55 protein-coding genes (1 of these 55 running past the window's edge) are annotated in these 45,928 nt (G+C 38.5%); 49 read left to right on the forward strand and 6 right to left on the reverse strand.

The annotated features are described in order from the left end of the window. The 7 genes from KP712_RS08215 to KP712_RS08245 form a co-directional block, all read left to right on the forward strand. A protein-coding gene (locus tag KP712_RS08215) for an ESPR-type extended signal peptide-containing protein (protein WP_215770810.1) crosses the window boundary here: on the forward strand, window positions 1-6,500 show its 3' portion. The gene continues 1,483 nt to the left of window position 1, outside the view; only the last 6,500 of its 7,983 coding nucleotides appear in the window; its start codon lies beyond the left edge, outside the window; its stop codon occupies window positions 6,498-6,500. A 128-nt stretch (window positions 6,501-6,628) separates the two neighbouring features. Next, complete coding sequence (gene rmuC, locus KP712_RS08220) at window positions 6,629-8,203, forward strand: DNA recombination protein RmuC (RefSeq protein ID WP_111408001.1); 1,575 nt, start codon at window positions 6,629-6,631, stop codon at window positions 8,201-8,203. A gap of 207 nt (window positions 8,204-8,410) precedes the next feature. Beyond that, window positions 8,411-9,343 (forward strand): nucleoside hydrolase, encoded by a 933-nt coding sequence (locus tag KP712_RS08225; protein ID WP_215770811.1) that lies wholly within the window; start codon window positions 8,411-8,413, stop codon window positions 9,341-9,343. A gap of 43 nt (window positions 9,344-9,386) precedes the next feature. Then, on the forward strand, window positions 9,387-10,634 hold the full coding sequence (locus KP712_RS08230; RefSeq protein ID WP_215770812.1) for a NupC/NupG family nucleoside CNT transporter: 1,248 nt from the start codon (window positions 9,387-9,389) through the stop codon (window positions 10,632-10,634). Between the two features lie 82 nt (window positions 10,635-10,716). Further along, entirely contained in the window at window positions 10,717-11,640 is a 924-nt protein-coding gene (rbsK, locus tag KP712_RS08235; protein ID WP_048953170.1) for a ribokinase, read from the forward strand. Between the two features lie 27 nt (window positions 11,641-11,667). Then, on the forward strand, window positions 11,668-12,672 hold the full coding sequence (locus tag KP712_RS08240) for a substrate-binding domain-containing protein (protein ID WP_048953171.1): 1,005 nt from the start codon (window positions 11,668-11,670) through the stop codon (window positions 12,670-12,672). A 109-nt stretch (window positions 12,673-12,781) separates the two neighbouring features. After that, window positions 12,782-13,333 carry a TIGR00645 family protein gene (locus KP712_RS08245; protein WP_048953172.1) on the forward strand — a complete coding sequence of 184 codons (552 nt, stop codon included), beginning with the start codon at window positions 12,782-12,784 and terminating at the stop codon, window positions 13,331-13,333. Window positions 13,334-13,460: 127 nt separating this feature from the next. Here the strand turns inward: KP712_RS08245 and KP712_RS08250 are convergent, their stop codons facing one another. Beyond that, a complete protein-coding gene (locus tag KP712_RS08250) occupies window positions 13,461-14,885 on the reverse strand; it encodes a surface lipoprotein assembly modifier (RefSeq protein ID WP_048953173.1) in 1,425 nt (474 codons plus the stop codon). A 92-nt stretch (window positions 14,886-14,977) separates the two neighbouring features. Between KP712_RS08250 and KP712_RS08255 the strand changes: the two genes are divergently transcribed. Beyond that, window positions 14,978-15,265 carry a type II toxin-antitoxin system RelB/DinJ family antitoxin gene (locus KP712_RS08255; protein ID WP_048953174.1) on the forward strand — a complete coding sequence of 96 codons (288 nt, stop codon included), beginning with the start codon at window positions 14,978-14,980 and terminating at the stop codon, window positions 15,263-15,265. Then, on the forward strand, window positions 15,265-15,555 hold the full coding sequence (locus KP712_RS08260; RefSeq protein WP_048953175.1) for a type II toxin-antitoxin system YafQ family toxin: 291 nt from the start codon (window positions 15,265-15,267) through the stop codon (window positions 15,553-15,555). The genes KP712_RS08255 and KP712_RS08260 overlap by 1 nt, the downstream gene beginning before the upstream one ends. A gap of 116 nt (window positions 15,556-15,671) precedes the next feature. On the opposite strand, the gene KP712_RS08265 is transcribed toward KP712_RS08260, so the two are convergent. Beyond that, on the reverse strand, window positions 15,672-17,183 hold the full coding sequence (locus KP712_RS08265; protein ID WP_215770813.1) for a transferrin-binding protein-like solute binding protein: 1,512 nt from the start codon (window positions 17,181-17,183) through the stop codon (window positions 15,672-15,674). 131 nt (window positions 17,184-17,314) lie between these two features. On the opposite strand from KP712_RS08265, the gene KP712_RS08270 reads away from it, so the two are divergent. Continuing rightward, the gene (locus tag KP712_RS08270) at window positions 17,315-17,725 is read left to right on the forward strand and encodes a helix-turn-helix domain-containing protein (protein WP_048952540.1); all 411 of its coding nucleotides are present in this window, start codon (window positions 17,315-17,317) and stop codon (window positions 17,723-17,725) included. A 228-nt stretch (window positions 17,726-17,953) separates the two neighbouring features. Here KP712_RS08270 and KP712_RS08275 read toward each other — a convergent pair whose 3' ends face one another. Next, complete coding sequence (locus KP712_RS08275) at window positions 17,954-19,156, reverse strand: aromatic amino acid transporter (protein ID WP_048952541.1); 1,203 nt, start codon at window positions 19,154-19,156, stop codon at window positions 17,954-17,956. A 185-nt stretch (window positions 19,157-19,341) separates the two neighbouring features. Between KP712_RS08275 and KP712_RS08280 the strand changes: the two genes are divergently transcribed. Together KP712_RS08280 and KP712_RS08285 are read left to right on the forward strand one after the other, a co-directional pair. Further along, entirely contained in the window at window positions 19,342-20,205 is an 864-nt protein-coding gene (locus KP712_RS08280) for a YicC/YloC family endoribonuclease (protein ID WP_048952542.1), read from the forward strand. A 9-nt stretch (window positions 20,206-20,214) separates the two neighbouring features. After that, window positions 20,215-21,054 carry a folate-binding protein YgfZ gene (locus KP712_RS08285; protein ID WP_048952543.1) on the forward strand — a complete coding sequence of 280 codons (840 nt, stop codon included), beginning with the start codon at window positions 20,215-20,217 and terminating at the stop codon, window positions 21,052-21,054. Window positions 21,055-21,106: 52 nt separating this feature from the next. Here the strand turns inward: KP712_RS08285 and trmL are convergent, their stop codons facing one another. Beyond that, a complete protein-coding gene (gene trmL / locus KP712_RS08290) occupies window positions 21,107-21,589 on the reverse strand; it encodes a tRNA (uridine(34)/cytosine(34)/5-carboxymethylaminomethyluridine(34)-2'-O)-methyltransferase TrmL (protein WP_048952544.1) in 483 nt (160 codons plus the stop codon). 10 nt (window positions 21,590-21,599) lie between these two features. Next, complete coding sequence (gene rsmD, locus KP712_RS08295; RefSeq protein ID WP_048952545.1) at window positions 21,600-22,181, reverse strand: 16S rRNA (guanine(966)-N(2))-methyltransferase RsmD; 582 nt, start codon at window positions 22,179-22,181, stop codon at window positions 21,600-21,602. Between the two features lie 96 nt (window positions 22,182-22,277). Here rsmD and ftsY point away from each other — a divergent pair, with 96 nt between their 5' ends. From ftsY to rplQ, 31 genes are all read left to right on the forward strand, one after another. Further along, window positions 22,278-23,624 (forward strand): signal recognition particle-docking protein FtsY, encoded by a 1,347-nt coding sequence (gene ftsY, locus KP712_RS08300; RefSeq protein ID WP_165818760.1) that lies wholly within the window; start codon window positions 22,278-22,280, stop codon window positions 23,622-23,624. Window positions 23,625-23,642: 18 nt separating this feature from the next. Beyond that, window positions 23,643-24,299, forward strand: coding sequence for a cell division ATP-binding protein FtsE (ftsE, locus tag KP712_RS08305; protein ID WP_005635730.1), 657 nt, complete (start codon window positions 23,643-23,645; stop codon window positions 24,297-24,299). A gap of 9 nt (window positions 24,300-24,308) precedes the next feature. Continuing rightward, window positions 24,309-25,241 carry a permease-like cell division protein FtsX gene (ftsX, locus tag KP712_RS08310; protein ID WP_048952547.1) on the forward strand — a complete coding sequence of 311 codons (933 nt, stop codon included), beginning with the start codon at window positions 24,309-24,311 and terminating at the stop codon, window positions 25,239-25,241. A 316-nt stretch (window positions 25,242-25,557) separates the two neighbouring features. Further along, window positions 25,558-25,869, forward strand: a complete 312-nt coding sequence (rpsJ, locus tag KP712_RS08315; protein WP_001181005.1) for a 30S ribosomal protein S10 — start codon at window positions 25,558-25,560, stop codon at window positions 25,867-25,869. A gap of 16 nt (window positions 25,870-25,885) precedes the next feature. Next, window positions 25,886-26,512 carry a 50S ribosomal protein L3 gene (rplC, locus tag KP712_RS08320; RefSeq protein WP_005632753.1) on the forward strand — a complete coding sequence of 209 codons (627 nt, stop codon included), beginning with the start codon at window positions 25,886-25,888 and terminating at the stop codon, window positions 26,510-26,512. A gap of 15 nt (window positions 26,513-26,527) precedes the next feature. Beyond that, window positions 26,528-27,130, forward strand: coding sequence for a 50S ribosomal protein L4 (gene rplD, locus KP712_RS08325; protein WP_005625901.1), 603 nt, complete (start codon window positions 26,528-26,530; stop codon window positions 27,128-27,130). After that, window positions 27,127-27,426 (forward strand): 50S ribosomal protein L23, encoded by a 300-nt coding sequence (gene rplW, locus KP712_RS08330; RefSeq protein ID WP_005625900.1) that lies wholly within the window; start codon window positions 27,127-27,129, stop codon window positions 27,424-27,426. Before rplD ends, rplW begins: the two co-directional genes overlap by 4 nt. A gap of 17 nt (window positions 27,427-27,443) precedes the next feature. Beyond that, window positions 27,444-28,265 carry a 50S ribosomal protein L2 gene (rplB, locus tag KP712_RS08335; protein WP_005625898.1) on the forward strand — a complete coding sequence of 274 codons (822 nt, stop codon included), beginning with the start codon at window positions 27,444-27,446 and terminating at the stop codon, window positions 28,263-28,265. 25 nt (window positions 28,266-28,290) lie between these two features. Then, entirely contained in the window at window positions 28,291-28,566 is a 276-nt protein-coding gene (gene rpsS, locus KP712_RS08340; RefSeq protein ID WP_005539416.1) for a 30S ribosomal protein S19, read from the forward strand. An 11-nt stretch (window positions 28,567-28,577) separates the two neighbouring features. Further along, complete coding sequence (rplV, locus tag KP712_RS08345) at window positions 28,578-28,910, forward strand: 50S ribosomal protein L22 (protein WP_005625897.1); 333 nt, start codon at window positions 28,578-28,580, stop codon at window positions 28,908-28,910. A 17-nt stretch (window positions 28,911-28,927) separates the two neighbouring features. Continuing rightward, on the forward strand, window positions 28,928-29,635 hold the full coding sequence (gene rpsC, locus KP712_RS08350; protein WP_005625894.1) for a 30S ribosomal protein S3: 708 nt from the start codon (window positions 28,928-28,930) through the stop codon (window positions 29,633-29,635). A 13-nt stretch (window positions 29,636-29,648) separates the two neighbouring features. Further along, entirely contained in the window at window positions 29,649-30,059 is a 411-nt protein-coding gene (gene rplP / locus KP712_RS08355; protein WP_005625890.1) for a 50S ribosomal protein L16, read from the forward strand. Then, window positions 30,059-30,250: a 50S ribosomal protein L29 gene (gene rpmC / locus KP712_RS08360; RefSeq protein ID WP_005625888.1), complete on the forward strand. Its 192-nt coding sequence runs from the start codon at window positions 30,059-30,061 to the stop codon at window positions 30,248-30,250. Before rplP ends, rpmC begins: the two co-directional genes overlap by 1 nt. Continuing rightward, on the forward strand, window positions 30,250-30,507 hold the full coding sequence (gene rpsQ / locus KP712_RS08365) for a 30S ribosomal protein S17 (RefSeq protein WP_005625886.1): 258 nt from the start codon (window positions 30,250-30,252) through the stop codon (window positions 30,505-30,507). The genes rpmC and rpsQ overlap by 1 nt, the downstream gene beginning before the upstream one ends. A 232-nt stretch (window positions 30,508-30,739) precedes the next feature. Next, window positions 30,740-31,111: a 50S ribosomal protein L14 gene (gene rplN, locus KP712_RS08370; RefSeq protein ID WP_005548786.1), complete on the forward strand. Its 372-nt coding sequence runs from the start codon at window positions 30,740-30,742 to the stop codon at window positions 31,109-31,111. 10 nt (window positions 31,112-31,121) lie between these two features. Continuing rightward, window positions 31,122-31,433 carry a 50S ribosomal protein L24 gene (gene rplX, locus KP712_RS08375; protein ID WP_048952548.1) on the forward strand — a complete coding sequence of 104 codons (312 nt, stop codon included), beginning with the start codon at window positions 31,122-31,124 and terminating at the stop codon, window positions 31,431-31,433. A gap of 17 nt (window positions 31,434-31,450) precedes the next feature. Then, window positions 31,451-31,990 carry a 50S ribosomal protein L5 gene (gene rplE / locus KP712_RS08380; protein WP_005625881.1) on the forward strand — a complete coding sequence of 180 codons (540 nt, stop codon included), beginning with the start codon at window positions 31,451-31,453 and terminating at the stop codon, window positions 31,988-31,990. 11 nt (window positions 31,991-32,001) lie between these two features. Further along, the gene (gene rpsN / locus KP712_RS08385) at window positions 32,002-32,307 is read left to right on the forward strand and encodes a 30S ribosomal protein S14 (RefSeq protein WP_005625879.1); all 306 of its coding nucleotides are present in this window, start codon (window positions 32,002-32,004) and stop codon (window positions 32,305-32,307) included. 36 nt (window positions 32,308-32,343) lie between these two features. Then, window positions 32,344-32,736 carry a 30S ribosomal protein S8 gene (gene rpsH / locus KP712_RS08390; RefSeq protein WP_005625877.1) on the forward strand — a complete coding sequence of 131 codons (393 nt, stop codon included), beginning with the start codon at window positions 32,344-32,346 and terminating at the stop codon, window positions 32,734-32,736. Between the two features lie 15 nt (window positions 32,737-32,751). Next, the gene (gene rplF, locus KP712_RS08395) at window positions 32,752-33,285 is read left to right on the forward strand and encodes a 50S ribosomal protein L6 (RefSeq protein WP_009500767.1); all 534 of its coding nucleotides are present in this window, start codon (window positions 32,752-32,754) and stop codon (window positions 33,283-33,285) included. A gap of 13 nt (window positions 33,286-33,298) precedes the next feature. Further along, complete coding sequence (rplR, locus tag KP712_RS08400) at window positions 33,299-33,652, forward strand: 50S ribosomal protein L18 (RefSeq protein WP_005625873.1); 354 nt, start codon at window positions 33,299-33,301, stop codon at window positions 33,650-33,652. Between the two features lie 14 nt (window positions 33,653-33,666). Next, a complete protein-coding gene (gene rpsE / locus KP712_RS08405; protein WP_005625871.1) occupies window positions 33,667-34,167 on the forward strand; it encodes a 30S ribosomal protein S5 in 501 nt (166 codons plus the stop codon). Window positions 34,168-34,173: 6 nt separating this feature from the next. Then, window positions 34,174-34,353: a 50S ribosomal protein L30 gene (gene rpmD, locus KP712_RS08410; protein ID WP_005543631.1), complete on the forward strand. Its 180-nt coding sequence runs from the start codon at window positions 34,174-34,176 to the stop codon at window positions 34,351-34,353. A 3-nt stretch (window positions 34,354-34,356) separates the two neighbouring features. Then, a complete protein-coding gene (gene rplO, locus KP712_RS08415; RefSeq protein WP_048952549.1) occupies window positions 34,357-34,791 on the forward strand; it encodes a 50S ribosomal protein L15 in 435 nt (144 codons plus the stop codon). A 7-nt stretch (window positions 34,792-34,798) separates the two neighbouring features. Further along, the gene (gene secY, locus KP712_RS08420; RefSeq protein ID WP_005625869.1) at window positions 34,799-36,124 is read left to right on the forward strand and encodes a preprotein translocase subunit SecY; all 1,326 of its coding nucleotides are present in this window, start codon (window positions 34,799-34,801) and stop codon (window positions 36,122-36,124) included. Between the two features lie 28 nt (window positions 36,125-36,152). Further along, a complete protein-coding gene (gene rpmJ / locus KP712_RS08425) occupies window positions 36,153-36,266 on the forward strand; it encodes a 50S ribosomal protein L36 (RefSeq protein WP_005625868.1) in 114 nt (37 codons plus the stop codon). 141 nt (window positions 36,267-36,407) lie between these two features. Further along, the gene (gene rpsM, locus KP712_RS08430) at window positions 36,408-36,764 is read left to right on the forward strand and encodes a 30S ribosomal protein S13 (RefSeq protein WP_005625867.1); all 357 of its coding nucleotides are present in this window, start codon (window positions 36,408-36,410) and stop codon (window positions 36,762-36,764) included. Window positions 36,765-36,780: 16 nt separating this feature from the next. Next, a complete protein-coding gene (gene rpsK / locus KP712_RS08435; protein ID WP_005543603.1) occupies window positions 36,781-37,170 on the forward strand; it encodes a 30S ribosomal protein S11 in 390 nt (129 codons plus the stop codon). Window positions 37,171-37,199: 29 nt separating this feature from the next. Next, window positions 37,200-37,820, forward strand: a complete 621-nt coding sequence (rpsD, locus tag KP712_RS08440; protein WP_005625866.1) for a 30S ribosomal protein S4 — start codon at window positions 37,200-37,202, stop codon at window positions 37,818-37,820. A gap of 31 nt (window positions 37,821-37,851) precedes the next feature. After that, complete coding sequence (locus KP712_RS08445) at window positions 37,852-38,841, forward strand: DNA-directed RNA polymerase subunit alpha (protein WP_005625865.1); 990 nt, start codon at window positions 37,852-37,854, stop codon at window positions 38,839-38,841. Between the two features lie 40 nt (window positions 38,842-38,881). Further along, window positions 38,882-39,268, forward strand: a complete 387-nt coding sequence (gene rplQ / locus KP712_RS08450; protein WP_048952551.1) for a 50S ribosomal protein L17 — start codon at window positions 38,882-38,884, stop codon at window positions 39,266-39,268. A 139-nt stretch (window positions 39,269-39,407) separates the two neighbouring features. Here rplQ and lpxH read toward each other — a convergent pair whose 3' ends face one another. Continuing rightward, complete coding sequence (gene lpxH, locus KP712_RS08455; RefSeq protein ID WP_048952552.1) at window positions 39,408-40,118, reverse strand: UDP-2,3-diacylglucosamine diphosphatase; 711 nt, start codon at window positions 40,116-40,118, stop codon at window positions 39,408-39,410. Between the two features lie 127 nt (window positions 40,119-40,245). Here lpxH and KP712_RS08460 point away from each other — a divergent pair, with 127 nt between their 5' ends. The 6 genes from KP712_RS08460 to hemG all read left to right on the forward strand — a co-directional run bounded on the left by KP712_RS08460 (window position 40,246) and on the right by hemG (window position 45,636). Continuing rightward, window positions 40,246-40,968: a 1-acylglycerol-3-phosphate O-acyltransferase gene (locus KP712_RS08460; protein ID WP_048952553.1), complete on the forward strand. Its 723-nt coding sequence runs from the start codon at window positions 40,246-40,248 to the stop codon at window positions 40,966-40,968. A gap of 1 nt (window position 40,969) precedes the next feature. Next, entirely contained in the window at window positions 40,970-42,379 is a 1,410-nt protein-coding gene (locus KP712_RS08465) for a multicopper oxidase domain-containing protein (protein WP_048952554.1), read from the forward strand. A gap of 73 nt (window positions 42,380-42,452) precedes the next feature. Further along, window positions 42,453-42,923 (forward strand): hypothetical protein, encoded by a 471-nt coding sequence (locus tag KP712_RS08470; RefSeq protein WP_048952555.1) that lies wholly within the window; start codon window positions 42,453-42,455, stop codon window positions 42,921-42,923. A 112-nt stretch (window positions 42,924-43,035) separates the two neighbouring features. Further along, window positions 43,036-43,647, forward strand: a complete 612-nt coding sequence (locus KP712_RS08475; protein ID WP_048952556.1) for a YigZ family protein — start codon at window positions 43,036-43,038, stop codon at window positions 43,645-43,647. A gap of 10 nt (window positions 43,648-43,657) precedes the next feature. Continuing rightward, the gene (locus KP712_RS08480) at window positions 43,658-45,121 is read left to right on the forward strand and encodes a TrkH family potassium uptake protein (protein ID WP_048952557.1); all 1,464 of its coding nucleotides are present in this window, start codon (window positions 43,658-43,660) and stop codon (window positions 45,119-45,121) included. Further along, window positions 45,121-45,636, forward strand: a complete 516-nt coding sequence (gene hemG, locus KP712_RS08485) for a menaquinone-dependent protoporphyrinogen IX dehydrogenase (protein WP_048952558.1) — start codon at window positions 45,121-45,123, stop codon at window positions 45,634-45,636. Before KP712_RS08480 ends, hemG begins: the two co-directional genes overlap by 1 nt. The last annotated feature ends 292 nt before the right edge of the window (window positions 45,637-45,928 follow it).

Consider the following 45,928-nt stretch of genomic DNA (forward strand, 5'->3'; position numbering starts at 1 on the left):
TAGGTCAAGGTTCAAAATCTACTCGAGCTGCATTAGATGGTAAAAACATCACAATTACCTCACAAGGCAACATCGTATCATCAAATCATATTACTGATAAGGATAACAGCCCGGTGAGTGATGTTTATGCCCCAGTTAAATTAATCAATGACTCATCAATCTTAGAAAGAGTAAAAAATACTATTAAAGGTACTGCTGGTGCAGTCTCCCTAGGTAACGACAGCACTACTCGCCAACTCACCAATCTGGCACCAGGTAGTGCAGATTCTGATGCTGTCAACGTGGCGCAGTTAAAGGCTGTTGTGGGTGGTATCGTAAAATATAATGTAACCTCTCCAGATAAATCTATCACTATCGACTCAAAAGATGAAACCACAGATGGAGTTCGTAAAACAACCTTCAATGTAACCATGAACACAACTGCAGTCAAAGATGCAGCTGCATGGAAAATCAAGGCAAATAAAGAGACTGATAATCAAGCCACTAGCGTAAAAGGCGGGGATATAGTTACATTTAAAACCAAGGATGGTGGCAATAGTGGCGACACAATCAAAATAACTCGCAATGGGAAAGAATTAACCTTTGAAGCAAATTTTGCAACTATCCGCACACCGGGCACAGGCATGGTTAATGTTGACGATACAGTTAAAGACAACTGGCTTGCCAAAGCAAAAAATGTTGCTGAAGCCATCAATGCAAGCGGTTGGATTTTACAAGCAAACGGCAATAAAGTTGGTTTAATAAACCCTGGAAATAAAGTAAATATTGCTACAGATGCTAATAGTGGTATTACCATCACCCCGACAAATGAAAATGCCGATGGCGTATCTACCATCAAATTAAAAGCTAACGTAACAGGTCTTACCGCAGGGAACAATGTCACTATTTCAAGCAAAGATGGCAACTATACCATTAACGCAATAGACACCAACACGCAAGCAAGTGTATCGCCAAAAAGTGGTAGCCCTATTACGGTAACAAAAACAACCACCACTCCAAATTCTCCTGATTATGCAGTTGGATTGAATATTGATGATAAAACACTTGAAATCAAAGGTGGAAAATTAGCAGCTAGAACCCAAGCTCAAGCAATCGAATCTGTTGAGAAAAAAGATGTAGAGGACAATATTGCTGAAGTTGATGTTAAATCTGGAAGCACTAAAGGTGCCGCAAATGCCGTCTACACAGTGGCTGTAACAAAAAGTGCGGTAAAAGATGCTGCCGCATGGAATATTAAAGAAGGATCAGAAACGACTTCTACAGCTGTAAAAGGTGGCGATACCCTTACCCTAAGCGATACAAACACAATTGATGTTGTACACAATGGCAAAGATTTCACATTTAATGCCAAAACTGCAACTATACAAACAGAACAAAAACAAGCTATTACTAAAATTGATGTATCAAATGCAGGCATAACTACTAAAACAACTGGAGGTAACAATACCCCAACGGGACGTTTTGTTGTACCAACAGGAAATGATGCTGATAAACATGCCTTAGCTACTGCTTATGATGTGGCAGATAAAGTCAATCAAACAGGTTGGAATTTATACTCTAATGGACTGTCTCCGACTTTAATCAATCCCGGTGATTACGTCAACTTTAAGTCAGGTAAGGCTACTAAAGCAAATATTGTGACCGAAGCAAGTGAAGGGGCAACGATTAGCTATGATGTAAACGTAGATAACACCACAATAAAAATTGACTCTGATGGTAATAAGCTTGCTGCAAATACTGGGGACGTAGATTCGGTAACAAGCACAGAAGGTAATAGCAAAAAAGGACAAGTTGTAATTCATAAAAACCCACTAGAGCCGTCAAAAACTGATTCAGGTAAACTTGCTACTGTTGATACTGTAGTAAAAGCGGTTAATAACGCCAAATGGTTTACCATAGCAAAAGACTCAGATGACAAGGTTACAGGTGAAACTAAAACCAATGAATCTGAAGGTACTGCAATGGCAGCAGGTGAAACACTAGGTTTAAATGCAGGCAAAAACCTACGTTTAAAACGCGAAGCCAACACAAACAACTTTACTTTTGCTTTGGATAGCAATTTGAAAGACCTTGATAGCGTTCACACAAAAGAAATTAAGTTGGGTGAGAGCAATAACCCTATCAGCATTAAAAATGATGGCGACCGCATCACCTATACGACGAAAGGTGGAGATAACTCCGACGTAACGCACAAGGTAGCAAATCTAGAAGATGAGAAACACATCAAGCCAACAACAGATGGCAACGAATATACTGTTGATGCAAGCGGCAACATTACCATGACCTATGCGGACGGCAACAATAAAGATGTAACAAATACGAAAGCAGTAATCAAAGGTGTTGCTAAAAACGATTTATCCAATATTACTAATGATGGTAAAAAGGCTATTACTACTTTAGGCTCGGTAGTAAAAGCAGGTGACAATGTGTTAGTTGACGAGGATACTGATGCAGTAACAGGTAAAAAAACTTACACCGTGAACGCCGTAACACCTGTGGTTTATACCGATAAGAAAGGCAATCGTGTTTATAAATTTAAGAAAGATGGCGTAGAAAAATTCTATACCAAACCAAATGGCGAGGGTGAAGAAGTCACCAATAAGGATGAGATAATTGCATCATTCTACGACGCCAATAATAGCACCACTGCAGGAGCTATGATTGTGAACAATATTGGTTCGGCAATCAAAAATGCGACTGTTCCAGCGGGTAAGGATGCAAATAACTTCTTAAATAAATTAGAGGTTGCTGCATCAGATACAGGTACACAAAATGCTGCGGTAAATGTTTCTGACTTACACAATACGGCTGACGCATTGCGTAGTAATGAAATCCATATTGCCCCAACGACTGATAAGACCGAGGGTAAAGAGGCAACCCATTACAAATACAATGCTACAACGAAACAAGTTGAAATGACGTATGAAGATGGCAAAGGCAATAAAGTGGCGAACAAAAAAGCTGTGATTGATTTAAGCTCACTGGCTGATTCTGTTCATAATTACGGCTTCAAAGCGAATGCAACAGGTCATCTAGAGACGGGTTCCACCGCTGCTGAAACAGAGGTTGAAAACGGCAAAACCGTCAACTTTGATGCAGGTAAAAACTTAACAGTGACACAAACAGTTGATGGAACATCGAAAAATCACACTTATAGTTTTGCATTAAGTAATAACATAGACCTAACTAACGCAGGCTCTATAACAATGGGTAACACCAAAGTTGACAATGGCGGCATTACCATTAATGCGACCACCCCAGTAGCTGGTGAAACCCGAAAACCAGATGTCACCCTAACCAACACAGGTTTAAGCAATGGTGACAACCACATCACGAATGTGAAGGGTAATCTTCCTGATACGTACAATACAACTGAGGGTGATAAAACCATCACTAAAAAACAGGATGCACCGACATCTATAACCAAAACCAATGCAGCCACTGTGGGTGATGTGCTAAATGCAGGCTGGAACCTTCAAGGTAATGGTAGCGACATTGACTTTGTTAAACCTTATGACACTGTCAACTTTGCAAACGGCACAGGTACAACTGCAACTGTCACCAACATGGATGGCAAAACCACTACCGTGAAATATGATGTAGCTGTTGGCAAAGGCTTAGAAGTGGATGGCGACAATAAAGTTACCGTTAAAACCGATGGTGACACCATTACCGTTGGGGAGGATGGCAAACTCAAAGCAAGCCTTTCAACTGAAAAAGTGAAAGCCGCTACAGGCGACGACAACATTGCAACCGTTACACCAAAAGAAGGTGAAGCAAACACCGAGTTTGGTAAAAAAGGTGCAACCTATGAAGTCGCTGTTACAAAAAGTGCGGTGAAACAAGTTGCCAAAACAGCAGTGAAAGTCGCGGCGGGTGATAATGTGATTGTATCTTCAGCTGACAATCAAGCTGGCGATGAAACCACTTACACTGTAGAAGCGGTAACGCCTGTGGTTTATACTGACAAGCAAGGCAATCGTGTTTACAAAGTGAAAGATGGCAATGGCTATAAATTCACTAAAAATGCAGATGGCACAGGGGCGGTTGTAAACAAATCAGACGTGATTGCATCATTCTACGATGGTAACAGCAGCGCCACTGCAGGCACCATGATTGTGAATAATATTGGTTCAGCAATCAAAAACGTGACTGTTCCAGCGGATAAAGATGCAAATAACTTCTTAAATAAATTAGAGGTTGCCACATCATCTACTGGCACACCAAATGCTGCAGTGAATGTTTCTGACTTACACAATACGGCTGAAGCCTTACGCAGTAATGAAATCCACATTGCTCCAACAAAAGATGCTGAAGGTCAAAACTCGGCAACTCATTACACATACAACGCTGCAACGAAACAAGTTGAAATGACGTATGAAGATGGCAAAGGCAATAAAGTTGCGAACAAAAAAGCCGTGATTGATTTAAGTTCACTGGCTGATTCTGTTCATAATTACGGATTCAAGGCGAATGCAACAGGTAATCTAGAGGCGAGTTCAACCGCTGCTGAAACAGAGGTTGAAAACGGCAAAACTGTCAACTTTGATGCAGGCAAAAACTTAACAGTGAAACAAACAGTTGATGCAACATCAAAAAATCACACTTATAGTTTTGCGTTGAAAGATGATGTAGTGATTGGTGCTAAAGGTGAGAATGGTAAAGACGGCATTGATGGCTCTATCGGCGTAAACGGTAAAGATGGTTCTGCGGTTGCAATCAACGGTAAAGACGGTTCTATCGGCTTAAATGGTAAAGATGGTAAAAACGGTTTAACCATTAAAGGTCAAGATGGCAAAGTGGGCGTGGATGGCAAAGATGGTGAAACACGTCTAGTTTACGTTGAGAAAGCTGACCCAACTAAACCGGGAAGCACTGATAAAACTCACAAATTGGCAACGCTTGATGATGGTATGAAATATGGGGGCGATATTGGCGAGGTTGCCAATGTCAAACTTAATAAACAAGTGGATATAAAAGGTGGCGTTACGGATAAAACCAAGTTGTCTGACAACAATATTGGTGTAGTTTCAACACCTAATGCAACGACAGGTGGTACAGAATTAACCGTAAAACTGGCAAAAGAACTGAAAGGTTTAACTTCTGCCGAGTTTAACGATGGCAAGGATAAAACCAAAACGGAAATTACCCATAATGGTATAGCCATTACCCCTGTGAATCCAGAAAATGGCAAAACATCGGTTACTTTAACTGATAAAGGCTTAAACAACGGCGGCAACACAATAACCAATGTTGCAGAAGGTAAAAATGGTACTGATGCAGTAAATGTGAACCAATTGAATAAAGTAGAAGCTAAAATCAATGAGGGCGGATTAACTTTCGCAGGTAATAGTGGTACACCTCATAAAGCGAACTTAAACACAACTGTTAATATTAAAGGTGGTAAAGATAATACTGATGCTACACAATTTGACGATGGTAAAAATGTAATGACAACAGTAAATAAGAATACTGTTACTGTCGCCATTAAGAAAACACCTGAAGTTGAGGGCATCAACATCATTGATAAAGACGGTAAGGTAAAAGTTAAATTAACTCAAACAAATGAAGGTTTGAAAGTATCTGATGGTAACGATAAGGAAACACGTATTACCAATGTTGCAGAAGGTAAAAATGGTACTGATGCAGTAAACGTCAAACAATTAAATGCTGCGAAAACTGAAGTTACCGCAGGGGATAATATTGATGTGGTTTCACGTACAGGTGCTAATGGTCAAACTATCTATAAAGTGAGTGCAAAAGGTATTAATGATACTTCTGCAGCAGTTAAAGCTGGTTCTAATCACGTTGAAGTGACAAAAGCTGCTAATACGCATAAAGATGGTTCAACAACTGTTACTGACTATACCGTTGATCTTTCAAAGGAAACGAAAGAAGATATCAAGAAAGGTGTAGATGCGCATACAGAAGTCACCACGAAAGGTTTAACCTTTAATGCAGATCACGGCACTACTGGTGTGAAAAAACTAGGTAGCAAGGTGGCTGTTAATGGTGATGGTAAAAACATTACCACGACTGCAGATGAAAACGGTGTTAAAGTATCGATGAAAGATGATATTAAAGTAAACTCTGTCACTGCAAAAGAAGTGAAAGTAGGTGACGTTAATATCAACGAAAACGGTATCAACGCTGGTGGTAAACGTATTACCAATGTTGCACCAGGTAAAGATGGCACTGATGCTGTGAATGTAAACCAATTGAAATATGTTGCAGGTAATATCAGCAATCAAATCAATAATGTTGATAAAGGCTTACGTGCAGGTATTGCAGGTGCTTTAGCATCCGGTGGGTTATATCATGTTACGACAGCAGGTAAATCTATGGTGTCTGTCGGTGCAGGTACATATCGTGGACAAAATGCGTTGGCAGTAGGTTACTCTCGCTTATCAGATAATGGTAAAGTTGGGGTTAAATTCACAGTAAACAGCAATTCACAAGGCCACTCTGGCGCAAGTGCAAGTGTTGGCTACCAATGGTAATTAACTTGTAAGTAAAATAAAAACCCGGCGAAAGTCGGGTTTTTATTTAATTGAGATTATCGCCTTCCATAGAAGGAGATAGACGGATTTCTATGTTACAATTCAGACCTTAAATTAAAGGGGGAGTTATGTGGGATATGTCGTTATTATGGGTGATGGGGGTTGTTTCTATTGTCTTGATTTTACTGCTGATTCTGTTTCAGCAGAAATATGCTTTACTTCATAAAACACTTCATAAAACCACAGAAGACTATAATCAACTGGCATCAAAATTTGATGGGATAAATAGCCTTAAAAATCAATTAGAACAGCAAATTATTAAAGCTCAAACAGAAAGCCAAGGGTTACAAATTCGCTTGAATGAACGAGATGAAAAAATTTACTATCTTACCCAAGAATTAGATGAGGAGCAGGCTCGCCATTCCGCCATCGCGGAGCAAATTACCGCATTAAAAGAACGCTTCGGGATTGCTTCTGCGCAAGCAGAAAGTTTGAATGCCCAATTGCAACATAGCCAAAGCCAGTTATCTCGTAAAGAACAGGAACAACAACATTTAACCGAAAAATTGACCGCACTTTCTCAAGAGTTAACAGGATTAAAAACAACTTTAGCAGAAAAAGAAAAACATTTTTCCGCGCAACAACAGAACTTTGAACAATCTAAGCAGCAGTTGAGCGTGGAATTTCAAAATCTAGCCAATCGGATTTTGGATGAAAAAAGTCGCTCATTTAGTCAATCAAATCAAACAGCATTGGAAACGTTGCTCAAGCCTTTCCGTGAGCAAATTGAAGGTTTTCAAAAACGTGTCAATGAAATTCACTCCGAATCCGTGAAAGGTAATGCAGGCTTGGAAGCTGAAATTAAAAAAGTGCTGGAAATTGGCCTGAATATGTCGCAAGAGGCGAGTAATTTGACTTCTGCGCTGAAAGGCGAAAAGAAAACTTTAGGTAATTGGGGCGAAGTGCAATTAGAACGAGCGTTGCAACTGGCTGGGCTTGAAGAAAATGTGCATTACCGCGCGCAAGCACATTTTAAAGATGAACAAGGCGGGCGCAATTACCCTGATTTTGTGTTGAATTTACCTGATGAAAAACACTTAATTATCGACAGCAAAATGTCATTGGTGGCTTACGAAAGTGCGGTGAATTCTGAGGATGATTTTGAACGTGAGCGTTTATTAAAAGAACATATATCCGCATTGAAAAGCCATATTAATGATCTGCATAAAAAAGATTACAGTAATTTGATTGGCATGCGTAGCCCGAATTTTGTTCTTATGTTTATTGCGGTGGAACCCGCATATATTGAGGCTTTAAAATCTGATCCTGCTTTATTTAATTACGGTTATGAACGTAATGTCATTATGGTCTCTCACACCACCTTAATGCCGATTTTACGCACCGTAGCAAATTTGTGGCGCATCGAACGTGGTAATGCCGAGGCAAAAGAAATCGCTGAAAAAGCGGGTGAAATTTATAACCAAATTTGCTTGGTCGCAGAACGTTTAAGTAAGCTCGGCAATACGCTTTCCACTGTTAGCAATCAATACAACAGCACAGTAACCGCACTTGTTGGTCAACAAGGCTTGGTGGGCAAAGTAGAACGATTTAAAACCCTTTCCGCAAAAGCGAATAAAACGATGCCCGATGTGGAGTTATTGAATAATCAGATCGATTTGGCTAGGTTGGATACGTTGAACTAAGATAATTTCAAATAATTTATTCTCCGATTGAATGTGAATTTGGTCGGAGAATTTTTTATTTTATCTAAACAAAAAATTTTGTGATTAATATCTCAAATTTGAAATTTCTCAGTTGTTTTTCTGTTTTTGTTCTTTATATTTATCTTATCGAAACGTTTCGATATGACGGTCAGCAGTTTATGACTATGAAAAATATAGGAGTAAAGAATGCGTAAAAAAATTATTTTAGATTGTGATCCTGGACATGATGATGCGATAGCTATGTTACTCGCTTATGGCAATCCAGAGATTGAACTACTTGCAGTCACTACTGTAGTAGGTAATCAAACATTGGAGAAAGTATCACGAAATGCTTTGGCAATTGCTGAAATTGCTCAAATGAAAAATGTTCCTTTCGCTAAGGGTGCAGACAGACCTATTGTCAGGGAAATTGAGGTCGCACCTAGTATTCATGGTGAATCAGGGTTAGATGGTCCAAAATTACCTGAATCTAATCGAACTTTCAATGAAAAGCATGCTGTGGAATTAATCATTGATCTTATTATGTCTCACCCTGAGAAAACAATTACTCTTGTCCCAACAGGAGGGCTGACGAATATTGCTTTAGCGGCAAGATTAGAACCGAAAATTATTGAGAGAGTAAAAGAAGTTGTATTAATGGGAGGCGGGTATCATACTGGAAATTGGAGTGCCGTAGCTGAGTTTAATATAAAAATTGATCCCGAAGCAGCACATATTGTATTTAATGCTGGATGGAAAGTGACTATGGTTGGATTAGATTTAACACATCAAGCATTAGCCACCCCTGATGTTGTTGAGCGTATCGCAAAAATTGATACTAAGCCAGCCGAATTTGTTGTCGAATTACTTAAATTTTTTGGAAAAATGTATAAACAAGCTCAAGGCTTTAATTATCCTCCAGTTCATGATCCTTGTGCGGTGGCTTATGTTATTGATCCAACATTAATAGAAACAGTAAGTGTACCAGTTAATATTGAATTAACGGGAACGCACACATTAGGCATGACAGTTGCAGATTTCCGTTATCCACCTAAACCTTGCAATACGCAAGTTGCTACAAAGTTAGATAAAGAACGATTTTGGAATTTAATTATTGATGCAATCAAACGATTAAATTAGCAATAAAGTTTATCTTTCCTTTTACTTTCAATGAGGTCAAATTATGGACGCATTTATTAGTATTTTAGGGATTTTTGTATTATTAGGCATAGCCTATCTCCTTTCCAATAATAGAAAAGCTATTCGTGTAAGAACGGTATTTGGTGCATTAGCAATTCAAATCGCTATTGGTGCATTTATTTTGTATGTACCTATTGGCAGAGACGCCCTCTTGGGTATGTCTAATGCAGTAAGTAAAGTTATTGCTTACGCAAATGAGGGTATTTCATTTGTTTTTGGTGGATTGGCATCAGGTGAAAGTGTTGGTTTCATTTTTGCTATTAAGGTGCTTCCTGTCATAGTTTTTTTCTCTGCATTGATTTCCTTGCTTTATTATATAGGTGTAATGCAATGGGTCATCAAATTAATTGGAGGTGGATTGCAAAAAGTCTTGGGAACATCAAAAGCAGAGTCTATGTCTGCTGCAGCTAATATTTTTGTTGGACAAACAGAAGCGCCATTGGTTGTAAAACCCTATATTAGCAAAATGACGGAATCAGAGCTTTTTGCTATTATGTGTGGAGGACTAGCATCCATTTCAGGTTCTGTTTTAGCTGGATACGCTGGATTAGGTGTACCTTTAACCTACCTAATAGCAGCCTCTTTTATGGCTGCACCAGCGGGTTTATTATTCGCAAAAATATTATATCCACAAACTGAAAAATTTAACGACGAAATCGAAAATGTTGAATTAGATAAACCATCTAATGCGCTTGAAGCCATTGCTTCTGGTGCTGGTGCGGGAATGACTATGGCATTAAGTATTGGGGCTATGTTAGTTGCATTTATCGCTCTAATTGCACTTATTAACGGTATGTTAGGAGGCATTGGAGAATGGTTTAATCAACCAGAACTCTCTTTAGGTATAATTTTAGGTTGGATTTTTAAACCATTGGCATGGGTTATGGGAGTACCTTGGAGTGATGCTGAAGTAGCTGGTCATATGATAGGTATCAAATTAACCGTAAACGAATTTGTTGGTTATTCTGAATTTTCAACTTACCTAGGTATCAATCCACCAGTAGAACTTTCTGATAAAACAAAGGCTATCATTACTTTTGCTCTTTGTGGCTTTGCTAATTTTGGTTCTATAGCTGTATTAATTGGTGGGGTTGGTGGTATGGCTCCAAATCGTCGTGGAGATATTGCTCGGTTAGGAATTAAGGCTGTTATTGCTGGCTCTTTAGCTAATTTATTAAGCGCAACTATTGCAGGTTTTTTTATTGGCTTAAGTGGTGTCGCTTTAGCTTAAGTTTCAAAAGTGCGGTAAAAATAGCCGCACTTTAGGTTTATAATTGCTTGATATATGCCTACTTTTATAGTGGAGAATAATTATGAAAGGGAAGACTCTCACAATTCTCGGTAGTATCAATGCTGATCATGTTATTTCAGTGCCTTACTTTGCTAAACCCGGTGAAACACTAACAGGTCAAAATTATCAAATTTCCTATGGTGGCAAGGGGGCGAATCAAGCGGTGGCAGCTGCTCGCTTAGGGGCAAAGGTAGCGTTCATTAGTTGCATTGGATCAGATAGCATTGGCGAAACAATGAAAAATGTGTTTGTTAAGGAAGGGATTGATACAACCTATATTAATACCGTTCCACAGGAAATGACGGGAATGGCATTTATTCAAGTTGCCAAGTCTAGTGAGAACTGTATTGTACTGGCTAGCGGTGCAAATGCACATTTGGGGGAGATGGTTGTTCGTCAAAGTGAGGCGCAAATTGCACAATCGGATTGCTTATTAATGCAATTAGAAACCCCACTTTATGGTGTGGAGCTGGCTGCTCAAATCGCTAAGAAAAATGGTGTTCAGGTTGTGCTAAATCCTGCTCCAGCGCAGATTTTATCGGACGAATTATTGAGTTTGATTGATATTATTACACCAAATGAAACAGAAGCTGAAATCCTGACTGGGGTAGCAGTAACCGACGAGCAAAGTGCGGTGAAAGCTGCGAGTGTTTTTCACGATAAAGGCATTGAAACTGTGATGATTACCCTTGGTGCGAAAGGCGTGTTTGTCAGTCGAAAAGGTAAAAGCCGCATCATTAAGGGCTTTTGTGTGCAAGCAATAGATACTACCGCAGCTGGTGATACATTTAATGGCGGTTTTGTTACGGCTTTATTGGAAGAAAAATCCTTTGATGAAGCCATTCGTTTTGGGCAAGCTGCCGCTGCGATTAGTGTGACAAAAAAAGGGGCCCAATCCTCTATTCCAACGCGTCAGGAAACTTTAGATTTTCTTGAACACGCTTAAAGTGCAGTGAATTTTTGAGGTGTTTTTATGGCGACAATGAAAGATATTGCACGACTGGCGCAAGTTTCGACTTCCACAGTTTCGCATGTCATTAATGGATCGCGTTTTGTTAGCGATGAGATTCGTGAGAAAGTGATGCGTATTGTCGCTGAACTGAATTACACCCCCTCAGCTGTTGCACGAAGCCTTAAGGTGCGCGAAACCAAAACTATCGGGCTACTTGTCACCGCAACAAATAATCCATTCTTTGCGGAAGTGATGGCTGGCGTGGAGCAATATTGTCAGCAGCATCAATATAATCTTATTATTGCTACCACGGGTGGTGATGGCAAGCGTTTACAGCAAAATCTACAAACCTTAATACATAAACAAGTAGATGGTGTATTACTGATGTGTGGCGATAGTCGTTTTCAAGCGGATATGGAGCTTGAAGTATCTTTGCCTTTAGTTGTGATGGATTGGTGGTTTACTGAGTTAAATGCAGACAAAATTCTAGAGAACTCAGAATATGGCGGTTATCTTGCAACGAAATCTATGGTTGATGCTGGACACCAGAAAATTGGCATTATTACGGGTAATCTCAGAAAGTCAGTAGCTAAAAATCGTTTGCAGGGATATAAGAAAGCTTTGTCTGAAGCTAATATAGTTTTAAATCCTGATTGGATTGTAGAAAGTCATTTTGATTTTAAAGGAGGGATCGTTGGGGCGCAAAAACTGCTTTCGTTATCTGATAGACCGACCGCTATTTTTTGTTGTAGCGATACTATTGCCATTGGTGCCTATCAGGCAATTCAGAATCAAGGTTTACGTATTCCGCAAGATATTTCTATCATGGGATACGATGATATTGAATTAGCTCGTTATCTTTTTCCTTCTTTATCTACAATCAGTCAACCTAAAGCTGAATTAGGTAAGCTTGCTGTTGAGACTTTATTGCAACGTATACAAGAACCCAATGAAAATTACCGCACTTTAGTGTTAGAGCCGGCCTGTATTTTGAGAGAATCAGTTTCCTCCCCTTCAAATGTATAAATAAAATAACAATAACTCGATTTCTTTATTGCTATTTTCAAAAAAACTGCTATCTTCCTGCAGTTTTTTTATTTATTTAACCAACTATTTAATTTAGGAATAAAATCAGATGGAAGAAAATAAACCTGTTGATCTTTATGCGAAATATAACGAACAATCGAATATTATCGCGAAAATAATTTTTGGTAGTCGCTGGTTGCAAGTACCGATTTATTTGGGTTTGATTGTCACCCTTGCGATCTACTCTTATAAGTTCATTAAAGGCTTGTGGGCATTGGTGATTAATGTCAATGAGATGGATTCCAACACGATTATGTTGGGTGTGTTGAATTTGATTGATGTCGTGATGATAGCAAACTTGCTTGTGATGGTGACTATCGGTGGCTATGAAATTTTTGTATCCAAACTGCGTACGCGTAATCACCCCGATCAGCCTGAATGGATGAGCCATGTAAATGCGACGGTATTGAAGGTTAAACTTTCTATGTCTATTATCGGTATTTCATCTATCCATATGTTGCAAACCTTTGTGAACGCAAGTAATACACCAGAAAAAACGATGATGTGGCAATTATTGTTACATTTGGGCTTTTTGGTGTCGGCAATTGCTTTGGCTTATACGGATAAAATTTTGTATAGCACAAGCCATAAAACGCATTAAAAAATTTATCATGTGATAACATTATTCAAAATTCATCTGTTTAATTATAAAAATCTGCACCTGAATGGTTATTTAGTCCAACATTTAGGTGCAGATCAATCTGTAAACGGTTATTGGTATTCTGAACTTAAAAATCTTTTTCCACAGAAATAAACCATTCCCCACTTTTTCTTGAATAAAATTCTGGAATATTGCTATCAATTTTACGATAACGATAATTCAACTTCGGCACAAAACCTAACCATTGCAAACGGTTATTCCCAATCGACACATTCAAGCTATATTCTTTATCTTGGCGTTTTTTGGTTGGAAAATAAAAATTCTCCGCACGAAAATCTCGCTTCACATAACGTAAGCTAATATGGCTGACAAACTCTTTAAGTTTCCACACCGAACCGATATTTACCCCACGGCGAAGCGAAGATTCCGCTTTATCTTTGCTACGATCAACACTGCCTTCCACACCACTAAAAAGCAACCAATTCGGCTTGGCTTGATAACTTAACGTAAGTGAAACACCGTTCAGATAACCATTATGACGACGAGCGACAGAAGCATCGGCATAGCGTTTTTGTGTATGCGAAAACGATCCTGAAATTGCCCAGTAAGCGGTCAATTCTCGACGAAAATCTGCAACTGCCCCGTAATTTTTGCTATAACGTGGTGAACCGAGCCAGTTCTGTTCAAAAAATGGGGAAAACCCGACCGCTTGCAATGCCGAACGGTAACGATAGCCAAGCGAAGCATAAAGTGATTTTTCGCTGTAATCTTGGTTATCCCAATAATGCACGCCACTAAAGCGACCATTTGCTGTAACAAAATGATTACCGGATATGTTCAATTCTCGGTTTACGCCCACACCGTAGCGGAAGCCGTGTGCCTTTTGTGGTAAAGATTCCTCATCTTTTTTAAATCTCAATCCTCTCAATATAATATCTTGCTGAGAAGATGCGTTATTTACGTTATCGGTTTGGGTATATTGTAGCTCCATATCAGGCTGCCAGCTTTGCCGCTCCGCCATTGCCTGCATATAACGTTCGGTAAGCTGCTGCATTTGTGGTGAAAGTTCGGGTTTAGCATGTTCCAACTCTGCTTTCGCTTGGCGATATTGCTTGTTTTCAAACAACATCACACCCAAATCAAAACGCGGATAAGCCAACTCTGGCTTCTCGTCTAAAATCTGCTGATAAAGTGAAATTGCCTGTGCGTATTCTTTTTCTGCCCACAACATCGCTCCCATTGCGTAACGATAAAGCGTTTCATCATAATTCGCCTGCTGTTGATACAACGGCAGAATCTGCTTCAATAAATGCCATTGTTGCTTTACTACACCATAGTTAATCAACTTCTCGAGCTTGGTTTTGGTGCTGTCTGCATTAGAAAGAGCAAATGAAGATGTGGGTACACTCTCTGCTTTAGACTGTGTTTTTATTTGCGGCTCTGCCTGTTTTGGCAAAACGTTGTTCTCAAAGAATACAGGTTGAGGAGCGTGAAAGGTTTCCGCTTGTGTTGCAAGCGGTAGAATAATAATGAAATTTGCGAGTTTTTTCATAGTAAATTTATTCGTAAGTAAACATTGTTTTACAATGCAAGACATTCTATCTATAATAATTTGTACCGCATTGTTAGACCAAGGAGATAATTATGGCAATAACACAAAATGCATCTTTTAGCTTTCGTTTATCAGAAAATTTAAAACAAGAGGCATTTAATGTAATTGAACATTACGGTTTTACCCCTTCACAGGTGTTTAATTTATTCTTAACAGAAATTGCGAATACAAAAACGATTCCAGTAAATCTTTCTTATTTGAAACCAAATGCTGAAACATTACGTGCTATGCAAGAAGCTGAAAATGGTGATGTTGATATCATTAGTGAAGCAAATTTCGAAGCCAATATTATGGAAAATCTATTAAAATCAGTGAAATAATGGATATGGGATCAGTTAAAACATTAAAAGTAACTGCAACTAAAACATTTCAACGAGATATTAAAAAGCTCACAGCTAAGCAACAATTCTCAGTAGAAATGACCGAGGTTTTGTATCTTTTACAAAGAAATCGACCGCTTCCAAAAAAATACTTAGATCACTCACTACAAGGTGAAATGCAAGGTTATCGTGACTGCCATATTTTTAACGATCTTGTGCTGATTTACCAAATTATTGATGACGAAGAACTAAAGCTCATTCGTATCGGTTCACATTCGGAAATTTCCTAATAGTTAAATGCCGTTTAAATCCACTTTAAACGGCATTTTCTTGTAGGGGTAAATCGCATTTGCTCTAAAACATCGCTGGAATATCAGGGCGAATGTAATTCGCCCCTACAGAAAGGTTATTTTTGAATTTCACCGCGGGTGCCGCCAAAGCCAAACACATCTTTTCCATCAAAGGAAACCTTACCACCAATTTCTTCTGCATTTTTGCCGAAGAAATCTAATGAGTAAGAGCCTGATTTATAGCTTTGTGTTGCAGTAGATGAAATACCTGCTCCAGAAATAGAGCCTTGTGCTAGTGCAATATCATTTCCTAAGCCTGTAATACTGCCTGAACCTGTTCTATCTGCGAAGTTTACCTCGTAAGATAAGTTCCCTTCTTTTGGTGAATCTACAAAGTCGTATTTATCACGAGTGCTACCAAACCATTCTTCAGTGCCTACTTTTTTATACTCTTGTGCTAAAGTGCCATTAAAGGCTTTACCAGTATATGTTGCAGTACCTTCAGTTGGAATTGCGGAAATTTCTGTTTTTAATCCTTTTACATTAATATCAGTAACTCGGTTATCTGAGAAGATATAGCCAGTGTTATTATTGTAAGATACTTGTCCATTATAATCGCCAATAACGACAGAATATTTTTGGTTATAAACCATATTACGAGAAATATTCTCGTTTGTTAGTCTATTGCTAATGCTTTTAGAACCACTGCCATCTCTATGTGTAATACTTCCTTCAGGATATGAATGAGAAGAAATACCTTTTAGTTGATCAATTTCTCGCTGTAATTTTTCTGCTTTATCTTGTTCAACAGCATTATTTAAAGCCGATTGCCACTCTGATTTATCAGTATTTAAATTCGATCCTGCAAATTTTTGAGCTTTATCATCATCTAAACCGGCCTGTTTAGCTAAAGCGGTCAATTCTTCTGTTAATTTAGCAATTCTTGCTTCTTCGGCTTTACGAGCTTCTTCAGCTTTACGAGCTTCTTCGGCTTTACGAGCTTCTTCAGCTTTACGAGCTTCTTCGGCTTTACGAGCTTCTTCGGCTTTACGAGCTTCTTCAGCTTTACGAGCTTCTTCGGCTTTACGAGCTTCTTCAGCTTTACGAGCTTCTTCAGCTTTACGAGTTTCTTCGGCTTTACGAGCTTCTTCGGCTTTACGAGCTTCTTCAGCTTTACGAGCTTCTTCGGCTTTACGAGCTTCTTCAGCTTTACGAGCTTCTTCAGCTTTACGAGCTTCTTCGGCTTTACGAGCTTCTTCGGCTTTACGAGCTTCTTCAGCTTTACGAGCTTCTTCAGCTTTACGAGTTTCTTCGGCTTTACGAGCTTCTTCAGCTTTACGAGCTTCTTCAGCTTTACGAGCTTCTTCAGCTTTACGAGCTTCTTCAGCTTTACGAGCTTCTTCAGCTTTACGAGCTTCTTCAGCTTTGCGAGCTTCTTCAGCTTTACGAGCTTCTTCAGCTTTGCGAGTTTCTTCAGCTTTCTTAGCATCATTTACTTGCTGACGACTTTGTTCATTTTGAGCGGTTGGTTGATTGGTGTTTAGTGTGCTTGAATTGCCACCACTACTTCCACAGCCTGTTAATACAGCTAAAAGTGCTGTTGCAATAGTTACATTTTTTAATTTCATAGAGCCTCAATAAATAAAAGTAGGAGAAAAAATCCAAAACCATTATAATTTGGCAAAAATTATGTACAATAAACCAACAGTTACAGTTAGTTACCTAATTAAGATAACAGTTTACCTTGAGAGGGCAATGTATGAAAATTAATGAGAAAATCCGTCAGTTACGCGAACAACACCAGTTATCGCAAGAAAATATGGCGGATAAATTAGGGATGTCAGTAACGGGATATGGGAAAATTGAACGAGGTGAAGTGCGTTCAAATCTATCTCGTTTAGAACAGATCTCTGAAGTATTTAATATGGATATTTGTGAGTTGCTCTCTATGGGGGGAGCTGAAAAAGTGTATTTTAATAATACAGTAACTGAATCAAGCAACTCAAATAATTTTTTGTTTGCAATTGGAAATGAAAATTTAGAAAAAACTATTCAACAATTACAATTAATATTAAGCCATAAAGATGAATTATTGGTTCAAAAAGATAAAATTATAAATGGGTTAGAAAGAGAAATTGCGTTATTAAGAAAATTAAAAGAAAATCAATGATTTAGTTTTTTATAAAGATAAGTAGCAGCTTATGGTGTAATTTTATTTGTTCTTCGTTTTAATAGCTAATATAAAGTTTGATGATTTCGTTTATTTATTCAAATTCCTTGCCATAAAAATATTCTTCTTTTCAGTCCAAGATTATAAAAAATCTGTACCTCAATTAGTTATTTAGCCTAACTTTTGGGGTACAGATTAATTGAATGATGTTTTTTGATATTTATATTATTAACCCACAACAAATGGCAAGTAGCCCGCACGAATCGCAAATGGAATGGATGTAATGATTACGCCTAATACCAATACGATAATTAAAGTTAGATTTCCTCCCCATACTTTGTATGGCAAATTGGTGTGAGCTCGACGAGCTTTCCAAACAAGACTAACTGGCAATACTACGGCATAGAATGCAAACATTTGACCTGCGTAGCCTAGCGCTAAAATAAAACCTTCAGGATAGAAAAGCGCAAAGACGAGTGGTGGAATGAACGTCATTAAGCCAAGTGAGATACGCCCTGCAGAAATATTAAAGGATCGTTTTAATAAATCTTCGATACATTCCAACAATCCAAGCCCTACGCCTAAGAAAGAAGTAACCAGCGCCAACGTTGAGAATAATTTTACCGCACCTGCGATAATGTTACTGCCAGTGATAGCAAGCGTTGCTTTTACTAAGCCATTTAAGGTGGCATCTTCTTTTAAGATTTGTAAGAACTCATTTTGTGTGAGCAAGCCGTGCGTCGACATTTGCCACAAAATATAAGCGCAAAGGGTAATTGCTGAACCCGCCAAAATAGAAATGCGTAATGCTTTTACGTTGCCATCTAAGTATTTATTTAAACTTGGAATCGAGCCGTGGAAACCAAATGCCGTGAAAAAGACAGGGCTTGCAGAGATAATTAAAGCGTTATCAATTGGCGTCGCCATTAAGTTATCAAATTTGATTTCTGGCAACATTAAGCTTAACACCACGGCAAAGGCTGTAAGCATCACAAAAAATAACACGCGATTAATTTTATCTACGCTATGTGTGCCGATGACAATAAATGAACCAAAAATAACGGTAAATAATAAGATGCTAACTTTATCGCCAAAACTTTCTGGTAATAAATCTTTTAGTAGTGAACCGCCACCGCTGACATAAGCGGCAATTAATGCGTACAAGAAAATAATTAGCACTGCCGTGGCAATAATGCGTCCTGCTTTACCAAAATATTGTTCAGCGAGTGTACCGATACCCGCATCACTTTCCGCAGTTTGATAGAGCTCAACGAATAAAAGAGCGCTAAAAGTTAATAATGCCCAAAGCCCTAATAATAAGACTAAAGTAAAGCCGAATCCGATACCAGCGGAAGTGAGTGGCATTGCCAACATTCCCGCTCCAATCATCGTACCGGCAACGAGAAGTGTGCTGCCTACAGTTTTGTTCATTTTTGTTCCCTTATAGTGTAATGCAAAATTTACATTGATTGTATTTTAAAATTTACATCATGTAAATAACAGAATACAAAATATCTTTATTATTTACCGCACTTTTCTTTTCCCTTTCTGTGTTCATCTCGTTAAAATACTTAGCGAATCAACTAAGACAAAGCTAAGACAAAATAGGAGAGCTTATGATTTACAGTATGACCGCCTTTGCACGCCTTGAAGTGAAAAAAGATTGGGGCGATGCAGTATGGGAAATTCGTTCCGTCAATCAACGTTATTTAGAAAACTTTTTTCGTTTGCCAGAGCAATTCCGAGGATTAGAAAACACATTGCGTGAGAAACTTCGTCAAAATCTTACTCGCGGTAAAATTGAATGTTCTTTGCGCATTGAAACGAAAAAACAAACAAATGCAGAATTGAATTTAAATAAAGAGCTTGCGAATCAAGTGATTCAATCTTTGCAATGGATTAAAAGCCAAGCTGGAGAAGGTGAAATTAATTTGACAGACGTGTTGCGTTACCCTGGTGTGGTGGAAGCGCAAGAGCAAGACTTAGATTCGATTAGTCAAGATTTGTTGACAGCCTTTGATGATTTGCTGACAGATTTTATTGCAATGCGTGGTCGTGAAGGGGAAAAACTGAACGACATTATTCAACAACGCTTAGATGCCATTACGGTGGAAGCGGATAAAGTGCGGTCACAAATGCCGGCAGTTTTACAATGGCAACGTGAACGTTTATTGCAGCGTTTTGAAGATGCTCAAGTGAATCTTGATCCGCAACGTGTGGAACAAGAAATGATTTTATTGGCTCAACGCGTTGATGTAGCGGAAGAGCTCGATCGTTTACAAATGCATGTGAAAGAAACCACGAATATTTTGAAAAAAGGCGGTGCGGTTGGGCGTAAATTAGACTTTATGATGCAAGAATTGAATCGTGAATCGAATACGCTTGCGTCCAAATCCATTAATGCGGATATCACGGCTTCTGCGGTTGAGCTAAAAGTGCTTATCGAACAAATGCGTGAGCAAATTCAGAATTTAGAATAGGAAAGTAGAATGTCTCAATTTATTTCTCTTACTCAATATCAACTGATTGAGGCACATGGTGCGGATGCAGAAAAATATTTGCAAGGGCAGTTAACCACGGATGTTGTTCGATTAGCAAGTGGCGCAACAACACTTACAGCTCACTGCGATCCAAAAGGTAAAATGAATGCAATTTACCGTTTGTTTAAAGTAAGTAGTGAACAATTCTTTTTGCTGATTAAGAAAGATATATTGCCAAGTGGGCTAGATGCCTTGAAAAAATATGCGGTATTTTCAAAAGTTAGTTTTGATTTACGTGATTGGCAAATCATTGGCGTGATAGGTGAAAAATGTGGAAAAATTACACCGCACTTTTCATGGGAAATTGATGGGCAACGTTCAATTTTATTGAATGAAGCCGAATTACCAGTGAATTTTAATGGTAATGAAAAAATTTGGGATGTAGCCGATATTCAATCGGGATTGCCAAATTTAAGCTCACAAACGCAAAATGAATTTATCCCACAAGCGCTAAATTTACAGGTAATTGAGCAAGCCATTTCTTTTACTAAAGGTTGCTATATTGGGCAAGAAACCGTAGCTCGTGCGAAATATCGTGGTGCGAATAAACGCTCAATGTTTGTCTTTAAAGCTCAAACCCAGCAGGAAGTGGAAATTGGCAGTGAAATCGAAATGCAGATTGAATCTAATTGGCGAAAAACCGGCACGATTACAAGTGCGGTTAATTTAGATGGTGTTTTATGGTTGCAAGTTGTGATGAATAACGACACGACAGCTCAACAAAAATTTCGCTTACTAAATGGGGTAGCGCTAGAGTATGTCGTATTGCCTTACTCACTGGGTGAATAAGGCAGTTTAAAAAAACAGGTGATCGAGTTGATTTTATCGATCACCTATTTTTTTATTTGGCTTCAGGTAAATTGATTGCGCCTTCATAGCCTAATTGTCGCCAAGCTTCATAAACCGTTACTGCGACTGAATTAGACAAGTTCATACTGCGACTATTGGCTGTCATTGGAATACGGATTTTTTGTTCCATCGGCATTTCATTTAAAATTGACATTGGAATACCACGAGTTTCTGGGCCAAACATTAAATAATCACCAAGTTCAAACTTCACTTGGCTATGTGCTGGACTGCCTTTTGTTGTAAGTGCAAAGAGACGTTTGGGTTTTTCGCTTTCTAAAAAGGCTTCAAAAGTCTTGTGGCGTTTGATTTCCGCAAATTCGTGATAATCCAAACCTGAGCGGCGTAAGCGTTTATCATCCCAAGTGAAACCTAGCGGTTCAATTAAGTGCAAGCGAAATCCTGTATTGGCGCAAAGGCGGATAATATTGCCCGTATTTTGGGGAATTTCTGGTTCGTATAAAACAATATCTAACATAATTTTTTCTCTAATTTTGATATAAACGATAACTCACCATTCCTGTCGTTTTTTCTTTCAATAACGTCCAGTTTTGAGGTGTGATGAGTGGTTTATCTTTCTCTGTTTCTACGTAAATTAACGCATTGGGTTTTAGCCAATTATTTTCACAAAGCAAATTAATTGCTTGTTCTGCCAAATTAAAATGAAAGGGTGGATCTAAAAACACGATATCAAAGTGCGGTTGATTTTGTGGCTGTTTTAGAAAATCCAAACTACTTTGATTAATCACTGTAGCCTGTTCTGATGAGCATTTGAGCGTTTGCAAATTCTTTTTTAATTGATTGGCGACGGTTTTATCTAATTCTAAAAAAGTCACCTTTTTCGCTTGGCGAGAAAGTGCTTCAAAACCTAATGAACCACTTCCCGCAAAGCCATCTAAACATTCAGACTGATGGATATAAGGCATTAACCAATTAAAAAGCGTTTCTTTCACTCTATCGCCAGTCGGGCGTAAGCCTTCTGAATTTAATACTGGAAGTTTTCGCCCTCGCCATAGCCCAGCAATAATGCGAACCTCGCCCTTTGCATTTGGCGTTTGTATTTTTTTCATAAAGATTCGATTTTTATTGAAAATTGTGCTTAGTTTAGACGATTTTTTGCTAGAATAAACGACATTTTTATCGGATTACAGTTAAGAGAGCATTTTATGGCTGAAGAAAATAAAAAAGGCGGATTTTGGGCGTCGTTATTTGGGCGTAATAAAAAGCAAGATGAACCTAAAATTGAGCCGACAATTGAAGAAGAAAAGATTAAAGATATCGAGCCATCTATTGAAAAACTTGAAACTCATGATTTAGTTGAAGAACCGTCTGAATTAGAGGCAGTAGAAAGTGCGGTGGATTCTAAGCCGTTTTTAGCTGAAAGTATTGAGACGAATGAAATAGTTGAAGAAGAAAAAATACAGGAAATTTCAACCGAATTTGAGCCAGTCGAAGAAATCATCGAATTAAAAAATTTAGAAGATGATCTTCCGGTTACAGAAGCCGTGGTTGAATCTGAAATTGTTGAAGATATTAAAGATGAGCTTCAGCCTGTTGTTGAAATTGAAACTCGCGAAAAGCCAAGTGAAGGGGGCTTTTTTAGTCGTTTAGTTAAGGGATTACTGAAAACCAAACAAAATATTGGCGCAGGTTTTCGTAGTTTTTTCTTAGGAAAGAAAATTGATGACGAGTTGTTTGAAGAATTAGAAGAACAACTTTTGATTGCGGATATTGGCGTGCCGACAACAAGTAAAATCATCAAAAATTTGACTGAACATGCAAGTCACAAAGAATTACAAGATGCTGAGCTTTTATATCAACAATTAAAAGCAGAAATGGCGGATATTCTTGAGCCAGTGGCACAGCCTCTTGTGATTGATACTACGAAGAAACCTTATGTTATTTTAATGGTGGGCGTAAATGGCGTAGGTAAAACGACGACAATTGGTAAGCTTGCACGTAAATTTCAGGCTGAAGGAAAATCGGTGATGCTTGCGGCGGGCGATACTTTCCGTGCGGCGGCTGTTGAGCAGCTTCAAGTTTGGGGAGAACGCAATCACATTCCAGTTGTTGCGCAAAGCACTGGCTCTGATTCTGCATCGGTGATTTTTGATGCGATGCAATCAGCGGCTGCACGCAATATTGATATTCTTATTGCGGATACAGCGGGTCGTCTACAAAATAAAAATAACTTAATGGACGAACTGAAAAAAATTGTTCGTGTTATGAAAAAATATGATGAAACTGCGCCACATGAAATTATGCTTACGCTGGATGCTGGGACAGGACAAAATGCTGTTAGCCAAGCGAAGTTATTTAATGAGGCTGTCGGTTTAACAGGGATCTCTCTAACTAAATTAGATGGCACGGCAAAAGGCGGCGTGATTTTTGCCATAGCCGATCAGTTTAAGTTGCCTATTCGCTATATCGGTGTAGGTGAGAAAATTGAAGATTTACGTGAGTTTAATGCCAAAGAATTTATTGAGGCATTATTCGTTCATGAAGAAGAATAAAAAGAATAAGGAAAAATTGTGATTAAGTTCTCAAATGTTTCTAAAGCCTATCATGGTGCAACGCAGCCCGCGTTACAAGGCTTGAATTTTCATCTTCCAGTGGGAAGTATGACTTACTTAGTTGGGCATTCAGGCGCAGGGAAAAGTACATTACTCAAGCTTATTATGGGGATGGAAAAAGCCAACGCGGGTCAAATTTGGTTTAACGGACACGATATTACTCGCTTGTCAAAATATGAAATTCCATTTTTGCGTCGCCAAATTGGTATGGTTCACCAAGATTATCGTTTATTAACAGATCGTACGGTGGTGGAAAATGTGGCATTGCCATTGATTATTGCAGGTATGCATCCAAAAGATGCGCATACACGTGCGATGGCATCTTTAGATCGTGTAGGGTTGCGTAATAAAGCGCACTATTTGCCACCACAAATTTCTGGAGGGGAGCAGCAACGCGTTGATATTGCACGTGCGATTGTGCATAAACCTCAACTCTTACTAGCGGATGAACCAACGGGTAATTTAGACGATGAACTTTCTTTAGGCATTTTTAATTTGTTTGAAGAATTTAATCGCCTCGGAATGACCGTGTTAATTGCTACTCACGACATTAATTTAATTCAACAAAAACCAAAACCTTGTCTTGTACTTGAACAAGGTTATTTACGTTATTAAGGAATAATCATGAGCCGACCAACGGATGCATCCTTTTTTGTTCAAATAGCCTATACTTTGCGTGCAGTATGGACGGATTTATGGCAACGTAAATTTGGCACGCTGCTCACGATTTTGGTGATTGCTGTATCTCTGACAATCCCAACCGTGAGCTATTTAATGTGGAAAAATTTACATTTAGCAACCACTCAATTTTATCCTGAAAGTGAATTGACGATTTATCTTCATAAGAATTTAAGTGAAGAAGATGCGAATTTAGTGGTAGAGAAAATCCGTCAACAAGATGGAGTGGAATCACTGAATTATGTCTCTCGCCAAGAAAGTTTAAAGGAATTTAAAAGCTGGTCTGGCTTTGGTGAAGAATTAGAAATTCTAGATGATAATCCATTACCTGCGGTCGTTATGGTAAAACCAACGAGCGACTTTAATGTTTCAGAAAAACGTGATGAGTTACGTACCAATTTAACTAAAATTAAAGGGGTACAAGAAGTTCGCTTGGATAACGACTGGATGGAAAAATTAACCGCACTTTCTTGGTTAATTGCCCATGTGGCAATTTTCTGTACTGTATTAATGACGATAGCGGTATTTTTGGTTATTGGTAACAGCATTCGCTCTGATGTGTACAGTAGCCGATCAAGTATTGATGTGATGAAATTGCTTGGTGCAACAGATCAATTTATTCTTCGTCCTTATCTTTATACAGGGATGATTTATGCGGTGTTAGGCGGGTTAGTTGCAGCAATTTTTAGTAGCTTTATTATCAGCTATTTTACTTCTGCAGTGAAATATGTAACGGATATTTTTGCCGTTCAATTCAGTTTGAATGGATTAGGCGTTGGCGAATTTGTATTCTTATTAGTGTGCTGTTTAATTATGGGATATGTTGGTGCGTGGATTGTAGCAAAACGACATATTACGCTATTAGATAACCATCATTAATTTTAATATGTGAAGTGCGGTGATTTTTCTAAGTGTTCGATGAGAAAATATGGTGATAAATGACCGCACTTTTTATTTGCTTTGAATAAATCCCTTGCAATTTGTTTAACTTTTGTGTAGTATTTGCAGGCTTTCAATGTGAAAGCCGTTTAATGTAATCATTTATTAAACGTGCATGACGATATGTCACGCTAAACAATGTTTCCGATTTGGAGACTATATAACAGGTAACTTGCACCTCCTTTTCTATTTTGAAGTTAGAATTGTGATTGGTGTTAGTTTTTTATTAGCTAAATTTTATTGGAGCTCTGGTCTAATGCAGAACCAAAGAATCCGTATCCGCTTAAAAGCTTTCGATCACCGTTTGATCGATCAATCTACTGCGGAGATCGTAGAAACAGCTAAACGTACTGGTGCACAAGTTCGTGGTCCAATTCCTTTACCAACTCGTAAAGAGCGTTTCACCGTGTTGATTTCTCCACACGTAAACAAAGACGCACGTGACCAATACGAAATTCGTACTCACAAACGTTTAGTAGATATCGTAGAGCCAACAGAAAAAACTGTTGATGCATTAATGCGTTTAGATTTGGCTGCCGGCGTGGACGTGCAGATCAGCCTAGGTTAATTAAGAGGTTATTACAATGATTGGTTTAGTCGGTCGTAAAGTTGGTATGACCCGTATCTTCAATGAAGACGGTGTTTCTGTACCAGTTACCGTTATCGAAATCGAAGCCAACCGCGTAACTCAAGTTAAAACTCTTGAAAACGATGGCTATACTGCAGTTCAAGTTACTACTGGTTCTAAAAAAGCGAATCGTGTAACTAAACCTGAAGCAGGCCATTTCGTGAAAGCAGGTGTTGAAGCTGGTCGCGGTTTATGGGAATTTCGTACTGAAGGTGAAGAATTCACTTTAGGTCAAGAAATCAATGTTGACATCTTTGCAGATGTTAAAAAAGTAGATGTTACCGGTACTTCTAAAGGTAAAGGTTTCCAAGGTGGTGTTAAACGTTGGAACTTCCGTACTCAAGATGCGACTCATGGTAACTCTTTATCACATCGTGTACTTGGTTCTATTGGTCAAAACCAAACTCCAGGTCGTGTGTTTAAAGGTAAAAAAATGGCAGGACATTTAGGTGCTGAACGTGTAACTGTTCAATCACTTGAAGTTGTTCGTGTAGATGCTGAGCGTAAATTGCTATTAGTAAAAGGTTCTGTACCTGGTGCTATCAATGGCGATGTTATCGTTAAGCCAGCAGTTAAAGCATAAGTCTAGGAGATAGAGATGGAATTACAAGTTGTAGGTGCAAACGCACTAACTGTTTCTGAAACTACCTTCGGACGTGAGTTTAACGAAGCGTTGATCCACCAAGTTGTTGTTGCTTATGCAGCAGGTGCGCGTCAAGGTACTCGTGCGCAAAAAACTCGTGCTGAAGTGTCTGGTTCAGGTAAAAAACCTTGGCGTCAAAAAGGTACAGGTCGTGCTCGTGCTGGTGATATCAAATCACCAATCTGGCGTTCTGGTGGTATAACCTTCGCGGCTAAACCACAAGATCACAGCCAAAAAGTGAACAAGAAAATGTACCGTGGTGCTATCAAAAGCATTCTTTCTGAATTAGTTCGTCAAGACCGTTTGGTTGTTGTTGAAAAATTCGAATTAGATGCACCAAAAACTAAAGTTTTAGTACAAAAATTAAAAGATTTAGCAGTTGAAGATGCATTAATTATCACAGCAAGTTTAGATGAAAATCTATTCTTAGCAGCACGTAACTTATACAAAGTTGATGTACGTGATGTTCAAGGTATCGATCCAGTTAGCTTAATCGCTTTCGATAAAGTGATTGTTACTGTTGACGCTGTGAAACAAATTGAGGAGATCCTAGCATGAGTCAAGAACGTTTGCTAAGCGTGCTACGTGCACCGCACATCTCTGAAAAAGCAACTAACAATGCTGAAAAATCTAACACTGTTGTACTTAAAGTTGCTTTAGATGCGAACAAAGCTGAAATTGCTGCTGCTGTTGCTCAATTATTTGAAGTAAAAGTTGACTCTGTTCGTACCGTGGTTGTTAAAGGTAAAACTAAACGCCGTGGTAGCAAAATGGGTCGTCGCAGCGACTGGAAAAAAGCTTATGTAACTTTAGCCGAAGGCCAAAACTTGGACTTCGTGGACAGTGCAGAGTAATCGGAGGAAATTAGAGAATGGCTATCGTTAAATGTAAGCCGACCTCCGCTGGTCGTCGTCACGTTGTTAAAATCGTGAACCCTGAATTACACAAGGGTAAACCTTACGCACCTCTTCTAGATACTAAGTCTAAAACTGGTGGTCGTAACAACTATGGTCGTATTACTACTCGTCACATTGGTGGCGGTCACAAACAACACTACCGTTTAATCGATTTCAAACGTAACAAGTTAGACATCCCAGCGGTTGTTGAGCGTTTAGAATATGATCCAAACCGTTCTGCTAACATTGCTTTAGTGCTTTATAAAGATGGTGAACGCCGTTATATCTTAGCACCTAAAGGTCTGTCAGTAGGCGATCAAATCCAAGCTGGCGTAAACTCACCAATTAAAGTGGGTAACTCATTACCAATGCGTAATATCCCAGTTGGTTCAACAGTACATAACGTTGAATTAAAACCAGGTAAAGGCGGTCAAATCGCTCGTTCTGCTGGTGCTTATGTACAAATCATCGCACGTGAAGGCAACTATGTAACTTTACGTTTACGTTCTGGCGAAATGCGTAAAGTATTAGCTGAATGTGTTGCAACAATCGGTGAAGTTGGTAACTCAGAACATATGCTTCGCGTATTGGGTAAAGCTGGTGCTAACCGCTGGAGAGGTATTCGCCCTACAGTTCGTGGTACTGCAATGAACCCAGTAGATCACCCACATGGTGGTGGTGAAGGTCGTAACTTTGGTAAACACCCAGTAACTCCTTGGGGCGTTCAAACCAAAGGTAAGAAAACTCGTCACAACAAACGTACTGATAAATATATCGTACGTCGTCGTGGCAAATAATAGATTAAATTAAAGAGGATTAGCCATGCCACGTTCTCTCAAGAAGGGTCCTTTCCTTGACCTACACTTGTTGAAGAAGGTAGAGAAGGCGGTGGAAAGCGGGGATAAAAAACCAATCAAAACTTGGTCCCGTCGTTCAATGATCATTCCATCAATGATCGGATTGACCATCGCAGTCCATAATGGTCGTCAGCACGTTCCTGTTTATGTATCTGATGAAATGATCGGTCATAAGCTTGGTGAATTTGCACCGACTCGTACATACCGCGGTCACGCGGCAGATAAGAAAGCTAAGAAATAAGAGGTAAATAGATGGAAACTATCGCAAAACATCGTTACGCTCGCACTTCTGCCCAAAAAGCTCGCTTAGTTGCCGATTTAATTCGTGGTAAAAAAGTTGCGCAAGCATTAGAAATCTTAACTTTCACTAACAAAAAAGCAGCAGCTTTAGTGAAGAAAGTTTTAGAGTCAGCTATTGCAAACGCAGAGCACAATGACGGTGCAGATATCGATGATCTTAAAGTTGCTAAAATCTTCGTTGATGAAGGTCCTAGCATGAAACGTGTTATGCCACGTGCTAAAGGTCGTGCAGATCGTATTTTAAAACGTACTAGCCACATTACTGTGGTTGTGTCAGATCGTTAATAAGTAGAGGAATAGCAATGGGTCAAAAAGTACATCCACATGGTATTCGCCTAGGTATTGTTAAACCTTGGAGCTCTACTTGGTTCGCGAATACACAAGACTTCGCTGACAATCTTGAAGGCGATTTCAAAGTACGCAAATTCTTAAATAAAGAATTAGCAAATGCTTCAGTTTCACGTATTACTATTGAGCGTCCAGCTAAAAGTATTCGTGTAACTATTCACACAGCTCGTCCTGGTATCGTAATCGGTAAAAAAGGCGAAGATGTTGAAAAATTACGTAACGCAGTGTCTAAAATCGCTGGTGTTCCTGCTCAAATCAACATTGCTGAAGTGAAAAAACCTGAATTAGATGCGAAATTAGTTGCAGATAGCATCGCTTCTCAATTAGAACGTCGCGTAATGTTCCGTCGTGCAATGAAACGTGCGGTACAAAGCGCAATGCGTTTAGGTGCTAAAGGTATCAAAGTTGAGGTTAGTGGTCGTTTAGGTGGTGCAGAAATCGCACGTTCAGAATGGTATCGTGAAGGTCGTGTACCTCTACATACTCTTCGTGCGGACATCGATTATAACACTGCAGAAGCTCATACAACTTACGGCGTAATCGGCGTTAAAGTATGGATCTTCAAAGGTGAAATTCTTGGTGGAATGGCTGCCGTTGCGCAATCAGAACAACAACCTGCCGACAAGCCTAAAAAGGCTCCTCGCGGTAAAGGTCGTAAGTAAGGAGAAACGCTAAATGTTGCAACCAAAACGTACAAAATTCCGTAAAGTTCACAAAGGCCGCAACCGTGGTATCGCGGGCGGTACTGAAGTTAGCTTCGGTACTTACGGTTTAAAAGCAGTTGGTCGTTGTCGTTTAACCGCTCGTCAAATCGAAGCGGCACGTCGTGCAATGTCACGTGCAGTAAAACGTCAAGGTAAAATCTGGATTCGTGTATTCCCAGATAAACCAATTACTGAAAAACCATTAGAAGTCCGTATGGGTAAAGGTAAAGGTAACGTTGAGTACTGGGTAGCCTTAATCCAACCGGGTAAAGTGCTTTATGAAATGGATGGTGTGTCTGAAGAAGTAGCAAGAAACGCATTTGCATTAGCAGCTGCTAAATTGCCAGTTAAGACCACTTTCGTAACTAAGACGGTGATGTAATGAAAGCTCAAGATTTACGTACAAAAAGTGTTGAAGAGCTGAATGCTGAATTAGTAAACCTTTTAGGTGAACAATTCAAGTTGCGTATGCAGACAGCCACCGGTCAGCTTCAACAAACCCATCAGGCTAAACAAGTGCGTCGTGATATTGCACGTGTAAAAACTGTATTAACCGAAAAGGCGGGTGAGTAATGACTGATAAAATTCGTAGCGTACAAGGTAAAGTTGTTAGCGACAAAATGGAAAAATCTTTCGTTGTTGCTATTGAACGTAAGGTAAAACACCCTTTATATGGTAAATTTATCCGTCGTACAACTAAATTACACGTACACGATGAGAACAATGAAGCCAAAGTTGGTGATACTGTAGAGATTCGCGAATGTCGCCCTCTATCAAAAACCAAATCTTGGACTTTAGTTCGTGTTGTTGAGAAAGCGGTAATCGCTTAATTCACAATGTAACAATAAAAGGCCAATGGTTAATTCCATTGGCTTTTTTACATTTAAGTATTGTAAATTTCAACCGCACTTTTAGTAAATGGGTTTAGAGGATAAAGGTAAATTATCATTGCCTTTCTCTTTTTCTTTTGATAAAATCCGCTACCTATCCGCCGTTCTATCCGAGTAGTGCGGATAGGTTCGTCCCGAAAGGGTGTTTTTTTAATCTTAACGGAGCACTAATATGATCCAAGAACAGACTATGCTGGATGTTGCTGATAATTCAGGCGCTCGCAGCGTAATGTGTATCAAGGTTCTAGGTGGATCGCACCGTCGTTATGCTGCGATTGGTGACATCATCAAAATTACTGTAAAAGAAGCAATTCCACGCGGTAAAGTAAAAAAAGGTGATGTATTAAAAGCAGTTGTTGTGCGCACCAAGAAGGGTGTTCGTCGCCCAGATGGCTCAGTTATTCGTTTCGATGGTAACGCTTGTGTAATTTTAAATAATAACACTGAGCAACCAATCGGTACTCGTATTTTTGGACCAGTGACTCGTGAACTTCGTTCTGAGAAATTCATGAAGATCATTTCTTTAGCTCCAGAAGTACTGTAAGGGGAATGTAATGGCTGCTAAAATCCGTCAAAATGATGAAGTAATTGTTCTTACTGGTAAAGATAAGGGCAAACGTGGCAAGGTAACTAAAGTGTTACCAAACGGTAAAGTGTTTGTTGAAGGTATCAACATTATTACTAAACATGAAAAACCAGTTCCTGCATTAGGAAAAGCTGGTGGTTTAGTGAAAAAAGAAGCTGCAATTGACGTTTCAAATGTTGCGATTTTCAATCCTAAAACAAATAAAGCTGACCGTGTAGGTTTTAGATTCGAAGACGGCAAAAAAGTACGTTTCTTCAAATCTAACAATGAAATTATCTAACAAACTGGAGTAATGCGATGGCGAAACTGCATGATTACTACAGAGATCAAGTAGTAAGCGAATTAAAAAATAAATTCGGCTACAAATCTGTCATGCAAGTCCCACGAATCGAAAAGATTACCCTGAATATGGGTGTGGGTGAAGCATTGACCGACAAAAAATTGCTAGACAACGCAGTAGCGGACTTAGCAGCAATCAGCGGTCAAAAACCTTTAGTAACTAAAGCTCGTAAATCTGTTGCTGGCTTTAAAATCCGTCAGGGATATCCAATCGGTTGTAAAGTAACACTACGCGGTGAGCGTATGTGGGAGTTCTTTGAACGTTTAATTACAATTGCTGTTCCACGTATTCGTGACTTCCGCGGTTTAAGCGCGAAATCATTCGATGGTCGTGGTAACTATAGCATGGGTGTGCGTGAACAAATCATCTTCCCTGAAATCGATTACGATAAAGTAGATCGTGTACGTGGTTTAGATATCACTATCACAACTACTGCTAAGAATGATGAAGAAGGTCAAGCACTACTTGCTGCCTTTAATTTCCCATTCCGTAAATAAGGCAGGTTATAATGGCTAAACAATCAATGAAAGCACGCGATGTAAAACGCGTTAAATTGGCTGAAAAATTCTACGCAAAACGTGTTGAATTAAAGAAAATCATTTCTGATGTCAATGCCTCTGATGAAGATCGTTGGGATGCAGTGTTAAAGTTACAAACTTTACCACGTGATTCTAGCCCATCTCGTCAACGTAACCGTTGCCGCCAAACTGGACGTCCTCATGGCGTTTTACGTAAGTTTGGTTTAAGCCGAATTAAGGTTCGTGAAGCTGCAATGCGCGGTGAAATCCCAGGCCTTAAAAAAGCGAGCTGGTAATATACCACTTTATTTTGGAATCGGAGAAAAAGTACAATGAGTATGCAAGATCCAATCGCAGATATGCTGACCCGTATTCGTAACGGTCAAGCTGCGAACAAAGTTGCAATCAATATGCCTTCTTCCAAGCTAAAAGTGGCAATTGCCAACGTATTAGCTGCTGAAGGTTATATCGAAAGCGTAAAAGTTTTAGAAGGTGCTAAACCTGAATTGGAAATTACTTTAAAATATTTCCAAGGCAAACCAGTTGTAGAAAGCATCCAACGTGTAAGTCGTCCTGGTCTTCGTATTTACAAACGTAAAGATGAATTACCAAAAGTTATGGGCGGTTTAGGTGTTGCAGTTATTTCTACATCTAAAGGTGTTATGACTGACCGCGCTGCTCGTCAAGCAGGTTTAGGCGGTGAGATCATCTGTTATGTAGCTTAATAGAGAGGTAGGAAAATGTCTCGTGTTGCAAAGGCACCTGTTAATATTCCTGCCGGCGTTGAAGTTAAACTCGACGGTCAGCTATTAACAGTAAAAGGTAAAAATGGCGAGTTATCTCGCACAATTCATGAATCAGTTGAAGTAAAACAAGATAACGGACAATTTACGTTCACTCCACGTGAAGGTTTTGTTGAAGCAAATGCTCAATCGGGTACTGCTCGTGCATTAGTTAATGCTATGGTTATCGGTGTTACTGAAGGTTTCACTAAAAAATTAGTATTGGTGGGTGTAGGTTACAGAGCTCAACTTAAAGGCAATGCAATTGCATTAAGTTTAGGCTATTCTCACCCAGTAGAGCACACTTTGCCGGCAGGTATTACTGCAGAATGTCCATCTCAAACCGAAATCGTGTTGAAAGGTGCAGACAAACAGTTGATCGGTCAAGTTGCAGCAGATATTCGTGCTTATCGCCGTCCTGAACCTTATAAAGGTAAAGGGGTACGTTACGCTGATGAAGTGGTACGTATCAAAGAGGCTAAGAAGAAATAATTAAGGTAACACTATGGATAAGAAATCAGCTCGTATCCGTCGTGCAGCTCGTGCTCGTCATATGATGAGAGAGCAAGGTGTAACTCGTTTAGTTATTCACCGCACTCCACGTCATATTTATGCACAAGTTATTGCACCAAACGGTTCAGAAGTGCTTGCCGCTGCTTCAACTGTTGAGAAAGCAATTCGTGAGCAAGTAAAATACACCGGTAATAAAGATGCTGCTGCTGCAGTAGGTAAAGCTGTTGCAGAACGCGCATTAGCAAAAGGCGTTCAAGCTGTTGCTTTTGATCGTTCCGGTTTTAAATATCATGGTCGTGTCCAAACTTTAGCGGACGCTGCACGTGAAGCTGGTCTACAGTTCTAATGAGGTAAATTGAGATGTCAAACATCGAAAAACAAGTTGGTGAACTGCAAGAGAAGCTAATCGCAGTAAACCGTGTATCAAAAACTGTAAAAGGTGGTCGTATTATGAGTTTCACTGCATTAACTGTGGTGGGCGATGGTAATGGCCGAGTAGGTTTTGGTTATGGTAAAGCACGCGAAGTTCCAGCAGCGATCCAAAAAGCAATGGAAAAAGCACGTCGTAATATGATTAACGTTGCTTTGAATGAAGGTACATTACAGCATCCAGTTAAAGGTGTTCATACTGGTTCACGTGTATTTATGCAACCAGCAAGCGAAGGTACAGGTATCATCGCTGGTGGTGCAATGCGTGCAGTATTGGAAGTTGCAGGTGTACGTAACGTTCTTTCTAAAGCGTATGGTTCTACCAACCCAATTAACGTTGTTCGTGCAACTATTGATGCGTTAGCAAACATGAAATCACCAGAAATGGTTGCTGCAAAACGCGGTAAAACTGTTGATGAAATCTTGGGGTAATGAATAATGGCTAAAACTATTAAAGTAACACAAGTTCGTAGCTCAATTGCTCGTTTACCGAAGCATAAAGCTACCTTGCGTGGTCTTGGTCTTCGCCATATGCACCACACTGTTGAGTTAATTGATACGCCTGCAGTACGTGGTATGATTAACCAAGTTTCATACATGGTTAAAGTGGAGGAGTAAGAGATGCGTTTAAATACTCTATCTCCGGCTGAAGGTGCAAAGCATAGCGTTAAACGCCTCGGTCGTGGTATTGGTTCAGGTTTAGGCAAGACTGGTGGCCGTGGTCATAAAGGTCAAAAATCTCGTACTGGTGGCGGTGTTCGTCGCGGTTTCGAAGGTGGTCAAATGCCGTTATACCGTCGTTTACCAAAATTTGGTTTTACTTCAATGAAGGCTGCAGTAACTGCAGAAGTTCGTTTGAATGAGTTAACCAAAGTTGAAGGTAATGTAGTAACCTTAGAAACATTAAAAGCAGCAAATATCTTAACTAAAGATATCCAATTCGCTAAAGTAGTTTTAGCGGGTGAAGTGAAATCTGCAGTAACAGTTCGTGGTTTGCGTGTAACTAAGGGTGCAAAAGCAGCAATTGAAGCTGCTGGCGGTTCAGTTGAGGAATAATTAGCAAATGGCTAAACAACCAGGTTATCAAGCAAGAAGTACTAATAGCGGTAAAGGTGAATTAAAAAGCCGATTACTTTTCGTTTTAGGTGCGCTTATCGTTTACCGAATTGGTTCTTTCATTCCGGTTCCTGGTATTGATGCGGCTGTGCTAGCTCAATTAGTTGAACAACAAAAAGGCACCATCATTGACATGTTTAACATGTTCTCTGGTGGTGCATTAAGCCGTGCATCTATCTTAGCATTAGGTATTATGCCGTATATCTCGGCATCTATTGTAATTCAGTTGCTTGCAACGGTTTCTCCTGCTTTAGCAGAATTAAAGAAAGAAGGTGCTGCTGGTCAACGTAAAATTTCTAAGTATACTCGGTATGCGACAGTTGTTTTTGCGACCATTCAGGCAGTAGCTATTTCAACAGGTTTACCAAATATGTTACCTGGCTTAGTGCCAAATGTTGGATTTGGCTTTTACTTCACTTCAGTTGTTAGCTTAGTAACTGGAACTATGTTCCTCATGTGGTTAGGTGAACAAATTACTGAAAGAGGTATTGGTAACGGTATTTCAATTCTTGTTTTTGGCGGTATCGTAGCTGGTTTACCATCAGCTATACTTCAAACTATTGAGCAGGCTCGTCAAGGACAGATGCATCCATTAGTGCTTCTTCTGATCGCAGCTATTGTATTTGCAGTAACTTATTTCGTTGTTTTTGTTGAAAGAGGACAGCGCAGAATTCGCGTTGAATATGCAAAGCGTCAACAAGGTCGTCAAATTTTAGGTGGTCATTCGACACATTTACCATTGAAAGTAAATATGGCAAACGTAATGCCGGCAATTTTTGCCTCAAGTATTATTTTATTTCCAGCTACCTTAACTCAATGGTTTGGACAAAATGATAAGTTTGAGTGGTTAAATAACTTATCTATGTTGTTGAATCCTGGTCAGCCTCTTTATTTACTTGTTTATGCTGTAGCAATTATTTTCTTTAGCTTCTTTTACACTGCAATGCAGTATAATCCGCGAGATACAGCAGATAATCTAAAAAAATCTGGTGCATTTATTCCAGGAATTAGACCAGGGGAACAAACCTCTCGTTATATTGATAAAGTTATGACTCGTCTTACACTGATTGGCGGTCTTTATGTAACGTTTGTGTGTTTAGTTCCTTATATTATGACATCGGCTTGGGATGTTAAATTTTACTTCGGTGGAACATCTCTTTTAATTGTAGTCGTTGTAATTATGGATTTCATCGTGCAGGTTCAGAGTCACTTAATGTCGTCTCAATATGAGTCTGCGTTGAAAAAAGCAAACCTTAAAGGTTTTGGACAATAATTGTTCATTTAGTAGAAAAGGATAAGCAATGAAAGTTCGTGCTTCCGTAAAGAAAATGTGTCGTAACTGTAAAATTGTTAAACGTGAAGGTGTTGTACGTGTATTGTGCAGCGATCCTAAGCATAAACAACGTCAAGGTTAATTCATATTTTTTCTTGCAAAGAACCAGTTGAGCAGTTATACTGCTCAACTCATTTATGTCCTTGGTATTCTGTTTGAGTATCCTGAAAACGGGCTTTTCAAGATCAGAATACCAAATTAGTTAAAATAATAGGAGTGCATAGTGGCCCGTATTGCAGGCATTAACATTCCTGATCACAAACACGCTGTAATCGCTTTAACTGCAATTTACGGTATTGGTAAGACTCGTTCAAAAGCTATTTGTGCTGCAGCGGGTATTGCTGAAGATGTTAAGATCAGAGAATTGTCTGAAGAGCAGATTGACAAACTGCGTGACGAAGTTGGTAAATTTACCGTTGAAGGTGATTTACGTCGTGAAGTAACACTAAACATCAAACGTCTTTTAGACTTAGGTTGTTATCGTGGTTTACGTCACCGTCGTAGTTTACCGGTACGTGGTCAACGTACTAAAACTAATGCGCGTACCCGTAAGGGTCCACGTAAGCCGATCAAAAAATAGTCGGGGTAAATAAAGAATGGCTAAAACACCAGTTCGTGCACGTAAACGTGTAAAAAAACAAGTCGTAGATGGCGTAGCACATATTCACGCATCTTTCAATAATACAATCGTTACTATTACTGACCGTCAAGGTAACGCTCTAGCATGGGCGACTGCAGGTGGTTCAGGTTTCCGTGGTTCTCGTAAATCTACCCCGTTCGCTGCGCAAGTTGCTGCTGAACGTTGTGCTGAAATTGTTAAAGAATTCGGCTTAAAGAACTTGGAAGTTATGGTTAAAGGTCCGGGTCCAGGTCGTGAATCTACAATTCGCGCGTTAAACGCAGCGGGTTTCCGTATCACGAATATTACTGATGTGACTCCGATTCCTCATAACGGTTGTCGTCCACCGAAAAAACGTCGCGTTTAAGACGTATATAGGATAGTTGGAGAAAGAAAATGGCAAGATATTTGGGTCCAAAACTCAAGCTCAGCCGTCGTGAAGGTACTGATTTATTTCTTAAATCAGGCGTGCGTGCGATTGATTCAAAATGTAAAATTGATACAGCACCTGGTCAACATGGTGCTCGTAAACCGCGTTTGTCTGACTATGGTAGTCAATTACGTGAAAAACAAAAAGTTCGTCGTATCTATGGTATTTTAGAACGTCAATTCCGTAACTACTATAAAGAAGCAAACCGTTTAAAAGGTAACACTGGTGAAAATTTATTAGTGTTATTAGAAGGTAGATTGGATAACGTTGTTTATCGCATGGGATTTGCTGCAACTCGTGCAGAAGCTCGCCAATTAGTGAGCCATAAAGCGATTGTTGTAAATGGTCGTGTTGTTAACATTCCATCTTTCCAAGTTTCTGTAAATGATGTTGTTGCTGTTCGTGAGAAATCTAAAAAACAAGCACGTATTAAAGCATCATTAGAATTAGCAGAACAAAGAGAAAAACCAACATGGTTAGAAGTTGATTCTGCAAAAATGGAAGGTGTGTTCAAACGTGTTCCTGAGCGTTCTGATTTATCAGCAGATATTAACGAACATCTGATCGTTGAGCTTTACTCTAAATAATAGTTAAGCTTAAAAGCAAAGAGAGGATAAAATGCAGGGTTCTGTTACAGAATTTTTAAAACCACGTTTAGTAGATATTGAACAAATTAGTTCAACTCATGCTAAAGTGATCTTAGAGCCGTTAGAGCGTGGTTTTGGCCATACTCTAGGTAATGCATTACGTCGTATCCTTCTGTCTTCAATGCCAGGTTGTGCTGTAACTGAAGTGGAAATTGATGGCGTATTGCACGAATATAGTAGTAAGGAAGGTGTTCAAGAGGATATTCTTGAAGTTCTTTTAAACCTTAAAGGTCTAGCGGTTAAAGTACAGAATAAAGATGATGTTATTCTGACACTAAATAAATCTGGAATTGGCCCTGTTGTTGCAGCGGATATCACCCATGATGGTGATGTTGAAATTGTGAATCCGAATCATGTAATCTGTCACTTAACTGACGAAAATGCATCAATCAGTATGCGTATTCGAGTTCAGCGTGGTAGAGGATATGTTCCAGCTTCAGCTCGCACTCATAGTCAAGCAGAGGAGCGTCCAATTGGCCGCTTACTTGTTGACGCTTGTTATAGCCCAGTTGATCGCATTGCATATAATGTTGAAGCAGCTCGTGTTGAACAACGTACTGATCTAGATAAACTTGTTATTGAGTTAGAAACTAATGGTACGCTTGAGCCTGAAGAAGCAATTCGTCGTGCTGCAACAATCTTAGCAGAGCAACTCGATGCATTCGTTGATTTGCGTGATGTTCGTCAACCTGAAATTAAGGAAGAAAAACCGGAATTTGATCCGATTTTATTACGTCCTGTAGATGATTTAGAGTTGACAGTTCGTTCTGCTAACTGTTTGAAAGCAGAAACAATTCATTATATCGGTGATTTAGTACAACGTACAGAAGTTGAATTATTAAAAACACCTAATCTTGGTAAGAAATCTCTTACTGAAATTAAGGATGTGCTCGCTTCACGTGGCTTGTCACTTGGTATGCGCCTTGAAAATTGGCCACCAGCAAGTATTGCTGAAGACTAGTTTGGTCATAGGTTAAGATTTTTCTGAGAAGGATAAGATCATGCGCCATCGTAAGAGTGGTCGTCAACTAAACCGTAATAGCAGCCATCGCCAAGCGATGTTTCGTAACTTAGCAAGTGCTTTAGTTAGTCATGAAATCATTAAGACTACTTTGCCTAAAGCTAAAGAATTACGCCGTGTAGTTGAACCGTTAATTACATTAGCAAAAGTAGATAGCGTTGCAAACCGTCGTTTAGCATTCGCTCGTACTCGCAACGTTGAAACTGTTGCAAAATTATTCAATGAATTAGGTCCACGTTTTGCTCAACGTGCAGGTGGCTACACTCGCATCTTGAAATGTGGTTTCCGTGCAGGTGATAATGCTCCAATGGCATATATTGAGCTAGTTGACCGCCCAGAAGTTGTTGATGCAGCATCTGCGGAATAGTAGTTGATATTTTAAGAAAAACCCACTTTATAGTGGGTTTTTTTATATATTTAGAGAATTAATGATATAAAGTAGAAGAGCGTTAGTTTCTAATATGTTTTTATGGATTTTTAGAAAATTATTTAATAGTCCATGATTATTATTTCTTAAAATGAATGAGAGAATCTTCTCTTAACTCTAAGATAGATGCATATTCCTTGCGCCAGTCTCCCAGCACAATTCTAGTCATTCCCTCTTCTTTATGAATATTTTCTCTATGGGTATGTCCGTGAATTAGCAAATCCACATTAAACTCCTGCATTTTTTGTATAGTGAATGTTTTATTTACATCCATGATTTTTACTGATTTTTTTTGTTTATCTTGATTACTTTTAGAGCGGATTTTTTCAGCAATTTTTATTCGAAGTTTTAATGGTAAACATAGAAATGTTCGTTGTAGCCACTTATTATTAACTTTGTTACGAAATTTCTGATAGGCAGTGTCATCAATACAAAGGCTATCACCATGACATAGTAAGATATTTTTTCCGTAAAGATTGATGAGCTTGTATTCTGGTAATAATTCAACTCCCGTTTCTTTTGAAAAACGCTCTCCAATAAGAAAATCGCGATTTCCATGTTGGAAATAACATTGCACTCCTTTATCATGCAAGGATTTTAGTAGGTTCTTTATTTTTATAATTAGTGGGGACTGTTCATCATCACCAACCCAGAAATCGAATAAATCACCTAATATATAAACTTGTTCAGTTTCTGGTTCGATGTTTTGTATAAAGCTTATAAAAAGTGCGGTTAATTCAGGTTTTGTTTCACTTAAATGCAAATCAGAAATAAAATAAGAATGTTTCATAAATATTCCATTAATCTCTTCTAGATAGACGTAAACTATAACTTAATTTGTTATAATTTGAAAAATATAACTATATTTTAGTTTATTAACTATAGATGTGAATTAAAAAATTAAATAGGATCAAGATATGTTAAAACTGCTTAGAATTTTTATTGTTACAGTTTGTTGTATTCTGATTTGTGTATTGGGTACAGTTTATTCATTTATTAGGTTTAAAAATCCGAGTAATGTAGGGATTATGGCTCGTTGGTTTGGGCGCTTACATCCGTTGTTTGGTTTGAAAGTAGAATATCGTTTTCCAAATTCTATCAATAAATTAAGTCCAGCTATTTATATTGGCAATCATCAAAATAATTATGATATGGTGACGATATCTTATATGGTTCGTCCGAGAACTGTGAGTGTTGGTAAGAAAAGTTTAATTTGGATTCCTTTTTTTGGGATCCTATATTGGATTACAGGTAATATATTTTTAGATCGTGAGAATCGGACTAAAGCTCATAGTACTATGGCGCAACTTGCTCACCGGATTAATGAAGACAATTTGTCTATTTGGATGTTTCCAGAGGGTACTCGTAGTCGAGGCCGTGGGTTATTGCCTTTTAAGACAGGGGCGTTTCATGCAGCAATTTCTGCGGGGGTACCAATTATTCCAGTTGTTTGTTCAACAACACACAATAAAATTAATTTAAATCGTTGGAATAATGGAATAGTGATTTGTGAAATGTTAGATCCTATTGATGTTTCAGGTTACAACAAAGATAATGTGCGTGATCTTGCTACTTATTGTCATGATTTGATGGAGAAACGCATTGCTGAACTAGATATGGAAATTGCGAAAAGGAATTAAAATGCAAACTTTCTCTCGTCGTCAATTATTAAAAAATACTACTATTTCAGCTGCACTTTTTAGTTTACCAATGCCATTATGGGCTGCTGTACGTGATAAATTAATTGTTCCACCTTTGATAGAAGTTCGTCGAGGACGTCCAATAGTGCTTACTATGCAGGAAGTTAATTATGAATTAGATGGAAAGCATAATGTAACAGCATGGGGATTCAATGGCAATTATTTGGGGCCAACGATAAAAATCAAATCAACTAATTTTGCTAAACTAAATTACCATAATAATTTGCCGCAATCGATAGCTTTGTCCATTCAAGGGTTGCAGGCTTCAGGGGAGCTTTTTGGAGGTGCTGCTCGGGTATTAAAAAAAGACGAGACTTGGGCTCCGATAGTACCGATTGAGCAAGCTGCGGCAACGTGTTGGTACCGTTCTTCTATATTAGCGAATTCGGCTTATCAAACATACCGAGGGCTTGTAGGAATGTGGTTAGTTGAAGATGAGCAAAGTATTCAGGCGAATATTCCTCATAAATATGGTGTAGATGATATCCCTTTGATTTTACAGGATATGTCATTTAATAGTAATGGCCTTCAACTTTTTAAGCAAAATCAACCAAATTTTGTTGGAAATCGTTTATTAGTTAACGGTATAGAAGCACCCTATTTAAATGTTGTTCGTGGTTGGGTTCGTTTACGATTATTAAATGCATCTTTAGCGCGAGCTTATGATTTACGTCTAGATAATGAGCAGAGTATGCTATTGATTGCTAAGGATCTGGGGTTTTTACCTAAGGCAAAAAGTATTCAGTCTGTGATTCTTGCTCCAGGAGAACGAGTTGAAGTACTTATTAATATGAGTGAGGTTGATTCTGTTTCATTGATTGATGGTAAAAAACGAGACGTGTTAGATAAGATAAAAAATATTTTTAGCAGTGGTGATGATTTACTGGATAATACAGTTATTGAGTTACGAGCACAAGGTGAAGCTACAGTTTTTAGCAAGACATTAAATCTTACTTTTGATACAGATGCACCAGAAATGTTAGTTCAACCTATAGCGCAAATTCGTGAGTTCAATATTGATGTGACGAATGGGCTAATTAATCAAAGACGTTTTGATCCTAGAAGAATTGATGTAGTGGTTCGAAAAGGTACGGTAGAGCGTTGGATTTTAAATGCTAATTTACCTGTGGGGTTTACTATTCAGGGGGCAAAATTTGTCGTAGAAAGTCAGGATGATCATATTTATCAAGCGGATGAGTTAGCCTGGAAAGATACTGTTTGGGTAAAAGGAAAAACACATATATTAGTTCGGTTTGATCAGGTTTCTTCAAATAATTACCCATTTTTATTTGGTGTATCGAATTTAATGTTAGCTGATATGGGATGTATTGGTGTTATGGTTGTTCAGTAAGTGAAATGAAAGTGCGGTAGATTTTTGTGCGATTTTTTGTATAATCAGTACCTCTATTAAGAGGGGTATAATGATGAAAAAAGCTTTAATTATTGCTGCATTATCAGCAAGTCTAAGTGCTCAGGTGGCTCTTTCTGAAACACCAAATGCTCAAGAACAACAATCTCGTCTTTATTTAGGTGTTTATGATGTATCAAGTAAACTGCCAGTTTTATTGGATAAATTAGAAATTTCACGTTCTTCTAAAAAACAACAATTATGCTGGCGAATAAATGGCTCATTTGGAAAGAAAGTTCAAGCCACAGAGATTTTTACATCTCCAGCTAAAGCAAATTTTTATATTTCATCAGATATAGGAATGGTAACTTCATCTGAAGATAAAAAAACACATACAATAACGAGTCAGCGCGATTCCTTAAACGATGGGAAATTAGTAATAAATTGTTGGAGTTTTGATCAAAAAGATCCTCGAGGTAAATATACTATCTTTATTAAGTTAGGAGAGATGGAATATGGTCCTTTAACATTTACGGTTGTGAAATAATTAGATGATAACCCAGGTTTTACTGGGTTTTTTTATTATTGTGAATATATCGTATTTGATAAATTACTTGTTTTAGTGACGACCGATGTAATCAAAAATGAACAAAAATAATATGTTTGCGTATCTTGTTCCTAAAAGTTCGGTTATTTTTGAAGAAGAAATTAAGAAAAGCCGTTTTATCACTTATTTACAGAGGACTACAGGGATCGCTGAAGCTAAAGCTTTTTTGGAAGAGATTAAACGAGAGCATAGAGCAGCGCGCCATCATTGTTGGGCTGCGGTAATGGGAAATCCAGTAGATTCTTTACAATGTGCTTTTTCTGATGACGGCGAACCATCAGGTTCGGCGGGTAAACCAATGCTTAGTGTTCTTCAAGGTAGTAATATTGGTGAAATTAGCGCTATAGTGGTACGTTATTATGGTGGAATTTTGTTAGGTACAGGAGGATTAGTTAGAGCCTATAGTAATGGAGTACAGCAAGCATTGAAATTATTAGAAACAGAAATAAGAGTAGAACGTTCCCTTTTTGGTTTAGATTGTCATTATAGTCAATTGAGTCTAGTACAGTTACTTTGTGATAAGTATGAAGTAGAAATATTAGCTCAAAATTTTCAGTCCCAAGTATTTTTAACATTGGGTATTAGTAAACAAACGGTTGAATCTTTTGTTAGAGAATTGAGAGATAAATCAATGGGAAAACTAGTGATTAAATCAATTGAATAGGCGAATAACTGTGCATATTTTATCTATAATACGAATTATTGGTATCCTGATTATCTGTTTTTCCGGAACGATGCTTATTCCGGCATTCATTGCATTGATTTATGGTGATGGAGGCGGAAAAGCTTTCATACAGGCATTTACTTTTAGCTTGACTGTTGGCGTACTGCTCTGGTGGCCTTGCCATCACTACAAACAAGAATTGCGTTCTCGTGATGGTTTTTTAATTGTTGTCGCATTTTGGTTTGTTCTAGGTGGTTTAGCGACGTTACCATTTTTATTATTTGATGTACTAAATTTAACAGTTGCTTCAGCAGCATTTGAAGCCTTTTCTGGATTAACGACAACTGGTGCAACAGTGATGAGAGGATTGGATAACCTTCCAAAAGCGATGTTATTTTATCGTCAATTTTTGCAATGGCTTGGTGGAATGGGAATTATTGTACTCGCAATAGCTATCATTCCATTATTAGGTGTGGGGGGGATGCAACTTTATAGAGCTGAAATGTCGGGGCCAATGAAAGAACAAAAAATTAGACCAAGGATTACTGAAACAGCAAAAGTTCTTTGGGTGATTTATATTTCTTTAACTGTTTTTTGTGCATTAGCATATTGGTTGGCTGGGATGGGAGTTTTTGATGCTATAACTCATAGCTTTTCTACTGTTTCAATCGGTGGCTTTTCAACTCATGATGCGAGTATCGGCTATTTCAATAGTCCATTAGTTAATTTGATCACCGTATTATTTTTACTGATTTCCGCCTGTAATTTTGGATTACACTTTCGTGCGTTTTCGACCATTGGCCATGAGAATTTTTTTAAGATTTATCTACGTGACCCTGAATTTCGTTTTTTTATAAGTATCCAGACTATACTAGTAATAATCTGTACATTAGTGATGTGGAGTCATAATTATTTTACTTCATCATGGAAAGATTTTGAGCAAGTATTGTTCCAGACGGTATCTATTTCAACGACAACGGGCTATACAACTTCTGATTTCACTGTTTGGCCTTCTTTTGTACCTGTTCTTTTAATATTGGCTTCATTTATGGGCGGTTGTGCTGGTTCTGTCGGTGGTGGTTTACGTGTTGCACGTATACTTGTACTGTATTTACAAGGGAAACGAGAACTTAAACGTGTTGTTCACCCTAATTTAGTTTATCCCATCAAGTGGGGAAGAAATGTGTTAGATGAAAGAGTGATTGGTAGTATTTGGGCATTCTTTTCAGCTTATCTTCTAGTGTTTATTATCTGTTTACTTGGTGTCGTTGCTTGTGGTGTTGACCCTTTTAATGCCTTTAATGCCGTATTGGCAACCCTAAATAATTTAGGACCTGCACTAGGGGAAGTAAATAGTAATATGGTGAGTATACCCGATAGTGCTAAGTGGATTTTAATTATCGCAATGGTATGTGGGCGACTTGAAATTTTTACTCTTCTCGCTTTATTTACACCTACTTTTTGGAAAAACTAATGAAAACGTTAATATTATATTCAAGCCATGATGGACAGACGAAAAAAATTGCTGATTTTTTATCTAGATATATTGATGGAGAGGTTTATGTAGATGCATTAATGGAAAATTATACGATTGAGTCTTTTGATCGTGTAATAGTTGGTGCATCTATACGATATGGGCACTTTAATAAAGCGCTTTATCGCTTTGTTGAAAGCAATCGTTATCAACTTGAACAAAAAAGTGCGGTTTTTTTTGGGGTTAATTTAACTGCTCGTAAAGAAGGCAAAGATAATCCAGAAAGTAATACTTATGTACGTAAATTTTTACAACGTACAGAATGGAAACCTAAATTAGCCGCAGTATTTGCAGGTGCACTCTTTTATCCACGATACAGATGGATTGATCGTGTTATGATTCAGATTATTATGAAAATTACTGGTGGCGAGACAGATCCTAAGAAAGAGATCGAATATACAAATTGGGATAAAGTGAAGAAATTCGCTAATCAAATTAATGAAATGGGCGTTTAGCTTTGGAGAAAAATTTATATAAATTGATTGAGGTTTAATCAAAAGATCATTTTTTTAAATATTTTTACAAAAAAGTACTTGCAAGGGTTTTGAAAATCCCTATAATGCACCGCACACAACGACGCACTGTTGTGAAGTCTTTAAGTTTCCAAGTGCGTCGTTGTTTTTTGCTCTTTAACAATATATCAGACAATCTGTGTGGGCACTTGTTGATTGACTTGTTTTAAAATATTTTAATTTTGAAGTCTTAATAGGTGCTTAACTGAAAATTCATAATTACTTTTTTAAGTAG

The sequence above is a fragment of the Haemophilus sp. SZY H68 genome, from assembly GCF_018829685.1.
Classification (GTDB): Bacteria; Pseudomonadota; Gammaproteobacteria; order Enterobacterales; family Pasteurellaceae; genus Haemophilus; species Haemophilus haemolyticus_K.

Bases quoted from the DNA above. Each gene is read 5' to 3' on its own strand.
- rmuC (WP_111408001.1), top strand. From the start codon at position 6,629: ATGTGGGATATGTCGTTATTATGGGTGATGGGGGTTGTTTCTATTGTC.
- KP712_RS08225 (WP_215770811.1), top strand. From the start codon at position 8,411: ATGCGTAAAAAAATTATTTTAGATTGTGATCCTGGACATGATGATGCG.
- KP712_RS08230 (WP_215770812.1), top strand. From the start codon at position 9,387: ATGGACGCATTTATTAGTATTTTAGGGATTTTTGTATTATTAGGCATA.
- rbsK (WP_048953170.1), top strand. From the start codon at position 10,717: ATGAAAGGGAAGACTCTCACAATTCTCGGTAGTATCAATGCTGATCAT.
- KP712_RS08240 (WP_048953171.1), top strand. From the start codon at position 11,668: ATGGCGACAATGAAAGATATTGCACGACTGGCGCAAGTTTCGACTTCC.
- KP712_RS08245 (WP_048953172.1), top strand. From the start codon at position 12,782: ATGGAAGAAAATAAACCTGTTGATCTTTATGCGAAATATAACGAACAA.
- KP712_RS08250 (WP_048953173.1), bottom strand. From the start codon at position 14,885: ATGAAAAAACTCGCAAATTTCATTATTATTCTACCGCTTGCAACACAA.
- KP712_RS08255 (WP_048953174.1), top strand. From the start codon at position 14,978: ATGGCAATAACACAAAATGCATCTTTTAGCTTTCGTTTATCAGAAAAT.
- KP712_RS08260 (WP_048953175.1), top strand. From the start codon at position 15,265: ATGGATATGGGATCAGTTAAAACATTAAAAGTAACTGCAACTAAAACA.
- KP712_RS08265 (WP_215770813.1), bottom strand. From the start codon at position 17,183: ATGAAATTAAAAAATGTAACTATTGCAACAGCACTTTTAGCTGTATTA.
- KP712_RS08270 (WP_048952540.1), top strand. From the start codon at position 17,315: ATGAAAATTAATGAGAAAATCCGTCAGTTACGCGAACAACACCAGTTA.
- KP712_RS08275 (WP_048952541.1), bottom strand. From the start codon at position 19,156: ATGAACAAAACTGTAGGCAGCACACTTCTCGTTGCCGGTACGATGATT.
- KP712_RS08280 (WP_048952542.1), top strand. From the start codon at position 19,342: ATGATTTACAGTATGACCGCCTTTGCACGCCTTGAAGTGAAAAAAGAT.
- KP712_RS08285 (WP_048952543.1), top strand. From the start codon at position 20,215: ATGTCTCAATTTATTTCTCTTACTCAATATCAACTGATTGAGGCACAT.
- trmL (WP_048952544.1), bottom strand. From the start codon at position 21,589: ATGTTAGATATTGTTTTATACGAACCAGAAATTCCCCAAAATACGGGC.
- rsmD (WP_048952545.1), bottom strand. From the start codon at position 22,181: ATGAAAAAAATACAAACGCCAAATGCAAAGGGCGAGGTTCGCATTATT.
- ftsY (WP_165818760.1), top strand. From the start codon at position 22,278: ATGGCTGAAGAAAATAAAAAAGGCGGATTTTGGGCGTCGTTATTTGGG.
- ftsX (WP_048952547.1), top strand. From the start codon at position 24,309: ATGAGCCGACCAACGGATGCATCCTTTTTTGTTCAAATAGCCTATACT.
- rpsJ (WP_001181005.1), top strand. From the start codon at position 25,558: ATGCAGAACCAAAGAATCCGTATCCGCTTAAAAGCTTTCGATCACCGT.
- rplC (WP_005632753.1), top strand. From the start codon at position 25,886: ATGATTGGTTTAGTCGGTCGTAAAGTTGGTATGACCCGTATCTTCAAT.
- rplD (WP_005625901.1), top strand. From the start codon at position 26,528: ATGGAATTACAAGTTGTAGGTGCAAACGCACTAACTGTTTCTGAAACT.
- rplW (WP_005625900.1), top strand. From the start codon at position 27,127: ATGAGTCAAGAACGTTTGCTAAGCGTGCTACGTGCACCGCACATCTCT.
- rplB (WP_005625898.1), top strand. From the start codon at position 27,444: ATGGCTATCGTTAAATGTAAGCCGACCTCCGCTGGTCGTCGTCACGTT.
- rpsS (WP_005539416.1), top strand. From the start codon at position 28,291: ATGCCACGTTCTCTCAAGAAGGGTCCTTTCCTTGACCTACACTTGTTG.
- rplV (WP_005625897.1), top strand. From the start codon at position 28,578: ATGGAAACTATCGCAAAACATCGTTACGCTCGCACTTCTGCCCAAAAA.
- rpsC (WP_005625894.1), top strand. From the start codon at position 28,928: ATGGGTCAAAAAGTACATCCACATGGTATTCGCCTAGGTATTGTTAAA.
- rplP (WP_005625890.1), top strand. From the start codon at position 29,649: ATGTTGCAACCAAAACGTACAAAATTCCGTAAAGTTCACAAAGGCCGC.
- rpmC (WP_005625888.1), top strand. From the start codon at position 30,059: ATGAAAGCTCAAGATTTACGTACAAAAAGTGTTGAAGAGCTGAATGCT.
- rpsQ (WP_005625886.1), top strand. From the start codon at position 30,250: ATGACTGATAAAATTCGTAGCGTACAAGGTAAAGTTGTTAGCGACAAA.
- rplN (WP_005548786.1), top strand. From the start codon at position 30,740: ATGATCCAAGAACAGACTATGCTGGATGTTGCTGATAATTCAGGCGCT.
- rplX (WP_048952548.1), top strand. From the start codon at position 31,122: ATGGCTGCTAAAATCCGTCAAAATGATGAAGTAATTGTTCTTACTGGT.
- rplE (WP_005625881.1), top strand. From the start codon at position 31,451: ATGGCGAAACTGCATGATTACTACAGAGATCAAGTAGTAAGCGAATTA.
- rpsN (WP_005625879.1), top strand. From the start codon at position 32,002: ATGGCTAAACAATCAATGAAAGCACGCGATGTAAAACGCGTTAAATTG.
- rpsH (WP_005625877.1), top strand. From the start codon at position 32,344: ATGAGTATGCAAGATCCAATCGCAGATATGCTGACCCGTATTCGTAAC.
- rplF (WP_009500767.1), top strand. From the start codon at position 32,752: ATGTCTCGTGTTGCAAAGGCACCTGTTAATATTCCTGCCGGCGTTGAA.
- rplR (WP_005625873.1), top strand. From the start codon at position 33,299: ATGGATAAGAAATCAGCTCGTATCCGTCGTGCAGCTCGTGCTCGTCAT.
- rpsE (WP_005625871.1), top strand. From the start codon at position 33,667: ATGTCAAACATCGAAAAACAAGTTGGTGAACTGCAAGAGAAGCTAATC.
- rpmD (WP_005543631.1), top strand. From the start codon at position 34,174: ATGGCTAAAACTATTAAAGTAACACAAGTTCGTAGCTCAATTGCTCGT.
- rplO (WP_048952549.1), top strand. From the start codon at position 34,357: ATGCGTTTAAATACTCTATCTCCGGCTGAAGGTGCAAAGCATAGCGTT.
- secY (WP_005625869.1), top strand. From the start codon at position 34,799: ATGGCTAAACAACCAGGTTATCAAGCAAGAAGTACTAATAGCGGTAAA.
- rpmJ (WP_005625868.1), top strand. From the start codon at position 36,153: ATGAAAGTTCGTGCTTCCGTAAAGAAAATGTGTCGTAACTGTAAAATT.
- rpsK (WP_005543603.1), top strand. From the start codon at position 36,781: ATGGCTAAAACACCAGTTCGTGCACGTAAACGTGTAAAAAAACAAGTC.
- rpsD (WP_005625866.1), top strand. From the start codon at position 37,200: ATGGCAAGATATTTGGGTCCAAAACTCAAGCTCAGCCGTCGTGAAGGT.
- KP712_RS08445 (WP_005625865.1), top strand. From the start codon at position 37,852: ATGCAGGGTTCTGTTACAGAATTTTTAAAACCACGTTTAGTAGATATT.
- rplQ (WP_048952551.1), top strand. From the start codon at position 38,882: ATGCGCCATCGTAAGAGTGGTCGTCAACTAAACCGTAATAGCAGCCAT.
- lpxH (WP_048952552.1), bottom strand. From the start codon at position 40,118: ATGAAACATTCTTATTTTATTTCTGATTTGCATTTAAGTGAAACAAAA.
- KP712_RS08460 (WP_048952553.1), top strand. From the start codon at position 40,246: ATGTTAAAACTGCTTAGAATTTTTATTGTTACAGTTTGTTGTATTCTG.
- KP712_RS08465 (WP_048952554.1), top strand. From the start codon at position 40,970: ATGCAAACTTTCTCTCGTCGTCAATTATTAAAAAATACTACTATTTCA.
- KP712_RS08470 (WP_048952555.1), top strand. From the start codon at position 42,453: ATGAAAAAAGCTTTAATTATTGCTGCATTATCAGCAAGTCTAAGTGCT.
- KP712_RS08475 (WP_048952556.1), top strand. From the start codon at position 43,036: ATGTTTGCGTATCTTGTTCCTAAAAGTTCGGTTATTTTTGAAGAAGAA.
- hemG (WP_048952558.1), top strand. From the start codon at position 45,121: ATGAAAACGTTAATATTATATTCAAGCCATGATGGACAGACGAAAAAA.